61 protein-coding genes and 2 tRNA genes (2 of these 63 running past the window's edge) are annotated in these 54,739 nt (G+C 57.3%); 29 read left to right on the top strand and 34 right to left on the bottom strand.

Translation table 11 applies throughout. From position 1 onward, the window contains the following. Together KORLAC_RS17945 and KORLAC_RS17940 are read left to right on the top strand one after the other, a co-directional pair. Positions 1–115: the 3' end of an SUF system Fe-S cluster assembly protein gene (locus tag KORLAC_RS17945; protein WP_068309416.1), read on the top strand. The gene continues 401 nt to the left of window position 1, outside the view; 115 of the gene's 516 nt are visible here — the last part of the coding sequence; its start codon lies off the left edge, out of view; it ends in the stop codon at positions 113–115. Between the two features lie 29 nt (positions 116–144). Continuing rightward, positions 145–471 (top strand): HesB/IscA family protein, encoded by a 327-nt coding sequence (locus tag KORLAC_RS17940; RefSeq protein ID WP_068309090.1) that lies wholly within the window; start codon positions 145–147, stop codon positions 469–471. Positions 472–623: 152 nt separating this feature from the next. On the opposite strand, the gene KORLAC_RS17935 is transcribed toward KORLAC_RS17940, so the two are convergent. From KORLAC_RS17935 to hemC, 7 genes are all read right to left on the bottom strand, one after another. Then, positions 624–962 (bottom strand): hypothetical protein, encoded by a 339-nt coding sequence (locus KORLAC_RS17935; protein ID WP_068309088.1) that lies wholly within the window; start codon positions 960–962, stop codon positions 624–626. A 117-nt stretch (positions 963–1,079) separates the two neighbouring features. Beyond that, entirely contained in the window at positions 1,080–1,502 is a 423-nt protein-coding gene (gene arfB / locus KORLAC_RS17930; RefSeq protein ID WP_068309086.1) for an alternative ribosome rescue aminoacyl-tRNA hydrolase ArfB, read from the bottom strand. A 44-nt stretch (positions 1,503–1,546) separates the two neighbouring features. Then, positions 1,547–1,622: transfer RNA gene (locus KORLAC_RS17925), tRNA-Thr, on the bottom strand. Positions 1,623–1,715: 93 nt separating this feature from the next. Then, entirely contained in the window at positions 1,716–3,110 is a 1,395-nt protein-coding gene (locus KORLAC_RS17920) for a heme biosynthesis protein HemY (protein ID WP_068309084.1), read from the bottom strand. Beyond that, positions 3,107–4,336, bottom strand: a complete 1,230-nt coding sequence (locus KORLAC_RS17915; protein WP_139167375.1) for a hypothetical protein — start codon at positions 4,334–4,336, stop codon at positions 3,107–3,109. The genes KORLAC_RS17920 and KORLAC_RS17915 overlap by 4 nt, the downstream gene beginning before the upstream one ends. A gap of 33 nt (positions 4,337–4,369) precedes the next feature. Continuing rightward, a complete protein-coding gene (locus KORLAC_RS17910; protein ID WP_068309080.1) occupies positions 4,370–5,068 on the bottom strand; it encodes a uroporphyrinogen-III synthase in 699 nt (232 codons plus the stop codon). Then, positions 5,065–6,042, bottom strand: coding sequence for a hydroxymethylbilane synthase (gene hemC, locus KORLAC_RS17905; RefSeq protein WP_068309079.1), 978 nt, complete (start codon positions 6,040–6,042; stop codon positions 5,065–5,067). The genes KORLAC_RS17910 and hemC overlap by 4 nt, the downstream gene beginning before the upstream one ends. 248 nt (positions 6,043–6,290) lie before the next feature. Between hemC and tsaD the strand changes: the two genes are divergently transcribed. The 5 genes from tsaD to KORLAC_RS17880 all read left to right on the top strand — a co-directional run bounded on the left by tsaD (position 6,291) and on the right by KORLAC_RS17880 (position 9,596). After that, positions 6,291–7,412 (top strand): tRNA (adenosine(37)-N6)-threonylcarbamoyltransferase complex transferase subunit TsaD, encoded by a 1,122-nt coding sequence (gene tsaD, locus KORLAC_RS17900; RefSeq protein WP_068309077.1) that lies wholly within the window; start codon positions 6,291–6,293, stop codon positions 7,410–7,412. Between the two features lie 85 nt (positions 7,413–7,497). Next, positions 7,498–8,487, top strand: coding sequence for an NAD(P)H-dependent glycerol-3-phosphate dehydrogenase (locus KORLAC_RS17895; RefSeq protein WP_068309075.1), 990 nt, complete (start codon positions 7,498–7,500; stop codon positions 8,485–8,487). 12 nt (positions 8,488–8,499) lie between these two features. Further along, entirely contained in the window at positions 8,500–8,796 is a 297-nt protein-coding gene (locus tag KORLAC_RS17890; protein ID WP_068309073.1) for a YciI family protein, read from the top strand. 9 nt (positions 8,797–8,805) lie between these two features. After that, on the top strand, positions 8,806–9,219 hold the full coding sequence (locus tag KORLAC_RS17885) for an EVE domain-containing protein (protein ID WP_068309071.1): 414 nt from the start codon (positions 8,806–8,808) through the stop codon (positions 9,217–9,219). Next, positions 9,216–9,596, top strand: coding sequence for a Rieske (2Fe-2S) protein (locus KORLAC_RS17880; protein ID WP_206595005.1), 381 nt, complete (start codon positions 9,216–9,218; stop codon positions 9,594–9,596). Before KORLAC_RS17885 ends, KORLAC_RS17880 begins: the two co-directional genes overlap by 4 nt. A gap of 13 nt (positions 9,597–9,609) precedes the next feature. Here the strand turns inward: KORLAC_RS17880 and KORLAC_RS17875 are convergent, their stop codons facing one another. The 3 genes from KORLAC_RS17875 to KORLAC_RS17865 all read right to left on the bottom strand — a co-directional run bounded on the left by KORLAC_RS17875 (position 9,610) and on the right by KORLAC_RS17865 (position 11,604). After that, positions 9,610–10,275, bottom strand: coding sequence for a hypothetical protein (locus KORLAC_RS17875; protein WP_139167376.1), 666 nt, complete (start codon positions 10,273–10,275; stop codon positions 9,610–9,612). A 140-nt stretch (positions 10,276–10,415) separates the two neighbouring features. Beyond that, entirely contained in the window at positions 10,416–10,910 is a 495-nt protein-coding gene (locus KORLAC_RS17870) for a tetratricopeptide repeat protein (RefSeq protein WP_068309067.1), read from the bottom strand. Positions 10,911–11,091: 181 nt separating this feature from the next. Further along, a complete protein-coding gene (locus KORLAC_RS17865; protein ID WP_068309065.1) occupies positions 11,092–11,604 on the bottom strand; it encodes a SixA phosphatase family protein in 513 nt (170 codons plus the stop codon). A gap of 196 nt (positions 11,605–11,800) precedes the next feature. Here KORLAC_RS17865 and KORLAC_RS17860 point away from each other — a divergent pair, with 196 nt between their 5' ends. After that, positions 11,801–13,993: an ATP-binding protein gene (locus KORLAC_RS17860; RefSeq protein ID WP_068309063.1), complete on the top strand. Its 2,193-nt coding sequence runs from the start codon at positions 11,801–11,803 to the stop codon at positions 13,991–13,993. A 28-nt stretch (positions 13,994–14,021) separates the two neighbouring features. Next, entirely contained in the window at positions 14,022–14,651 is a 630-nt protein-coding gene (locus KORLAC_RS17855) for an alpha/beta fold hydrolase (protein WP_068309061.1), read from the top strand. Positions 14,652–14,671: 20 nt separating this feature from the next. Here KORLAC_RS17855 and KORLAC_RS17850 read toward each other — a convergent pair whose 3' ends face one another. Together KORLAC_RS17850 and acs are read right to left on the bottom strand one after the other, a co-directional pair. Beyond that, the gene (locus KORLAC_RS17850; protein WP_068309059.1) at positions 14,672–15,352 is read right to left on the bottom strand and encodes a glutathione S-transferase family protein; all 681 of its coding nucleotides are present in this window, start codon (positions 15,350–15,352) and stop codon (positions 14,672–14,674) included. A gap of 142 nt (positions 15,353–15,494) precedes the next feature. Next, positions 15,495–17,432 carry an acetate--CoA ligase gene (acs, locus tag KORLAC_RS17845; RefSeq protein WP_068309057.1) on the bottom strand — a complete coding sequence of 646 codons (1,938 nt, stop codon included), beginning with the start codon at positions 17,430–17,432 and terminating at the stop codon, positions 15,495–15,497. Positions 17,433–17,576: 144 nt separating this feature from the next. Between acs and KORLAC_RS17840 the strand changes: the two genes are divergently transcribed. Beyond that, positions 17,577–18,488, top strand: a complete 912-nt coding sequence (locus KORLAC_RS17840; protein ID WP_068309055.1) for a DMT family transporter — start codon at positions 17,577–17,579, stop codon at positions 18,486–18,488. Here the strand turns inward: KORLAC_RS17840 and KORLAC_RS17835 are convergent, their stop codons facing one another. The 5 genes from KORLAC_RS17835 to rpmI all read right to left on the bottom strand — a co-directional run bounded on the left by KORLAC_RS17835 (position 18,489) and on the right by rpmI (position 23,829). After that, a complete protein-coding gene (locus tag KORLAC_RS17835) occupies positions 18,489–19,481 on the bottom strand; it encodes a class I SAM-dependent methyltransferase (RefSeq protein ID WP_068309053.1) in 993 nt (330 codons plus the stop codon). Between the two features lie 131 nt (positions 19,482–19,612). Beyond that, entirely contained in the window at positions 19,613–22,009 is a 2,397-nt protein-coding gene (gene pheT / locus KORLAC_RS17830; protein ID WP_068309051.1) for a phenylalanine--tRNA ligase subunit beta, read from the bottom strand. Next, positions 22,006–23,085, bottom strand: a complete 1,080-nt coding sequence (gene pheS / locus KORLAC_RS17825; protein ID WP_068309049.1) for a phenylalanine--tRNA ligase subunit alpha — start codon at positions 23,083–23,085, stop codon at positions 22,006–22,008. The genes pheT and pheS overlap by 4 nt, the downstream gene beginning before the upstream one ends. Before the next feature lie 149 nt (positions 23,086–23,234). Then, positions 23,235–23,594 carry a 50S ribosomal protein L20 gene (gene rplT / locus KORLAC_RS17820; RefSeq protein ID WP_068309046.1) on the bottom strand — a complete coding sequence of 120 codons (360 nt, stop codon included), beginning with the start codon at positions 23,592–23,594 and terminating at the stop codon, positions 23,235–23,237. Between the two features lie 37 nt (positions 23,595–23,631). Next, entirely contained in the window at positions 23,632–23,829 is a 198-nt protein-coding gene (rpmI, locus tag KORLAC_RS17815) for a 50S ribosomal protein L35 (protein WP_068147087.1), read from the bottom strand. Between the two features lie 215 nt (positions 23,830–24,044). On the opposite strand from rpmI, the gene KORLAC_RS17810 reads away from it, so the two are divergent. Beyond that, a complete protein-coding gene (locus KORLAC_RS17810) occupies positions 24,045–24,902 on the top strand; it encodes a TraB/GumN family protein (RefSeq protein WP_068309045.1) in 858 nt (285 codons plus the stop codon). Here the strand turns inward: KORLAC_RS17810 and KORLAC_RS17805 are convergent. Both KORLAC_RS17805 and KORLAC_RS17800 read right to left on the bottom strand, forming a co-directional pair. Then, positions 24,865–25,791 (bottom strand): sterol desaturase family protein, encoded by a 927-nt coding sequence (locus KORLAC_RS17805; RefSeq protein WP_082714771.1) that lies wholly within the window; start codon positions 25,789–25,791, stop codon positions 24,865–24,867. The genes KORLAC_RS17810 and KORLAC_RS17805 overlap by 38 nt on opposite strands. A gap of 81 nt (positions 25,792–25,872) precedes the next feature. Further along, a complete protein-coding gene (locus KORLAC_RS17800) occupies positions 25,873–26,763 on the bottom strand; it encodes a helix-turn-helix domain-containing protein (RefSeq protein WP_068309041.1) in 891 nt (296 codons plus the stop codon). Between KORLAC_RS17800 and KORLAC_RS17795 the strand changes: the two genes are divergently transcribed. Continuing rightward, the gene (locus KORLAC_RS17795) at positions 26,762–27,157 is read left to right on the top strand and encodes a DUF3052 family protein (RefSeq protein ID WP_068309039.1); all 396 of its coding nucleotides are present in this window, start codon (positions 26,762–26,764) and stop codon (positions 27,155–27,157) included. The two genes, KORLAC_RS17800 and KORLAC_RS17795, sit on opposite strands and share 2 nt — an antisense overlap. On the opposite strand, the gene KORLAC_RS17790 is transcribed toward KORLAC_RS17795, so the two are convergent. Both KORLAC_RS17790 and pyrF read right to left on the bottom strand, forming a co-directional pair. Further along, the gene (locus tag KORLAC_RS17790; protein ID WP_068309037.1) at positions 27,154–28,236 is read right to left on the bottom strand and encodes a hypothetical protein; all 1,083 of its coding nucleotides are present in this window, start codon (positions 28,234–28,236) and stop codon (positions 27,154–27,156) included. The two genes, KORLAC_RS17795 and KORLAC_RS17790, sit on opposite strands and share 4 nt — an antisense overlap. Positions 28,237–28,249: 13 nt before the next feature. Continuing rightward, entirely contained in the window at positions 28,250–28,963 is a 714-nt protein-coding gene (pyrF, locus tag KORLAC_RS17785) for an orotidine-5'-phosphate decarboxylase (protein ID WP_068309035.1), read from the bottom strand. A gap of 139 nt (positions 28,964–29,102) precedes the next feature. Between pyrF and KORLAC_RS17780 the strand changes: the two genes are divergently transcribed. Next, positions 29,103–29,705, top strand: a complete 603-nt coding sequence (locus tag KORLAC_RS17780) for a hypothetical protein (protein ID WP_068309033.1) — start codon at positions 29,103–29,105, stop codon at positions 29,703–29,705. On the opposite strand, the gene KORLAC_RS17775 is transcribed toward KORLAC_RS17780, so the two are convergent. The 4 genes from KORLAC_RS17775 to cmk form a co-directional block, all read right to left on the bottom strand. After that, positions 29,706–30,068 (bottom strand): lipopolysaccharide assembly protein LapA domain-containing protein, encoded by a 363-nt coding sequence (locus KORLAC_RS17775; RefSeq protein ID WP_068309031.1) that lies wholly within the window; start codon positions 30,066–30,068, stop codon positions 29,706–29,708. It lies immediately after the preceding gene. A gap of 43 nt (positions 30,069–30,111) precedes the next feature. Next, positions 30,112–30,390: an integration host factor subunit beta gene (locus KORLAC_RS17770; RefSeq protein ID WP_068309029.1), complete on the bottom strand. Its 279-nt coding sequence runs from the start codon at positions 30,388–30,390 to the stop codon at positions 30,112–30,114. 283 nt (positions 30,391–30,673) lie between these two features. Then, entirely contained in the window at positions 30,674–32,377 is a 1,704-nt protein-coding gene (rpsA, locus tag KORLAC_RS17765) for a 30S ribosomal protein S1 (protein ID WP_068309026.1), read from the bottom strand. A gap of 197 nt (positions 32,378–32,574) precedes the next feature. Continuing rightward, the gene (gene cmk / locus KORLAC_RS17760; RefSeq protein WP_068309024.1) at positions 32,575–33,216 is read right to left on the bottom strand and encodes a (d)CMP kinase; all 642 of its coding nucleotides are present in this window, start codon (positions 33,214–33,216) and stop codon (positions 32,575–32,577) included. Between the two features lie 161 nt (positions 33,217–33,377). On the opposite strand from cmk, the gene KORLAC_RS17755 reads away from it, so the two are divergent. Continuing rightward, positions 33,378–33,767, top strand: a complete 390-nt coding sequence (locus KORLAC_RS17755; RefSeq protein ID WP_068309022.1) for a VOC family protein — start codon at positions 33,378–33,380, stop codon at positions 33,765–33,767. Here the strand turns inward: KORLAC_RS17755 and aroA are convergent, their stop codons facing one another. After that, a complete protein-coding gene (gene aroA, locus KORLAC_RS17750) occupies positions 33,768–35,093 on the bottom strand; it encodes a 3-phosphoshikimate 1-carboxyvinyltransferase (protein WP_068309019.1) in 1,326 nt (441 codons plus the stop codon). It lies immediately after the preceding gene. 160 nt (positions 35,094–35,253) lie between these two features. On the opposite strand from aroA, the gene KORLAC_RS17745 reads away from it, so the two are divergent. Together KORLAC_RS17745 and KORLAC_RS17740 are read left to right on the top strand one after the other, a co-directional pair. Further along, complete coding sequence (locus tag KORLAC_RS17745) at positions 35,254–35,559, top strand: FYDLN acid domain-containing protein (RefSeq protein ID WP_068309016.1); 306 nt, start codon at positions 35,254–35,256, stop codon at positions 35,557–35,559. 140 nt (positions 35,560–35,699) lie between these two features. Beyond that, positions 35,700–35,775 (top strand) — tRNA-Ala (locus KORLAC_RS17740). Between the two features lie 150 nt (positions 35,776–35,925). On the opposite strand, the gene KORLAC_RS17735 is transcribed toward KORLAC_RS17740, so the two are convergent. Together KORLAC_RS17735 and KORLAC_RS17730 are read right to left on the bottom strand one after the other, a co-directional pair. Beyond that, positions 35,926–36,432, bottom strand: coding sequence for a nuclear transport factor 2 family protein (locus tag KORLAC_RS17735; protein ID WP_068309014.1), 507 nt, complete (start codon positions 36,430–36,432; stop codon positions 35,926–35,928). A 95-nt stretch (positions 36,433–36,527) separates the two neighbouring features. Beyond that, positions 36,528–37,706 (bottom strand): glycosyltransferase, encoded by a 1,179-nt coding sequence (locus KORLAC_RS17730; protein WP_068309013.1) that lies wholly within the window; start codon positions 37,704–37,706, stop codon positions 36,528–36,530. Between the two features lie 255 nt (positions 37,707–37,961). Here KORLAC_RS17730 and KORLAC_RS17725 point away from each other — a divergent pair, with 255 nt between their 5' ends. Beyond that, positions 37,962–38,672: a ParA family protein gene (locus KORLAC_RS17725; RefSeq protein ID WP_068309011.1), complete on the top strand. Its 711-nt coding sequence runs from the start codon at positions 37,962–37,964 to the stop codon at positions 38,670–38,672. 27 nt (positions 38,673–38,699) lie between these two features. Next, positions 38,700–39,233 (top strand): ribbon-helix-helix domain-containing protein, encoded by a 534-nt coding sequence (locus KORLAC_RS17720; RefSeq protein WP_068309008.1) that lies wholly within the window; start codon positions 38,700–38,702, stop codon positions 39,231–39,233. Positions 39,234–39,356: 123 nt separating this feature from the next. Here the strand turns inward: KORLAC_RS17720 and KORLAC_RS17715 are convergent, their stop codons facing one another. Next, entirely contained in the window at positions 39,357–40,346 is a 990-nt protein-coding gene (locus KORLAC_RS17715) for a tetratricopeptide repeat protein (RefSeq protein ID WP_139167377.1), read from the bottom strand. A gap of 144 nt (positions 40,347–40,490) precedes the next feature. Between KORLAC_RS17715 and KORLAC_RS17710 the strand changes: the two genes are divergently transcribed. The 3 genes from KORLAC_RS17710 to KORLAC_RS17700 all read left to right on the top strand — a co-directional run bounded on the left by KORLAC_RS17710 (position 40,491) and on the right by KORLAC_RS17700 (position 42,886). Beyond that, positions 40,491–41,855 (top strand): SPOR domain-containing protein, encoded by a 1,365-nt coding sequence (locus KORLAC_RS17710; protein ID WP_082714769.1) that lies wholly within the window; start codon positions 40,491–40,493, stop codon positions 41,853–41,855. A 198-nt stretch (positions 41,856–42,053) separates the two neighbouring features. After that, positions 42,054–42,461: an Hsp20 family protein gene (locus KORLAC_RS17705; RefSeq protein WP_068309002.1), complete on the top strand. Its 408-nt coding sequence runs from the start codon at positions 42,054–42,056 to the stop codon at positions 42,459–42,461. 5 nt (positions 42,462–42,466) lie between these two features. Next, positions 42,467–42,886 carry a secondary thiamine-phosphate synthase enzyme YjbQ gene (locus KORLAC_RS17700; protein WP_068309000.1) on the top strand — a complete coding sequence of 140 codons (420 nt, stop codon included), beginning with the start codon at positions 42,467–42,469 and terminating at the stop codon, positions 42,884–42,886. Positions 42,887–42,895: 9 nt separating this feature from the next. On the opposite strand, the gene KORLAC_RS17695 is transcribed toward KORLAC_RS17700, so the two are convergent. Then, positions 42,896–43,831 carry a DUF481 domain-containing protein gene (locus KORLAC_RS17695; RefSeq protein WP_068308998.1) on the bottom strand — a complete coding sequence of 312 codons (936 nt, stop codon included), beginning with the start codon at positions 43,829–43,831 and terminating at the stop codon, positions 42,896–42,898. 177 nt (positions 43,832–44,008) lie between these two features. Here KORLAC_RS17695 and KORLAC_RS17690 point away from each other — a divergent pair, with 177 nt between their 5' ends. Beyond that, the gene (locus KORLAC_RS17690; protein WP_068308996.1) at positions 44,009–44,986 is read left to right on the top strand and encodes an NAD-dependent epimerase/dehydratase family protein; all 978 of its coding nucleotides are present in this window, start codon (positions 44,009–44,011) and stop codon (positions 44,984–44,986) included. An 11-nt stretch (positions 44,987–44,997) separates the two neighbouring features. On the opposite strand, the gene KORLAC_RS17685 is transcribed toward KORLAC_RS17690, so the two are convergent. After that, positions 44,998–46,209 carry an MFS transporter gene (locus KORLAC_RS17685; RefSeq protein WP_068308994.1) on the bottom strand — a complete coding sequence of 404 codons (1,212 nt, stop codon included), beginning with the start codon at positions 46,207–46,209 and terminating at the stop codon, positions 44,998–45,000. A 129-nt stretch (positions 46,210–46,338) separates the two neighbouring features. Here KORLAC_RS17685 and KORLAC_RS17680 point away from each other — a divergent pair, with 129 nt between their 5' ends. Then, on the top strand, positions 46,339–47,961 hold the full coding sequence (locus KORLAC_RS17680) for an ATP-binding protein (RefSeq protein ID WP_074519237.1): 1,623 nt from the start codon (positions 46,339–46,341) through the stop codon (positions 47,959–47,961). 8 nt (positions 47,962–47,969) lie between these two features. After that, positions 47,970–49,748, top strand: a complete 1,779-nt coding sequence (locus KORLAC_RS17675) for a hypothetical protein (protein ID WP_068308990.1) — start codon at positions 47,970–47,972, stop codon at positions 49,746–49,748. A gap of 27 nt (positions 49,749–49,775) precedes the next feature. Here KORLAC_RS17675 and KORLAC_RS18745 read toward each other — a convergent pair whose 3' ends face one another. Both KORLAC_RS18745 and KORLAC_RS17670 read right to left on the bottom strand, forming a co-directional pair. Continuing rightward, positions 49,776–49,943, bottom strand: a complete 168-nt coding sequence (locus KORLAC_RS18745) for a DUF1674 domain-containing protein (protein ID WP_074519238.1) — start codon at positions 49,941–49,943, stop codon at positions 49,776–49,778. Next, positions 49,943–50,848, bottom strand: coding sequence for a CPBP family intramembrane glutamic endopeptidase (locus KORLAC_RS17670; protein ID WP_068308988.1), 906 nt, complete (start codon positions 50,846–50,848; stop codon positions 49,943–49,945). Before KORLAC_RS17670 ends, KORLAC_RS18745 begins: the two co-directional genes overlap by 1 nt. Before the next feature lie 156 nt (positions 50,849–51,004). Here KORLAC_RS17670 and htpX point away from each other — a divergent pair, with 156 nt between their 5' ends. After that, complete coding sequence (htpX, locus tag KORLAC_RS17665) at positions 51,005–51,913, top strand: zinc metalloprotease HtpX (RefSeq protein ID WP_068308986.1); 909 nt, start codon at positions 51,005–51,007, stop codon at positions 51,911–51,913. A 1-nt stretch (position 51,914) separates the two neighbouring features. Here htpX and KORLAC_RS17660 read toward each other — a convergent pair whose 3' ends face one another. Further along, positions 51,915–52,901 (bottom strand): adenosine kinase, encoded by a 987-nt coding sequence (locus KORLAC_RS17660; RefSeq protein ID WP_068308984.1) that lies wholly within the window; start codon positions 52,899–52,901, stop codon positions 51,915–51,917. Positions 52,902–53,059: 158 nt separating this feature from the next. Here KORLAC_RS17660 and KORLAC_RS17655 point away from each other — a divergent pair, with 158 nt between their 5' ends. The 4 genes in view from KORLAC_RS17655 to KORLAC_RS17640 are tightly spaced (at most 35 nt apart) and all read left to right on the top strand, a layout consistent with a single transcriptional unit that may run on beyond the window. Next, positions 53,060–53,746 (top strand): EI24 domain-containing protein, encoded by a 687-nt coding sequence (locus KORLAC_RS17655; RefSeq protein WP_068308982.1) that lies wholly within the window; start codon positions 53,060–53,062, stop codon positions 53,744–53,746. Then, a complete protein-coding gene (locus KORLAC_RS17650; protein ID WP_074519239.1) occupies positions 53,730–54,173 on the top strand; it encodes a hypothetical protein in 444 nt (147 codons plus the stop codon). The genes KORLAC_RS17655 and KORLAC_RS17650 overlap by 17 nt, the downstream gene beginning before the upstream one ends. A gap of 35 nt (positions 54,174–54,208) precedes the next feature. Further along, a complete protein-coding gene (locus KORLAC_RS17645) occupies positions 54,209–54,445 on the top strand; it encodes a DUF6460 domain-containing protein (protein ID WP_068308978.1) in 237 nt (78 codons plus the stop codon). Beyond that, on the top strand, positions 54,442–54,739 hold the beginning of the coding sequence (locus tag KORLAC_RS17640) for a DUF938 domain-containing protein (protein ID WP_068308976.1). The gene runs 353 nt beyond the window's last position; only the first 298 of its 651 coding nucleotides appear in the window; it begins with the start codon at positions 54,442–54,444; its stop codon lies beyond the right edge, outside the window. Before KORLAC_RS17645 ends, KORLAC_RS17640 begins: the two co-directional genes overlap by 4 nt.

Below are 54,739 nucleotides of genomic sequence, written 5' to 3'. Positions count from 1 at the left end.
GAAGGTGAACGGCGTCGCGGGCGTGAACGGCACGGAAGTGTCGCTGGTGTGGGAACCGGCTTGGGATATGTCCAACATGTCAGACGAAGCACGGCTTGAACTGGGGCTTCTTTAGCACCACGTTAAGGTCAAGGAGACGTATAAATGGCAGTAATCAACATTACAGACCGCGCCGCAGAGCACATTCGGGGCATCCTCGCCAGGAATGACAAGGCTGTGGGCATCAAGCTTGGCACCAGCACCCATGGTTGCTCGGGGCTTGGTTATACGGTCGACTATGTCGAGGAACAGTCGGACGACTTTGAACTTGTCGAGGACAAGGGCGTGAAGGTGTTCGTTGACCGGAAATCGCTGCTGTTCCTTCTGGGTACTGAAATGGACTGGGAGGACAGCATGTTCTCAACCGGCTTCAAATTCACCAACCCGAATGAGAAGGGCCGCTGCGGCTGCGGCGAAAGCTTCCACGTTTAACCCTCGATCGTCATTCCGTGCCCTGCCGTCAGGCAGGTTACGACACGGAATCCATCGAAATCAGTCTTCGCCATAGGCGAAGGCTTTTTTGTTTCTGGACCCCGGATCGTATCCTCGGCTCTCGCCTCGGGGCCGGGGTGACAACAAGTGGGTCAGTAGCGTTCCTGCCCACAGTTCACACAGTGCTTCCGGAAAGCAGCGAGGCGAAAGCCTTTTCGCCTCAGTTTATCGAACTTGTTTTTCCGCTCTTCATAACCGTGTGCGTCGGCCTCATTTGCCGCATTCATCACTGAAAAGCCACAGTTCTCGCACGTCAGATATATGGTCAATACGAGCGGTACTACCACAAGCAAGATGCCAAACTTCCACACCTCGTAGATCGTCCAAGGCAGGGTCGATAGCAAGTAGCCCGCGCCAATGATGGACACCCCCAGAAGAACAAACGCCTTCACCCTGACCGAAGACTTACGCGGCATGGGGTCCTTTTTCATCGTTTAATTTCCTTTGCCAAACAGCCGCCCAATCCCATAAACCACAAACGCCGCCGCCATGCCGGTCAGGCCTGCATAGGTGATGCAGATCAGCCCCAGTTTGCGCCGCATTCAGTCCTAATCCACCAGCTTCAGCTTGCCGCGCATCTTCTTGCGGTCGCCTGTGGTTTTCTTGGCCGTGATGCGGCGTTCCTTGGCCGCCTTCGACGGCTTCGTCGGCACCCGGAACTTGGGCCGCTTCACGGCCGCCTTCAGCATGTCGGTGAGGCGTCGGGTGGCATCGCGCTTGTTGTCGATCTGGCTGCGGTGGCTTTCGGCCACCAGCACAATCTCACCCGCCGCGGTCATGCGCTTGCCCGCGATTTTCCGAAGGCGAATGAACATCTCATTGCTGATGGCATCGCAGGCGCGGGCGTTGAACCTGAGTTCCACCGCGGTCGACACCTTGTTGACATGCTGCCCCCCCGGCCCCGACGCGCGCTTGGCCGTCAGCTGAATGTCATCGTCCTGGATGATGATATGCGGCGTGATCTCAATCATGCGCGCAGGATAGCGCAGGCGCCCGGAAAAGCAATCTCGGGAAATGGTGCCGCTTACGTGACTCGAACACGTGACCCCATCATTACGAATGATGTGCTCTACCAACTGAGCTAAAGCGGCCCTTGCGATCAGCAAGATAAAGGGCGGGGCGCCCCGTCTGGCGGCGTATATAGCGGATGCGGGCCATGGTGATCAAGCGTTTTTGCGCCCGCCCTAGGCGCCCAGGCGTTCGGCGTCTTCATCGTCCACCACCGCATCCAGCGGCGTGCCCGAGGTGCCCACCAGCATGGCGATGGGGGCTTCGCCCGGGTCCTTGCGCGCGTGCGCGACCGCTTCGCCGGCGTGCCAGCGGAAGCTGTCGAACGCCCCGCAGCCACCACAGAGCGGCGCCCAGCCCTTTGGCGTGTGGCCGCAGTCCGTGCACACCCAGCGCGCGCCGTCCTCCGCGTGCGCCAGCGCGGCCTCGATCGGGTCCGGGTTTTCCCCGAGTGCGTGCGCGAGCGCGAGGCGGTATTGCCACGCCGCGCGGGTGGGCGCCTCGCGGGTGAGTTTCTCGAGCACCGGCTTGGCGGCGTCATACTCGCGTGCGTCCATCAGCGCGTCCGCCACCAGCAGCATCGACTGGGCGTCTTCAGGGTTGGCGTCCGTCAGCGTGCGCACACGCTTCAGCCAGTCGGCGCCACTTTCGGCGGCGTCCAGTTCCTTATAGACCTTTGCGAGCGTCGGGTGCGGCGCGCGGGACCAGACATCCTTCACGATTTTCTCAGCCCGCTTCTTGTTGCCGCTTGCGAATTCAAGCTTCGCGAGGGCCGCAGCCGCCGGCGCGAAATCAGGCCGCAGTTGCAGCGTTTTCTTGAAGGTCTTGCGGGCAACGTCCCGGTCGCCCTTGAGGTTCTGTTCGGTCGCCTGGGCAAAGGTGAGTGCCGCCTTGTGGCGGGTAACTGTCTCTGACTCCAGCAGTTTTTCACGTGAAACCTTGGCCAGCGCCTCTTCGGCCTCGGGCCAGTTGCCCGCCGCGACTTCCAGCGCGAACAGGGTTTTGAGCACCCAGGGGCTTTTGCGGTTCTCATGAAAGGCCGTGCGCGCCAGCCGGAGCGCTTCATTCTCGCGTCCCAAACGCCGGGCTTCCTGCACCAGGCCCCTGAGGCCCAGGAAACGCCCGTCTTCGGTTTTCTCCAGCGCGTGATAACGCGCCTGCGCGGCTTTATGGTCCCCGCTGCGCGTGGCGGCTTCGGCGGCAATCAAATGCACCATCGGCTGGGGCGGCAACAGCACTTCGGCCTGCTCCACCAGCTTTTTGGCCAGCTTATGATCGCCGGCCGAAAGCGCCACCAGCGACTGGTTCAGCATCTTGAGCCCGCGGCCCTGGCGTTTGATTTCGGCATTCTTGCCCAGGACCGGCATATCGCGGCGTATCCAGCCAACGAGCCACACGGTTCCCGCAGCCACTGCCGCCACAACGGCCGCCGCCAGCACCATGGAGGCAAAGCTGGTGTAAACCCGCAGCCCGGCGAAATCGATGGTCACGGCACCCGGGTTATCGGCCAGGCGGGCGGCCGCAAAGGCCACCAGAAGGATCGCACTCACCCACAGGAACAGGCGGATCATTGGCCGCTCCCGCCCATGGCGACGGTGGAGGATGACACCCGTTCAATCAGCCGGTCGAAGGCGCGGCGCACCCCGGCGTAGGCTTCAGCCCGGTCGCGCCACACGGCCGTGGCCTCAAGCGCCGGGCCTTCAAGCGCGGCCAGTACCTTAACGGCACCCGCCACATCCCGCGCCAGCAATAGCCGCTCGGCCTTCACCAGCTCGGCATCGAGGCCCGTGGCCCCGGCGTCCGTGCGGCGGCTGGAAAACAGCCCCGCCAGGAAGTTGCCGTCGGCCTTGTCGGCGGCATTCACCGCCGCGGCTGCGACATCGTCAAATTCTGCCACCAGCGCGTCATAGCTGGCGACGCCTGTGCCGTGGCTTTCCAGATAGCCGAGGTCGGCCCCGATCATCTGTTGGTCAAGCGCGGGCAGGGCGGCGAAATCAGGCCTCAGCGCCCCGAGGCCAGAACCAAAAGGCTGACCCACCAGCGCCCGGTCCTTCAAGCGCCCCAACGCCAGCACAATGCGGCCGCGCGGGGAGGCTTCAAGCGCCCCGGCCTGCACGCTCAAAAGCGTGTCTTCCACCGCCTTCAGCCGCGCCTTCAGGCTGGCGGCCTCACTGCGGGCCAGCGCCAGCGCGCCCTTCAGTTCCGTCACATTGGGGTCGGCCGCGCCAGACAGGGTCGAAAGCCGTGCCACGTCATCGGTGAGGCGCGTGATCTCTGATTGGAGGGCAGCGAGCTTTTGCGCGTCGACAGCAGGTGCTGTTGTCCCGCCCGTGCCGGTGGCCGCCAACTGGTTCAGGTCTGCCTGCAGGGACGCGCGCGCGGCCTCCGCGGCCTTCAGGTCTTCGGCTTGCTGCGCCAGGATTTCCTGCTGGCGCGCAAAGGCTGCCTTCAGGTCGTCCATGGCCGTCTCAAGCGGTTGGCTGTCAAAAGTCGTGCCAGCAGAATTCTGTGCAGGGGGCGGCGCCAGGCTGATGCCCAGGCGTTCCAGCCCCGGTGCGAATTGGGGGGCAAGATAGACACCCGCGCCAAACGCGCCCATCACCACCACAAGACCCCAGGCAAGCTTAGTGCCCGCGCCCATGCCCGCCTTCTTCGGTGAAGTCGTGTCAGACGATTTTGATGAAGAAGCCGGGTCCGGCTCTGGCGTTTCATGGATGATGGTTGCCTCGATGATATCGGGATCATCAGGCCTTTCAGAAGCGGCGTCAGGCGCCTTGTCTGTGTCTTTTTCGCTCACAAGCATGCCCCTTTCGGGGCCCCCTTCGTCATCTTATTCTTCGAGCAGGCTGAAAAGTGCCTTCTCGGTCGGTATGATGGCATAGCGGACAGACCGCCACGGCCCGATCAGATTTTGCGCCACGCGGGTGGAAAGCGCCACGGCATCCATCTTCGAGAGCCAGTCGGACCGGCCATATTCTGCCGCTGCTTCCTCAAATGTGGTGGCAGTACGCGGCGAATAAAAGAGGGCCATGTCGATTTCGCCTTCCTCCAGAGCTTCCTGCACCCCAGCAGAAAAGGCCCGCAAGGGGCGCGACTGGTAGGTAACGCAGGTATCGGCGTCAATGCCTTCGCCCCGAAGCACGTCAGCGATATTATAGCTGATCACATTGCCTGCCAGATGGGTGTATTTGCGCTTATCCGCCAGGCCGCATTCAAGAAGGATCGGCACCAGCTGGCGCGCTGTGCCCGGCCCGGCTGTCACATTGGTGAAGCCAAGCCTGCGCGCCTCATTCGCCGTTTCCTCACCCACCGCAAAAATCGGCCGGTCCTTGTTGCCGATGTTGGCAAGGCCAAGGCGGGCGCCGTTTTTGCTGGTAACAATCAGGCTGCGGTCTTCGCTGGGGATTTCAAAGGAAACAGGATCGATCTGGATCATCGGGGCGATGATCACCCGGTGCCCCAGCGCCTCCAGCTTCTCGGCTGTGGGGGTGGCTTCTTCCATGGGGCGCGTGACGAGGACTGTGGTCATTCTATCTCCGCTTCGATGGCGCGGGCGAGTTCAGTAAAAAAGGCCTCGCCGGCGTCTTCCCTTATCCGTGCCCCGATATCTTTACCGAGGTCGGCGGCGCGGTCAATCTCCGCGGCGCATTCGCCTGTTTTTTCAAATACCTGCGTGCCGTCAAGCGACAGCAGCTGGGCCCTGAGCATGAGCCGGTCGCCCTCAAGCGCCGCGTGCGCCGCGATGGGCGTGCGGCAGCTGCCGTCCAGCGCCCTCAGGAAGGCGCGCTCCGCCGTCACCGCCACCGCCGTCTCCCTGCAATGCAGGGGCTTGAGAAGCTCCATCATGGCGCCGTCTGAGGTACGCACCTCCACCGTTACCGCGCCCTGCGCTGGCGCCGGCAGGAAATCCTCCACCGGCAGGGTCTCGGTGGCCTTGTCGCTCATGCCCAGGCGGTTGAGGCCCGCGCGCGCCAGGAAGGTGCCTTCGGCCTCGCCCGCCGCCAGCTTCTTGAGCCGGGTCTGCACATTGCCGCGGAAGGTGACAACCTTCAGGTCCGGCCGGAGCCTCAGCGCCTGCGCCCGACGCCGGAGCGACGCGGTGCCGAGGATCGCACCCTCCGGCAGGTCTTTAAACCGGTCCACGCTCGCACTCATGAACACGTCGCGCGGGTCCTCGCGGCGGAGGAACACCGTCAGCGCCAGCCCGTCCGGCAGGTGGGTCGGCATGTCTTTTGAACTGTGCACCGCGCAGTCGATCTCGCGCGCCAGCAGCGCGTCCTCGATCTCCTTGGTGAACAGGCCCTTGCCGCCCGCGTTCATCAGATGCCGGTCCAGAATGCGGTCGCCGGTGGTCTTGATCACCACGATCTCCACATTGTCAGCGGTCAGGTGGTCGTGCGCCGCCACAAGGCGGGCTTTCACGTCCTCGGCCTGGGCCAGCGCCAGCGGGCTGCCACGGGTGCCGATCTTCAAAATCTTTTTGCTACTGGTCGCTTCTTGCACGGATGCCTCTTCTGGTGCTATTGCGGGCGCGGCCAGGTCAGGATCAGCCGCGTGCTCATCTTCTGGCTTATAGAACTTTATGCTACCGGGCTAAAGCCCAAATGGGGCAAGATGCCCTGACGAAATGACCGGCGAGACAATTTGTCCCGGTATGAGGGCACTTTTGGGCCCTATGGGTGTGCCCTTTTGTGCCCCAAGGGCACACGGGGCGGCGAATGTGTGCCCAAAAGGGGTAAGACAGGACGATCATGGCGAACGACCAGGCAACCAGCGCGGAAAACCCGCAGCGCCCCTATGTTCTGGGGATCGAGACCAGCTGTGACGAAACCGCCGCCGCGATCGTCAGCGCCGACAAGCGCGTGCTTGCCCACCGGGTGCTAAGCCAGATTGACGATCACGCCGAATTCGGCGGTGTGGTGCCGGAAATTGCCGCGCGCCAGCATATATCGCACCTGGATAAGCTGTTGGAATCGCTGATGAAAGATGCGGGCCTCGGCTTTGATGACATGGACGCTGTCGCGGCCACCACCGGCCCCGGCCTGGTCGGCGGCCTGATGGTCGGCGTGATGACCGCCAAGGCCATTTCCGCCGCCACCGGCAAGCCGTTCATCGCCGTCAACCATCTGGCAGGCCACGCGCTGACGGTGCGGCTGGTGGATGACATCAGCTTCCCGTACCTGCTCCTCCTGGTCTCAGGCGGGCACTGCCAGATCCTGTCTGTCACCGGTGTGGGAGCCTTCACCCGCCTCGGGACAACAATCGACGATGCAGCCGGTGAAGCCTTTGATAAGACTGCGAAATTACTCGGTCTCGGGTACCCCGGCGGGCCGGCGGTTGAGGCTGCCGCGCGCGAAGGAGACCCCAAGCGCTTCCGCCTGCCAAAGCCCATGGTGGGCAAGCCGGGCTGCAATTTTTCCTTCTCCGGCCTCAAGACAGCCGTGCGGCGACTGGCCGAGGAATGCGCCGAAGGCGAGGGCATCCTGACCATCCGCGACCGCAATGACATTTGCGCCGCCTTCCAGCAAGCCCTGGGCGACTGTTTGATCGACCGGTTGAAGAATGCCATCCAGTTGTTCCGCGAAACCGCAGGAAACGGCAACTTTCCGCTGGTTGTCGCGGGCGGTGTGGCCGCTAACGCCCACCTGCGCGGCCGGATCGAAGCGCTGGCGGACAAGGAAGGCCTGCGCTTTTCAGCCCCGCCGCTGGCGCTCTGTACCGACAATGGCGCCATGATCGCCTGGGCAGGGCTCGAGCGTTTCCGGGAAGACCCCGCCATCAATGACGCGGATGAAGCGCCGCGCCCGCGTTGGCCGCTCGATGACGCTGCCAAGCCTATGGTCGGAAAAGGAAAAAAGGGCGCAAAAGCATAAGCTTCTTGCCTCTCGCTCGATTGCCGGGCAATCTGGGCGCAAGCCTTTTTCAACAGTATACGCTTCGAGTTTTGGGGAGAGACAGGTGCAGACAATCGGTGTACTTGGCGGCGGCGCCTGGGGAACAGCACTGGCAGCGGCAGCAACCCGCGCCGGGCGCGATACCCTCTTGTGGGCCCGGGAAGCGGAAGTTGTGGCTTCTGTCAACGACAGCCACGAGAACACTCTTTACCTGCCGGACGCCGTGCTGGACCCGGCCCTCAAGGCCACAGGAAACCTGGCGGATCTGGGCGACAGAGATGCGATCCTGCTGGTCGCACCCGCCCAGCATCTGCGCGCCATGGTGCGCGACCTCAGCCAGTATATCGGGGGCCATGTACCACTGGTGATCTGCTCCAAGGGGATAGAGGTCGCAACCGGCAAGCTCCTCTCCGACGCGGTCGCGGAAGAATGCCCCGGCAATCCGGTGGCAGTACTCTCCGGCCCCACCTTTGCCATCGAGGTTGCCCGCGACATGCCCTGTGCCCTCACGCTGGCCGCAGCCGACAAAACTGTTGGAAACCAACTGGTTAAGGCTTTGGGCCAACCAACGTTCCGGACCTATTATAACCACGATGTGGTGGGCGCGCAGATTGGCGGCGCCATCAAGAATGTACTCGCCATCGCCACCGGTATCGTCGCCGGGCTTGGCATCGGCGAAAATGCCCGTGCCGCTGTGATCACCCGGGGCCTGGCCGAAATCATGCGCTTTGGTGCGCTTTACGGCGCTGAGCGCGAAACGCTGATGGGCCTGTCGGGCCTTGGGGACCTGATCCTCACCTGCTCGTCAACCCAGTCGCGCAACATGTCGCTCGGGAAGGCCATCGGCGAGGGCCGCACCTTTGCCGACATCATGGCCGAACGGCGATCTGTGGCCGAAGGCGCCCATACCGTTGAAATCGTTCACAAAATCGCTGTGGACAAGGGGCTCGAGATGCCCATTACCGCCGCTGTTTACCAGATTCTGAAGGAAGGCCAGGACGTGCGTACCGTCACCGAAGCCCTCCTTGCCCGCCCTTTCACATCCGAAAGCTGATAGGAGACAGCCATGCTGTTCATGATCCTTGCCCACGACAAACCCGACAGTGTTGACCTGCGCATGGCCACCCGGTCGGCCCACCTGGACTATATCAAGGGCGCAGGCAACCGCATCAAGGTGGCCGGGCCCATCCTGTCCCCCGGCGACGACCCCAAGCCTGTGGGCAGCATGATCGTAATCGATGCCGCCAGCGAAGGTGCCGTGCGGCTTTTCGCAGAAAATGACCCTTATGCCACCGCTGGACTTTTTGAGGCGGTCGAGATCAAGCCCTGGAAGGGCGTAACCGGCGAGTGGATTCCGTCATAGGAGCAACCCGTGGCTTACTGGCTGGTGAAATCGGAACCCGAAGACTGGTCCTGGCAGGACCAGTGCGGTGTGGAAAGCGAACCCTGGACCGGCGTTCGCAACCATCAGGCCCAAAACAACATGCGCAAAATGACGGTGGGCGATGAAGTATTGTTCTACCATTCCGGCAAGGCGCGCGAGATCGTTGGGCTTTGTGAAGTGGTCAAAGGACCCTACCCAGACCCGGATGACGAAAAAGGCAAATTCTGTCTGGTCGATTTGAAAGCCAAGGAAGCCGTCAAAACGCCGGTAACGCTGGCCGAAATCAAAGCCCTGCCGGAGCTCAGCCATCTGGCGCTGGTGCGGCAGGCGCGCCTTTCGGTCATGCCGATAGACAAGGGCGCCTGGCAAATCCTGAAGGGCCTTACCGGCCTGACCACATGACCCCCCCTGCGCCCCTACACCTTGAAGACACGGCTGCCGGACCACCCGCCGGTTCACTTCTGGTCAGGCTTGCGGATCTGCCTGACCACGGCGGCAAAGATATCATATTCACCGATGGGCCCCACCTGCTGCAGCTTCTGGTGCAACGTCATGGCGGCGAGATTTATGTCTACGAGAACCGCTGCCCGCACGCGGGGACACCGCTCAATCTGTTCAATGACCGTTTTCTGGATATCAGCGGCAAACGGCTGATCTGTCGCACGCACGGGGCCCTGTTCGATCCGCAGTCCGGGCTGTGCGTACGGGGCCCTTGCAAGGGTGACCACCTGCGCCCTGTTGCCTTTGAAGTAAGAGATGGCGGTATCTATTCGCTTTAGCGCGATATATTGATCAGATGATAACCGTGCCCGAGCGCGGCTGTGGCGGGGCCGTACGGTTGGTGCCTTCGCCCGGTCGCTCCACCGAGATCACGAACCAATAGTCCTTATAGCCGTCTTCATGCTGTACCGACTTCAGCACCATCGAGAGCTCTGGATCAAAGTAGACTGTCTGGGTCTTGCGTTTGGTGCGGCTGCTGCTGCTGGTCTCGGTCACGATATCAACGACAAAAACCTGCCTGTCCCCCGAAGACAGGCTGAGGGTTTTCTCGCCAATCACCGACACATGGGACCAGAAATTATAGGAAGTGCCACGGTCAAGCCGTTTGATGTTGCCTGAAAAGCTGACTTCCTTGCCGACGGCTAGTGGGAACAGCTGTTCGAGAATCGCTTCGTCGAAGTCAGCCTCATATTGATATTGGGGTTCACGTCCACTGACCGGATACAGGCCACGGTATGCGCTGAATTCCGCAACGGGTTCACCGTGGATGTACATTTCGGTGGTCACCAGCTTGCCGGTGACAGCCGTTATTTCCGCATAAATTTCCTGTCGGTGACGCTGAATGACGGCACGGGTGCCAACCACAGCGGGAGGGGAAGACGGTGCCTGTGCAATGGGGTCGCATGCTGCCAGCATCGGTAAAAGCAGCAGTAGCAAATAGCGCAATTTCATCGGCACACGCAATCACTCCCCAAAAATCGTCAGTGCCCCTCTTAGCACCCCGATCGTCTGGTGGGAAGTGGCCTGATGCCCCACCAGATCAAACTTTAGCTTATCAATTTTCCATCCTGACCGCGACAGGCATGTATAGTCGTCGCTTAGGTTGGGCGCATGGTTTGTGGATGCTCGGCGCTAGAGTCTTTGGACCGCAGGTCCGCCAGCTCAATGTTTCGTTTGATCACGTATGACTCTGGCGCCATCGCCAGGCCTCGCCTGTATTCCTCAAGGGCCATGTCAATTTCGCCGGTTTCAAGATAGATGTTCCCGCGATTATTATAAAAGCGCCAATTGTTGGGGACGATGCGGATAGCTGTATTGCAGTGATCCAGCGCGTCGGTCCAGGCTTCTTCCATAATGAGCGCCACGCACATGCCGTTGTGAGCACGCGCCCGCTGCCAATCCGTAAGGTCCCGGTCCAAGGCAGCTGTGAAAATCTCGCGTGCCTGCTCCGTATTACCTACCTGAATCATCTCACGGCCCTTCTTCAGAAGGTCTGATGCCTTGAGGACGATGTTGTAGGTGTAGGCGTTGGCCATACCTGAAATTGCAAGCGCCGCCACGGTTGCCATCAGATAGCGAAAAGTAGTTCGCATAACGATCTCCTTTCGTTGGTACCCCCTAACGATCAACGGATCAGCTTCTGCAATCATACCATATTTCCGGCCAAGCCGAGAGCACATATGGCTGAGAGTGCCCAAAGACAGCATTCCATTAACCGATTAGTTATAAAGTAACACAACTTGCAGAAGTTGCACAACTAAGCCTTCGTTTGGGCTAGGTTAGGTCTTTCGGCCGAACAAAATTCAGCAGCCGCCCACTTTCAAGGTCGGCCTGTTCGAGACACGGTGCATCGAACTCAAGAATACTGAGCGTACAGGTGGGGTATTTAGCCCCAAGACGGCGAATCAATTCCGAATCGCCCCCCTTCGCGGACCTGAAGGCCATATCATGAAAGCCAGGATTGTGACCAATCAGAAGCACCGATTCATACTGTCCAGCATCCGTCACAATAATCTGACGAATGGTTTCAGTGCCCGCACCATAAAGAGCTGGCTCGTAGAGCACATCAAACGAAAGGCCTCCGGCTTCGGTGAGGATTGCCAGAGTTTCCCGTGTTCGCTGCGCCGTCGAGCAGATGACCAATTTGGGACATGTATCGTCCTTGGCAAGCCACTGCCCCATCTGTGCCGCAGCAGCTTGTCCGCGTGCATTCAAGGGGCGGTCATGGTCAGGCAACCCCATACCCCAATCCGATTTGGCATGCCGCAGAAGAAATAATTTGGCCATCAAGCGCCCTCCCAAACGGCAGTCGTCCCCATCCTGCCAAGTCCCCAGAATCCCGCGAAAGTTACAAAATCTTAATTAAAGTTCGCGAGAGTTCGAATACTATAGCCGGTATGGGGACCGAATAAAAAGCTTAGAAACGATGACATCAGCCCAGTTTAACAGACGCCTGTATCCTGAGTGCCATATATCAGATTCAATGCGTCATTGGCCTGTTGTCATTGCTTCCTTGCACCTTCTTTTTTGTTTTACTTGCCTGATCTGGTCCAATGCCGTTGCGGCCCAAACGGCTCCTGATCAAAATTTGGTCCTGACCGACGCAGAGCGTCATTGGATTTCCGAGCATCCTGTTATCCGCCTGGGCGCAGACCCAGACTATCCACCCTTCGAGTTTTTTGACAACCGCGGACTATATGGTGGCATCGCATCTGACTATCTGAAGATAATTGAGGCGCAAACGGGGCTGAAGATCTTGACGCCCGTGAATCAACCGTGGCCCGAAACAATGTTGCAGGCGCGCGCCAAACAGGTGGACCTACTGGCTGCCGTTGGCAAATCCGAAGAGCGAGAGAGCTTTCTGGTTTTCTCGGAGCCCTTCCAAAACTATCGGCGTGTCATCCTGATGCATGAAGATGCGCCACCGATTAATGGCATTCAGGACCTGACAGGCCAGAGGGTTGGGGCATTACGGGAAAGTACCGACCCTGATTTCCTTGCAATCAACGCGCCGGGCGTTGAAGTGGTCCTGTTTGACAGCTATGACGAAGCCCTGCTGGCGCTGAGCCAGGAATCCGTTGATGCCATTGTGGGCAATGGCATGTCTGCTGTGTTTACGTCGCGCCAACTGGGCCTAATTGATGTCAACATCGCGGCCCCGGCATCCTTCACCCAATATTCGCTTCATTTTGCCGCCCGTAACGATTGGCCGGAACTGATCTCCATCATCAATAAGGTGCTTGCCACAATTCCTTTGGCAGAAAGGAACGAAATTCAGCGCAAATGGTCATTGGTTAGCGCCACTGGCATGCCAGACTATTCCCTGATCTGGAAAACTGCCCTGGCACTTTTGCCATTCCTGCTTTTCGCGTTCGCCTGGGCCTATCACGCCAAAGTCCAGCAACGCCGCCTCGAGCGTGTCCAGGCCCAATTGAAAACCGCTACCCAAAAATCAGACTCTGCCAACAAAGCCAAATCCACTTTTCTCGCAAATATGAGCCATGAAATGAGGACGCCGCTGACAGGTATCATTGGTTTCCTCGGGCTGATTCTGGAAGAAAAGCCAGGCAACGTCATCCGCGAACATGCCGAGCTGTCCATGGATTCAGCCAAGAACCTCCTGCAATTGATCAATGATATTCTCGATCTCGCCCGACTCGAGTCCGGCGTTACCGTCGCCAATCCGGGCCCTATCTGCCTGGACGCCCTGTTGAGGTCGGTGGTCTCTGCCATGCGGCCGCTCGCAACGGAAAAAGGACTGGCGCTGGAGTTTTCACAAGAGGGCATGGGACCCAGCCTTGTGAAACAGGATGATAAATTATTGCGGCAAATCCTGGTCAACCTTGTGGGAAATGCCATTAAGTTCACCCGCGAAGGGAAAGTCTCTGTCACCCTCACTTACCTGAAGTCCGACCGCCCAGGTTTGTGTTGCTATAGAATCGATGTAATCGATACCGGCGTGGGGATCGAGGGAGAGGACCTTGCCAGGCTAACCAAACGGTTCGAGCAAGTTCATTCACTGGCTGTGAACAACAGTTCGGGAACAGGCTTGGGCCTAGCCATCTGTGACGAGCTTGTGCGTCTGCTTGGCGGCTCCTTTTCCTTCGAAAGCGAATTCGGCACTGGATCCACCTTTAGCGTAAAACTATACAGCCCCTATGTAGCCGACAAACCAGATGACGATGTGGTGTCTGGGAACAAAGTCAGCCAGGATGCTGGTTCGGCGGGCGACTCCATTGAGGGTGCGCGCATTTATCTGGCCGATGACAATGCCATCATCAGAACGCTGGTGGAAAAAATGCTGGCACCACATGGCGTCGAGGTTTCGTCCTTCAGCGATGGGCAGGCGCTCTTTGAAGCGATGCAAAAAGAGGCATACGACAATCAGCAACCCGGCTGTGACCTTATTCTCATGGACATCCACATGCCGGAAATGGATGGTCTGGAAGCACAACGACAGATACGAAAGCTCGGCCCTGCCTTTGACCATCTTCCCATCATCGCCCTGACGGCAAATGCCATTAAAGGCGAGCGAGAGATCTACCTGAGCGAAGGGATGGACGGCTATGTCTCCAAGCCGATCGACCCGGAACACTTTCTCCGGACTCTCCGACATTTTCTGCAAATTCACGCCTTTACCCCAGGCAACCATTGCACCACGCCACAGTCCTGCTAGACAAGGTCTGCAAGCTAGAGGGTGATGCATGACACTGTTAATTGATGGCAAAGTGGAAAAGGGGATCATTGTGCTCGCGCACGGCGCGGGAGCTGGAGCAGACCATCCCTTCATGGAAACTTTCGCGAAAGGTTTGGCGGCAGCGGGCTTTCAGGTCATCCGGTTCAACTTCCCCTACATGGAGAAGCGTAAGGAAGATGGCAGGAAGCGCCCCCCTGACCGTGCGCCCAAGCTACTTGAAGCCTATGAGAACGTGGTCCGCAGCATTCCAGAAACGGACAAGCCGCTGATCATTGGCGGGAAGTCCATGGGCGGCCGGATCGCCAGCATGCTGGCAGCAGAGAACAAAAGCCTCAAAATCGATGGACTTGTGTGCCTGGGCTACCCATTCCATGCGCCTGGGAAACCGGATCGCATCCGAACAGAGCATTTCCCCGACATATCTGTCCCCACCCTAATCGTACAAGGCGAACGCGACCCTTTTGGTGGCACCAACCTCCTGGAAGGACAAACGCTACCCGGGAACTTCACAGTTCATTGGGCACCTGACGGTAACCATGACCTGACGCCACGGAAAGCATCCGGCCATACGCAGCAAGGCAATTGGGAAGCCGCAATGAAAGCCATTGCTGCCTTCGCAGACAAGCTTCAGGACTGATCCGACTGCTACCTGACGCCTCAGCGCTGCAGCATCTTCTGGGCAGCCGCGACAAACTTCTTGCTGTTGTCGTCCTGCTTCAGGTCTGGCCGCGGTGGCATGGTCAGGCCTTTCTGCACTGCAGGACGTTCCTTCAGTAGTTCAGTCCAGGCCTTCAAGTGATCGAGCCCGTCCAGGGACAGGCCGGCCCAGCTGTGCGCGAGAACCCAGGGGAAACAGGCGATGTCGGCGATGGAATAGTCGTCACCCGCCAAATAGGCACTTTCGCCCAACCGACGATCAAGGATGCCATAAAGACGAAGCGTCTCATTCTGGTACCGTTCAATAACGGCGGGAAGTTTTTCGGGAAAATAGCGGAAGAACACATTCGCCTGCCCCTGCATCGGCCCAAGGCCACCCATCTGGAACATCAGCCACTGAGTGACGAGCGAGCGCCCTTTGGCGTCCTCCGGCATCAACTTGCCGGTCTTTTCAGCCAGATACATCAGGATCGCACCGGATTCGAACACAGCAAAATCGCCTGCGTCATGATCGACAATCGCCGGGATCCGGCCGTTGGGGTTGATGTTGGTAAACCAGTCTTCCTTCTGCGCCCCTGACGATAGATCAAGTGCCTTCATTTCATAAGGCAAGCCCAACTCCTCAAGTGCTATTGAGACCTTGTACCCATTGGGTGTTGCTGCTGTGTAGAATGTGATCATGGCGTGCGCCTCCTCCCTGTTGTCAAAGAAGATAGGGGCAACTGCAGAAGTTTAAAGCAACCCATCAGTCACAATTTCGACATCCGACAAAAAAGGGGGGCCAAAGCCCCCTAATCCAAGACCGGATTGAATTCAGGTCCAGCTATTTGTTCTGGCGGTTTTCAATCAGGTCATCCACCACGCCCGGGTCGGCAAGCGTTGAGGTGTCACCCAGGTTGCCAAATTCGTTTTCGGCGATCTTCCTCAGAATACGGCGCATGATTTTGCCGGACCGTGTCTTGGGCAGGCCTGGCGCGAACTGGATGAAGTCCGGCGTAGCGATTGGGCCGATTTCCTGACGTACAAGCTTCACCAGATCCTTGCGCAGTTCCTCAGACGGTTGGATACCTTCAAACAGCGTGACATAAGCATAGATGCCCTGGCCCTTGATATCATGCGGGAAGCCCACAACAGCGGCCTCAGCAACCAGATCGTGCTCAACCAGCGCCGATTCGACCTCTGCCGTACCCATGCGGTGACCAGACACGTTGATCACATCGTCCACACGGCCCGTGATCCAATAGTAACCATCTTCGTCCCGACGGCATCCGTCACCGGTAAAATAAAGGCCCTTGTAGGTGGAGAAATAGGTCAGCTTGAAGCGCTCATGATCGCCGTACACCGTGCGCATCTGGCCTGGCCAGCTGTCGGTGATCACCAGATTGCCCGATGTGGCGCCTTCCAGGAATTTACCGTCCTGATCCACCAGCGCCGGTTTGACACCGAACATCGGCTTCGTGGCTGACCCCGGCTTCAGGTCTATCGCGCCCGGAAGCGGCGCAATCATCACGCCGCCGGTCTCCGTCTGCCACCAGGTATCGACGATAGGGCAGCGCTCTTCGCCCACCACCTTATGGTACCAGAGCCAGGCTTCCGGGTTGATCGGCTCACCCACCGTGCCCAGCAGGCGGATCGAAGACCTGTCATGCTGGGTCACGAAATCATCACCCAGGCGCTCAAGGGCGCGGATCGCGGTCGGGGCAGTGTAGAATATGTTTACCTTGTGCTTCTCGCACACCTGCCAAAAACGGCCTGCGTCCGGGTAGGTGGGGATGCCTTCGAACACAAGGGTGGTCGCACCGTTCGCAAGCGGACCGTAAACAATGTAGCTGTGGCCGGTGACCCAGCCAACATCGGCCGTGCACCAGTAGATCTCGCCTCTCTTATAGTCGAACACATATTCGTGCGTCATGGAGGTCCAGACCATATAGCCGCCGGTGGTATGCAGCACGCCTTTTGGCGTACCGGTGGAGCCGGAGGTATATAGGATGAACAGCGGGTCTTCGGCGCTCATTTCCTCAGGTGGGCAATCGGCTGATACGTCAGCCGCTGCATCATGATACCAGACGTCGCGGCCCTCAGCCCACTTGACGTCTCCGCCCGTGCGTTTGACCACGACCACAGATGAGACATCAGGGCACCGCTCGAGCGCCGCATCCACATTGGCCTTGAGCGGTACTTTTTTGGACCCGCGCAGGCCTTCGTCCGCTGTGATCACCAGTGTTGACTTGCAATCCAGGATGCGGCCCGCCAGCGCGTCAGGTGAAAAGCCACCAAACACCACGGAATGCACAGCGCCGATGCGCGCGCACGCCAGCATGGCATACACGGCCTCGGGGATCATCGGCATATAAATGGTGACGCGGTCGCCCTTCTTGGCGCCACGGCCCTTGAGCACGTTGGCGAAGCGGCAGACTTGCTCATACAGCTCACCATAGGTGATATGCTTGCTGTCTGCCGGGTCATCGCCTTCCCAGATGATGGCCGTATCGTTTGCACGCTCAGGCAGGTGCCGGTCGATACAGTTGGCGGAAGCGTTGAGCGTGCCGTCTTCGAACCATTTGATCGAGATATCGCCGGTAAAGCTGGTGTTCTTCACCTTGGTGAAAGGTTTCATCCAGTCGATTCGGCTGGCCTGATCTTTCCAGAAGCCCTCAGGGTCTGTGACAGACTGCTCATACAGCGCGTCATACTGCTCCTTGGTGCAGTGCGTGTTCTCAAGCGCTGACGCCGGTACCGGAAAAACATAATGCTCGCTCATTGCATACTCCCTCCAAAAATGCACCGGCGATCATGCAACCTCCTTGTGGTGGTTGCAACCCTTGGAATGGCAACGATGTCATAAAACGTACACTTTTTTCTTTTCCAGCTATCAATAAACGGAAAGCGCGCTATCTTTTGCGCCATGACCCAATCTCAGGACCAGACATCGCGGGGTATTATCGCTTGTGCATGCGGCGCTATCGGCATCAGCTCTGCCGCCATCTTCATGCGGCTTGCTGATGTCACGCCAGCAGCGTCAGCTTTCTGGCGCCTATCCATGGCGGCACCCGTCCTGATCTTCATCTATTGGTTAAGCGCGCGAAAAAAAGGCAGACCATCACTGATGCCTTCTGGCGAAGAGGCCCGCTGGATTCTACTGGTCGGGCTTTTGTTTGCGGCGGAGCTGTTCACTTGGCACTGGTCTGTCAGCAAAACCACCGTGGCGAATTCCACATTGCTTGCCAATATGGCGACAATTTTCGCGGCCCTATATAGCTTTGCATTGTTCGGGGAGCGGTTCAACAGGCGCTTCCTGGGTGGCATGCTTCTGGCGCTGGCGGGCGCAGCCCTCCTTATGGGGCGGAACGCGGAATTGAACCCGGCCTTCATCCCAGGTGACCTATTGGGGTTGCTGACAGCTGTACTCTATGGCGGCTATATCGTCGGCGCAGCCCGGGCCCGTCGCGTGCTTGATGCACCACTTTTGATGGCCGGCACGGCCGTGGTCTCCGGCCTAATACTGGCCTTGCCACTGTTTTGGGTAGACGGGCCTGTCCTGCCGCTATCACCCGCAGGATGGACGCCCCTGATCGGCCTGGCGCTTATCGCGCATGTGCTTGGGCAAAGCCTGATTGTCTACGGGCTGGCACATGTGCCAGCGGCGCTTGGCGCCCTGTGTCTGCTGATACAGCCTGTGATTTCTGCCCTTTGGGCCTGGTGGCTCTTTGGCGAGGCACTGGGTCCGATCCATATGATAGGTGCAGCCGCCGTCCTCGGTGGTATCTGGACCGCAAGGCAAAGTCATCGTCAGAAAATCTTGAAACCGACGGCCTGACTACCAATCAGACATCATCGAAGGACCACCCGACTTTTTGTTGGCCACGATCCGCCACAGCTTGAGGTCACCCGTCTCCAGCAACTTCTTGCGGCGCGTCCAGAACTCGGCTTCACGCATCAGCGTCTGGATCATCATGGTGCCGTCTTCGCGTTTCGCCAGCTTGGCGGCCACTTCATCAGCACCTGCCCAGGCCTGGTTGATCATATCGACATACTGCATGCTGATGTCTTCAGAAACGCGTACCTGCAGATGGTGCTTCTTCAATAGATCAACAAGCTCGTCCGCGAGCACGGGGTATGGGTGGCGGCGTTCGCCAACAACCCATTCCTTGTATTTGTCCTTGCCCAGCACCGCATCAGAACCAATGACATATTCTGTCATCAGGAAAAGCCCACCCGGCTTCAGCTTTTCCTCAATCTTGGCAATCATGTTGGACTTGTCTTCGATGGTAAACAGGGCTTCTTTGGCAAGCGCACGGTCGTACTTCCGGTCAAAGCCCTCAAATCCCTCTGGAACATATTGTTCCAACTGGGCCTTTTTCTCCAGCCCGGCCATCTTGGCCAGCTTGCGGCCCTTGTCGACCAACATCTCCGATTCTTCGAAACCGGTGATCCACACCCCAAACCGATCCACGAGGACACGGCTGGGGCCGCCAAGCCCCGCACCAATCTGCAACATGGACATTTCAGGACTGAGCGCCAGAAGCTTGGAAAGAGAGACGATATAATCCGGGCCTCCAGGGCCACAGAAGCCCTTGCCCCAGATATACTGGGCGATATCGACGGTAGCGGCATCCCACGGATCGAGATTTTCTGCGCTCAGTTCTTTTGGGCGCTCAGCCTTGGGCTCATCGGAAAAATCCATTTCCGGCTTGCCTGTACGCTCACTGAGGCGCTTCTTGATATCGTCCGTGTCATAACCTTCCCACCAAGCCTTAAGGCGTAGCTTCAGTGGTACTTTCGCATCAGGTTTTTTCTGCTTCGTCGCCAAATTTTACACCCACGCAATGCCAAAGGATCGGCGAAAGCCGACAGCCTTTTGCTCCCAGATACCAATATGAAAACCGAACGGGGCATTTTTGCAAGCCCCGATCGACTGTTTTCATAAAGATTTTTGCGTGATTAGCCGCGCAGAACCGCGCCAACAGCCTTTTCTGCCGCCGCACAAACCTTGCTGGAGATCGCTTCGATATCCTTTTCGGTGAAGGTTTCTTCCTTGGGTTCGAGCAGAACGCTGACCGCAATAGACTTCTGTCCTTCCGGCACACCCTTGCCTTCATATACGTCAAAAATCCCAACATCAGCGATGAAAGCCTTGTCCGCACCCTGAACGGCCCGCACCAGGTCAGACACCTTGGCATCCCGGTCCATCAGGAAGGCAAAGTCACGCTCAACAGACTGCAGCTTGGAAACCGTCAGGGCTCCCTTGGCAGCACCCGAGTTTTTCGGTGTCGGAACACGGTCGAGATAGACCTCAAAGCCAACAACCGGCCCATCCACATCCAGCGCCTTGAGCACCTTGGGGTGCAGTTCACCGAAGCTTGCGAGGATGTTCTTTGGCCCAAGACGCAATGTGCCGGACCGACCCGGGTGATAGTAACCCGGCGCCTCATCAAACACCTGTAGGTTCGCAGGCGCGCCGACAGCCTCAAGGGCAGCAAGGGCATCGCGTTTGGCATCGAACACATCAACTGCCCGATTGGCTGCAGCCCAATGACGCCCGGCATTCCGGCCCGCACGCAGGCCGGCTGCTACAAGAAGCTGGCCTTTTTCCGTGTCGTTTTCATACACGGGACCCACTTCAAACAGCGCAACAACGTCTGCACCGCGGTCGCGGTTGCGCTGGGCCGCCTGCATCAGGTTCGGCAGAATGCTTGGACGCATGCAGTCAAGTTCGCTGGAGATCGGATTGTCGACCACCAGCGTCTCGTCACCGCCACCAAACAGCGCCGCATGGGCGCGCGTCATGAAGGACCAGGTCACAGCTTCATGCATGCCAACGCCTGCCAGGCGGCGCTTGACCGCCCGTGCCCGTTTCTGACGTGGGCTCAGCGTCGTACCTGCCTTATGGTCAGTCGCTGGAAGCGCGACACTTGGAATATTATCCAGGCCATGAATACGCAGCACCTCTTCAACGATATCCGGCTCGCCTTCCACATCCACGCGCCAGGAAGGCACATGCACCGTATAGGGATCATTGCCTTCAACCTTGAAGCCAAGCTTTTCCAGAATCGCAACGCTTTCGCTCGCGGGCAGGTCCAGCCCGCCCAAGGTTTGCACGCGCTCGCTGCGGAACGGAACGGTCTTGTTCCAGACAGTATCTTGTCCCGCTTCGAAGACATGGCTGACTTCACCGCCACACAGGTCCAGAATCATCCTGGTGGCGATTTCCATGCCGTCGCGAATGAACAGCTCGTCCACGCCGCGCTCAAACCGGTAGCGTGCATCTGTGATCAGGCCATGGTCGCGACCCGTGAAGGCCGTACGCTTGGGATCAAAGAGAGCGGCCTCCAATACCACATCAGTGGTGTCGTCCGCGCACCCGGTATCCAGGCCACCGATGATGCCACCAAAGCCTTGTGGGCCCGACGCGTCGGCAATCACCGTCTCGCCGCCCTTGGCGGTATATTCCTTATCGTCGAGTGCGGTAAATGTCTCACCCGCATTGGCAAGGCGCGCCTGCAGGTCGCCGTTAAGCTTGTTCGCGTCATAGACATGCAGCGGACGACCCAGGTCATGCGTGATGTAGTTGGTGACATCCACGAGCTTCGAGATCGGACGCAGGCCGATGGCTTTCAGACGGTCCTGCAGCCACTGTGGGCTTGGGCCGTTCTTGACACCCTTGAAGCGGCGGCCCAGGAACTGGGTACAGGCGCTTTTGGCCTCTTCCGGCAGATCAATCGACACTTTCACGTCGCTTTCGAACGAGCCGGCAACTTTCTCAACTGCAAGCGGCTTCAATGTCCCGAGGCCCGCAGCCGCGAGGTCGCGCGCGATGCCGTAAACGCCCAGACAGTCCTGCCGGTTGGGCGTGATCTCAATATCGATCACCGGATCGTCCAGCTGGGCATACTCGACATAGGACGTGCCGACCGGGGCATCCTCTGGCAGTTCAATGATTCCGTCATGATCGTCGCCCAGCTCAAGTTCTTTGGCAGAACACATCATGCCGATGCTTTCCACACCGCGGATCTTGGCTTTCTTCAGCGTGACATCAAGGCCCGGGACATAATCGCCAGGGCGGCCCAGTACTACCTTAATGCCGGTGCGCGCATTGGGCGCGCCGCAAACGATCTGCATTTCTTCGGTGCCGTTCGACACCTTGCAGACCTTCAGCTTGTCAGCGTCCGGGTGTTTTTCAGCGGACAGCACTTCGGCAACTGTGAAGGCGCCAAGCTTTTCAGCCGGGTTTTCAACCGTATCGACCTCAAGGCCGATGGCATTCAGTTTTGCAACGATTTCATCGAGGCTCGCATCCGTGTCCAGATGGTCCTTGAGCCAGCTAAGGGAAAATTTCATCGGCTGAGCCCTCCTGCGAGCGTGGGAAGATCAAGGGCGCGGAACCCATAGTGACGGAGCCACCTGAGGTCGGCGTCAAAGAAGGCACGCAGGTCATTCATGCCATACTTCAGCATCGCCAGGCGGTCGATGCCGCAGCCGAAGGCAAAGCCCTGATATTCGTTGGGATCAAGATTACAGGCCTTGAGCACATTCACATTGACCATGCCGGACCCGAGAATCTCAAGCCAGTCGTTGCCGTCACCAATTTTCACGGTGCCACCATCGAAGCTGCACTGCACGTCCACTTCCATGGACGGCTCGGTGAACGGGAAATAGCTCGGGCGAAGGCGCAGGGTTACAGCGTCCACCTCAAAGAAAGCCTTCAGGAAAGCTTCCAGCGTACCCTTGAGGTGACCGAGGTGCGTATCCTTATCGATCACCAGACCTTCCACTTGGTGGAACATAGGCGTGTGCGTCGCATCAGAGTCTGAGCGGTAGGTACGGCCAGGTGCGATAATACGGATCGGAGGCTCTTTCGACAGCATGGTGCGAATCTGCACCGGACTGGTGTGCGTCCTGAGAACCTTGCGGTCGCCGTTTGCGTCAGGCCGCAGATAGAATGTATCATGGTCCTGGCGGGCAGGATGCTCTTCCGGAATATTCAGCGCGGTAAAGTTATGGAAGTCAGATTCCACGTCCGGGCCTTCAGCCACATCAAAGCCAAGGCTCGCGAAAATTTCAGCGATTTCGTCCATCACCTGACTGATCGGGTGTACGCTGCCAGAAGCGTGTTCCTGTACCGGCAAGGTCACATCCACGCGTTCGTCGCGCAGGCGGGCGTCAAGCGCTGCTTCCTCAAGCGTTTCCTTGCGTGCAGCAATCTCTTCCGCCACCTTGTTCTTGAGGCCGTTGAGCGCCGGGCCCATTTCCTTGCGTTCCTCGGGGCTCATGCCACCGAGGCCCTTCATAAGCTGGGACACGCTGCCTTTCTTGCCGAGTGTGGAGACCCGGACTTCCTCAAGCGCGTTCAGGTCACTGGCCGCTGAAATCTGGGCCGCGATCTGTTCCTTGAGCGCTGAAATCTGTTCCTGCATTTTTCTTCCGCTTATTCGAGCAATTAAGTCACTAAAACAATGGACTGTTTCAATTGGCCCATAATCCGGGCGCAAGCAAATAAAAAGAGGACCCCGCCAACGGCCAGGCCCTCTTTAAAGTCTTGGTGTTTGCTGTTCGCAAACCAGCCTTAGTTGGCGAGGGCGGCCTTAGCCTGATCCACAAGCGCCTCAAAAGCGGATGGTTCGTGAATGGCAAGATCGCTCAGCACTTTGCGGTCCAGCTCCACACCAGCCAGCTTGAGGCCGTGCATAAACTGACCGTATGGCAGACCGAGAGACCGTGCGCCTGCGTTGATCCGCTGGATCCAGAGAGCGCGGAAGTTGCGCTTCTTGGCTTTGCGGTCGCGGTAAGCGTACTGGCCGGCTTTCTCAACTGCCTGACGAGCAACTTTGATGGTATTCTTGCGACGGCCCCGGTAGCCTTTGGCTTCCTCGAGGACCTTCTTGTGACGAGCGTGCGATGTTACACCGCGCTTAACACGTGCCATGGTATATTTCTCCTAAACCTGAAGGACCCGATACGGCTTAGCCGTAGGGCATGAACTTCTTAACAATCGTAGCGTCAGCGTCACAAAGGACAGTGGTGCCACGGAGGTTACGGATTTGCTTGTTGGTGCGCTTGATCATACCGTGCTGTTTACCAGCCTGGTTTGCACGAACTTTACCAGAAGCGGTTAAGCTGAAGCGTTTTTTGACGCTCGATTTTGTCTTCATCTTGGGCATTTTTTGTCCTTACTTAAACTTAAAGTTCCGACATAACTGAACAGCCACGGCAGCCCTTTACTGGCCGGACGGTTCGATGAAGCGCGCTGTATAGCGCTAGACCCGAGCATTTGCAAGCAGATTCCTTGGCTTTTCGGACTCACACTCCGCGGTAGCCTTGCGATCCGATAAGGGCCATGAAATGATGGCTGTCGTCAACGATAGCGAGGCACACGATGCGATACTTGGTAATTCTGGTCACCCTGCTTTTCTGCGCCGTCCTCCCGGCAAGTGCAGCCCCGGCCCTGTGGCGCATGGCGGACGACGATACCGAGATTCACATCTTCGGCACACTGCATATGCTCGAAAAGGGAACCACATGGGCAAATGCCAGCATTACCAATGCTTTCGGCGGCGCCGACGCCCTGGTTGTCGAGCTTGATGACCGCGAGCTTGAACGTGCAGGCCCCCTGTTCATGGAAGCTGGTAAGCTGCCGCTGGGCATGAGCATGCGCCAGATAGTCGGCAACGGCATTTATAATGATGTCCAGCGACTCGCGCGCCAGCTGGACCTTCAGGAGGACGCATTCCTCAATGTCCGGCCATGGTTTGCAGGCATGTCGCTGACCGTCGTAAGCCTGACCAAAATGGGATATGACCCTGCAAGCGGTGTTGATCAGGCGCTGATCGGCGAAGCGCTGCGCCTCAGGAAACCGATTCTCGGCATTGAGACCGCGGCCCAGCAGGTCGAGCTTTTCGCGTCGCTGTCACCAGCACAGGACAAAGCCATGCTGGTGGATGCACTCCGGCAGTCATCCAACATAAAGGCCTATATGACCGAACTGCAGAGCGCCTGGCTCGATGGCGATGAATCCACCCTCGACAAGCTTCTGAATGGTGAACTGATGGACATGAATGGCCTCGGCGACCACCTACTATATGACCGCAATCAGAACTGGGCGATCCAGCTGTCGCATCTGATGAACAAACCGGGTCGGTTTTTCGTAGCGGTCGGTACAGCCCATGTGGTGGGTGAGAAGTCCCTGATTGTTTACCTCAGCCAGCAGCACCGCCTGGTGGAGCGGGTTCAATAGCTACTTCCTGAACAGGTGTGCTCGAAGACTGGAACGGAAGGCTGAGCACCTTCAGCACCTGATAGGATTCAGGGTAGGCACCCGGATCATCAACCCCTAACCGGTCGGGTGCCTTGCCGGGCTTGTAGACAAAGGTGCCAAATAACTGGTCCCACAGGATCAGGAAGGAACCATAGTTCTTTGCTTCACCCACATCTGCACTGTGGTGATAGCGGTGCAGCTCGGTGCCGACGAACAGATAATTCAACCAACCCGCCCGAATGTCGACATTATAGTGTGACAAAAGCCCATGCAGCCCGCGGAAGGAGAACCACACCATCACGGCTTCCTGACTGGCGCCGGTGATCCAAGTGGTGAGCGGCACCATCCACAGTACAACCAGAAAATTGATCGGGTGGCCCACCCCGTGCATGATCAGATAAACTCTGTCCGGCAGATGGTGGGCCACATGTACCTGCCACAGTTTCCGGCCGAGCCAGCCCCCGCCTTCATGGCTGAACCGGTGAAACCAATATTGCAGGAATTCGAACAAGAGCGCGGTGCCGATAATATCGAGCCAGAGCGGCGCTCCCTCTAAAAGGCCCGGATTGCCCGCAGCCATATCAATGGTGATAAATCCAATCAGGAAGGAGACAAGCCGCATCGACACTAAATTCGCGGCTCCGAACTTGACGTCACGCCAGAATTCCTTCCAGCGGATACCCCAGCGCTTCTGCATCGGGAAGATGAACTCGACGCCTTGCAGCAGCGCAAATCGCGTTGCCGCAATGACAGTAAAGGCATAGGGGAGATCCAGCCTGTTCTCAATGGAAAGCCAGCAGACCACACCGGTCGCCAACAACAAAAATGGGTAAAATCCGTAGGTAATGAAAGACTTCATCATTCGCATGTCGGTGCCATCCCTTTAGTTTGCTTCGAAAAACCATAGCAACGAAGGGACGTGCAAACTTACCAATTCTTGCGATTTCGATCAACGGCGGGTGATGCAAGCGTGAATGATGCGCTCGCTGGAAAAGTAGTCAAAATCTTCGGCATTTTTAGGCAGGCGAACACGTTCGAAGAAAATGGTGGATGCTACCTTATAGGCTGTGGGCTCGATATCCCGCTGATAGACTTTAAAAAGCGTGTCCGCAAGGGCATCAAAATCGCCCCTGACCGGCAACTGGGTATAATAACCCGCCTGAAGGGTCAGCGCTTCGCGGCCGCCCGCCTTGGCCGCCTGCGTATCAAGCCCTACAAAGAGCCGTTCCTTCTCTCTTCCTGGGCCGAAAGGCGATTCGGTATAGATGGTCAGTGCATGGGTAACCTTGCCCTGGTTTTCACCAATCAGGCTCCGGTAGGTGTCATTGATCGCCTCCCTCGTCATTGCTGTCCTTACCGCCTTGACGGTCTTTTGTGGCATGTGTGTGAGATCAAGCTTGTGCGGCGCCCAGGTTTCATCCTCCCTGAGGCTGGCCCAATAGACCTCAAGCCGTGCCTTGTGCATTTCCTGCTGCCGGGCGCGAAATTCCCGCGGAGTTTCGCCATAGAACGCCTTGAAGGACCGGGTAAAGGCAGCAGGTGACGAAAAGCCAAAATCGAATGCAAAGTCCGTGACCTTCGCATTCTTCATGATGATCAGCATGTGGGCGATATGCTTGAGCCGCACCTCTACCACATAACCCTTGGGCGTTTGCCCTACTTCAGATGTGAACAGCCGGTGAAAATGATGCGGCGACAGGCAAGCCACATCCGCCAGAGCTTCAAGCGAAAGGGGTTCCGCAATATTTTGTTCTATATAGAATAGAACACGTTTTATCCGCTCGTCCGTCATGGGTGCATTGTTGCGGCAGCCGCAAGGCGATACAAGGGAAGAAATCATGGCAGGCTATTCCGGAACACCGCTGGTGAAGAAGCTCGGAATCAAGGATGGCTTTACCGTTCGGTTCGAACACGCACCCAGCCACCTCAGCGACCTGATCGGCCCCCTGCCGGCGGGGGTGACGGAAGCATCCGTAAACTGTGATTTTATCCATGCGTTTTATAAAGATCGCACTCTTTTCGAATCTGAGTTGGGCGCTTTCATGGACGCCATCAAACGTGACGGCATGATCTGGATCAGCTGGCCGAAGAAGGCTTCAAAGGTGCCGACGGACATGACCGAGGATGTCGTACGGGAAGTAGCCCTGCCACTTGGCCTTGTTGATGTGAAGGTATGCGCCGTTGATGAGGTCTGGTCCGGCCTCAAATTGGTGATCCGGAAAGAATTGCGCTAGCTCTCGTCATCTGCCTTGAGCGCTGCGACCTCGGCCTTGAGGCGGTCAATTTCCTTTTGCTGTTCAACAAACAGGCGGGCGCCCGCATCGAAAGCCATGAACACGCCTGGCATCCAGGTGTCGTCCTTTTCCGGGTACATGGAAAAATCATCACCGAAAAGCGGGAATGGCATATCCGGGAAATAGGTTGCCCTGACTTTTTCATTCCCAGCCTTGAAATGGCTGAGAAATGCTTTCGCCGCTGCCTGCGAAGGCTTGATTCCTTTCCCAGAAAAATGTTTGTCCAACATCCGAACCAGAGCCATGCGGTAGTGTTCGGACTGCTCACCAAAACGGTCCTGCCTTTTCTGGTTGAAGGCCGCGAGAAAGCGCTGCCCCAGCCGACCAAGGGATTGGTTTTTGCTGTCCGGCACAATCCAGTCTTGGCCAGCAGGCATTTCCAGCGCATCACAGAAATCGGCGATCAAATCTCCACCCACCAGTTGGTCGCGGTCAAACAGGCGAACCCGCATGGCCTGCATGCCAAAGACACTCGCGTACAGCTCGCAGGTGCGCCAATAGTCAAACGAGATAGGCAGCTCGCCCTTGATCGCCAGGTTTGGCTTCTTGCGCCACTGACCGACCTTCAGGGCCGTTGAATAGAGGCTGGTCGCAGCCTTATCCTGGCGCCTGATATAAAAGATCACCCGGACTTCATCTGCTACCGAATGCAGAAGGGTCGCCAGGCGCTCCAGTTCTTCCACCGTTTCAATGCGGCTGTGGCAATGCTCGTTCGTCAGGACAATCCGCTCGGGTGCCGTTTTTGCGACTTCGGCCAGCAGGTCGGCGCTGAACTCTTTCTGGAAGCGTCCGAGCGCTGCGTCCGACCGGACACCCACCTGGGCCATCAGATTTCTGCGGCTGCTGTCCTTCATCGCATAGGCCGCCAGCGCAGGCTGGTTGTCTTCACCCGGGGTGCGAGGGAACAGATAGCCGTGGCCCGTCAGCCGATGGCGATTTGCCCGCAAGAAAGCCTGAATGCTGGTGGAGCCCGTTTTTTCGGCCCCGATATGCAGATAACAGATTTTCGCGCGTGCCATGGATTCTGTCCTGCTAGCTGTTGATGCTTCCGGCAATCGCGCGTGCCGCAGCTGCCGGGTCATCCGCCTGTGTGATCGGCCTGCCGATTACCAGCACGTCAGCGCCCGCAGTGACCGCTTCCGCCGGTGTCATCACGCGCTTCTGGTCGCCGGCCGCGCTGCCAACCGGGCGAATGCCGGGTACCACCAGCTTGAAGTCCGGAGCCGTCGCCTGACGCGCCAGCGTAATTTCCCGCGGGCTGCACACCATGCCGTCGAGGCCGCTTTTGTGCGCAAGCCCCGCAAGCCGCGCGACCTGGTCAGCAACGGCATCATTCACACCGATAGCCTGAAGGTCATCGCCATCCATGCTTGTCAGGATCGTCACTCCGGCTACCCAGGGTTTGTCGTTCCCATGCTTTGAAGCCTCTTCCGCGGCGGTCTCTGCCGCCCGACGCATCATCTCGGGCCCGCCCTGGGTGTGGATCGTGAGGATCTTGGGCCCCAACGGCGCAACAGCGCGAATGGCACCCGCCACCGTATTGGGGATGTCGTGAAATTTGAGATCGAGGAAAATCGGCATGCCTGTTTCCGCGACAGCCTTGAACCCGTCTGCGCCATTCGCACAGTAAAATTCAAGCCCCAGTTTAACACCCCCCACAGTGCCCTGAAGTTTTTTTGCCAGCGCGACAGCGGATGCGGTTTCAACAGTATCCAGCGCACAGAAAATGCGATCACTTGGCTTCATGGGGCATCCTTTCCTTACTGCGGGCGTGCAGCAGAGTTACCCGCCTTTACCGCCCTTTGGCAAGGCCTTGAGAAAGACTCAATCGCAAAATAAACAGCATGCCTGAATAATTTGCAGCAAAATGGGGGAACTATCTGCAATGAGTAGAATCTACAAGACTGCGCCAACGCTAATTCTATTGGCCCTTCTCACCGCCGCCTGTTCACACATGGACTTGGGAACCCTATGGAAATATCGAAATGTCGATTTTCTTGAAGTAAACCCAGACACAACACGCATGGCTATCGAACTCCCTGTCGGCGTAACCGTTGACAAAGTTAGCGTGTCATTGTCCGGCAGCACCGACGACATGCTTTCCTTCGAAGGCAATATTCCAATGGAGATTCTCCGATCGGGCCCCGAGTTGGCAGCGCTACCACCCGCCATGTCCCTTGACCGAACAATCGTTCTTCGCGTTCCCCGTGACCGAGTTGCCCAAGCACGTGAATTGCAACTAAAAGCCTATGCACTCTCCAAAGCCCCTGGGAACAACAGCCTTGGCATTGGTTTTGACATCAAGTCCGATTCATCGACAGACGCGGAAGTACCTGCTTGCAGCGGCGCAATCAGTTTTCCCACCATGTCGGTTTGGGTCAAACTTGCAAAGGCAGAGCCCTATTCAAGACTTGTAAGTGAAAAAGCTTTTCGGAAAATCCTTGCGGACAGCATGGCCCAAGCCCAATGCCCGGCGGAGACTGATTGATCAGGGCTCTTCGCTGTTGCCGTCTGAAAGTGTCGCGGCGTCGTGTGCCCGGCGGGCCTTCGCTTCGTGCGCATCTTCGGCGAGGGCAGAGACCTGGTCTTCAAGATAGGCCGCGCGGCGCTCCGCCTGCCTGCGGCGCGCGAATCCCTTAAGCCTCAACCAGCCGGTCACACCCGCCGCCAACAGAAGACCAATAAAGATTCCAACAAAAACCAGAAGGAATGCTGGCACCGCAAAGGTAACATCAAAAGGCGCAAAGCGGAGATCGACAGGAGTCCGGTTGTTGACCGAGAAATAGATCAGGAAAAGCGCCAGCAGAATCCAGAAAATGCGGCGAATCAAGCTGGCGAGCGACTGTGCCATGTCAGTCTTTCATACTGGTTCAGGTGGGTACAGAGCGCCTGGTTCAGCTGTTCAGGCGCTCGCGAAGATCTTTCCCGGTCTTGAAATAGGGGACCCGCTTTTCAGCGACTTCCACTTTTTCGCCGGTACGTGGATTGCGGCCAACGCGTGCAGGCCGTTCCTTCACGGAAAAGGCACCAAAACCCCTGAGTTCCACACGGTCACCGCGCGAAAGGGCTGATGTTATTTCGTCGAAAATCTTGGAAACAATGCGCTCAACATCCCGGTAATAGAGATGCGGGTTGGCTTCGGCTATTTTTGCAATCAACTCAGATTTGATCATCTGCGTCCTCCCCTGGGGGCCAAAATCTTGTGCACTCAAAACCCGGGTACGTAATGTGCTTTTTTTAAAAGTGCCATCTGATGGCGCTGCCGTCAAGATAAGCCTTTCAATTAAAAGAGCTTTTAACAAAAAGAATCGATTCGATACTTATCTTTCACCTGGTTTTGACGATTCCCACACCCCCATTTCGCGCATGGCCAGCCAGTAGAAATCAGGCAGCCAAAAAGAAAAGGCCGCCCCAGATGGAGCGGCCTTCAAATCAGGTCCCCGAGGGGAATTCCGATTATTTGTCTTCTTTGGCTTTCTCAAGCGCGGCACCAAGGATGTCACCAAGGCTTGCGCCGGAGTCTGCAGAACCATACTGCTCAACAGCAGCTTTTTCTTCTGCAACTTCGAGGGCCTTGATGGACAGGTTCATCTTGCGGGAACCTTTGTCCACACCAGTTACCATTGCGTCAACCTTGTCGCCTTCAGCGAAACGCTCTGGGCGCTGGTCACCGCGGTCGCGAGCGAGGTCGGAACGACGGATGAAGGCAGTTACGCCAGTGTCGCCAACTTCAACTTCGATACCGTTGTCGTTAACGGCTTTAACAACACAGGTAACCTGCTCACCTTTCTTCTTGGAAGAAACGTTTGCGAATGGGTCACCGCCAAGTTGCTTGATGCCAAGGCTGATGCGCTCTTTGCGGGTGTCAACGTCCAGAACAACGGCTTTAACAGTGTCGCCTTTCTTGTAGTCCTGGATGGCTTCCTCACCGGAACGCTCCCAATCGAGGTCGGAGAGGTGAACCATGCCGTCAACATCGCCGTCGAGGCCAATGAACAGACCGAATTCGGTGATGTTCTTAACTTCGCCTTCGATTTCAGTACCTTGTGGGTACTTGCCTTCGAACGCTTCCCATGGGTTCTCGCCACACTGCTTGAGGCCGAGGGAGATACGACGCTTGGCTGGATCAACTTCCAGAACCATAACTTCGACTTCCTGGCTGGTGGAAACGATCTTGCCTGGGTGTACGTTTTTCTTAACCCAGCTCATCTCGGACACGTGCACGAGGCCTTCAACGCCGGACTCGAGCTCAACGAACGCACCATAGTCGGTGATGTTGGTCACGGTACCAGTGAATTTGGCTTGTACTGGGTATTTGGCTTCGATGCCTTCCCATGGATCAGCAGCAAGCTGCTTCATGCCAAGGCTGATGCGCTGCGTTTCCGGGTTGATGCGAACAACCTGTACCTTCACGGTCTCACCGATGGAGAGAACTTCAGAAGGATGGTTCACACGACGCCAGGAGATGTCGGTAACGTGCAGGAGGCCGTCGATGCCGCCCAAGTCAACGAATGCACCATAATCGGTGATGTTCTTAACAACACCGTCAACGGCATCACCTTCTTCGAGTTTGCCCATGAGCTCAGCACGCTGTTCTGCACGATCCTCTTCGAGAACGGCACGGCGGGAGACAACGATGTTGCCACGACGACGGTCCATTTTCAGGATCTGGAACGGCTGCTCGATGTTCATCAGAGGCGTAACGTCACGGATCGGACGGATATCAACCTGGGAACCTGGCAGGAATGCAACAGCACCGTTGAGGTCAACAGTGAAGCCGCCTTTAACGCGGCCGAAGATAACGCCGTCAACACGGGCATCGCCTTCAAACGCTTTTTCAAGCTCAGTCCAAGCTTCTTCACGGCGGGCTTTGTCGCGAGACAGGATCGCTTCACCAAGAGCGTTCTCAACGCGGTCAACGTAGACTTCTACGGTGTCACCAACGCTGATCTCAGCAGCTTTACCAGCCGGAGCAAATTCTTTGAGTGGTACACGGCCCTCAGCTTTGAGCCCGATGTCCACAATTGCGAAGTCGTTTTCAACGGAAACGACGGTGCCTTTTACGACGCGGCCTTCAAAGCCTTCGTCTTCAGTTGGCAGAGTTTCATTCAGAAGCGCTTCAAAATCAGAAACGCTCGGCATTTTTGCCGCTTCAGACATGTATGTCTTCCTTTCAACATATATATTTCTTTGCCTGCCGGTTGGTTCCGGCGGTCTTCTTCCTGAGGGGTCTTGGAAAGGTGGGACCATCCCGCCTTTTTCATCAGCCTCGGAAGCCTCTAACACCAACAACAAAATGATCCCTCTCGGGCAAACCCTGGGGCCTGACCATCGGGACCGCGTGGAAGCGTCTTCGGCTATTGGGGCTTTAGTCGCTCTTGAACCAAGGCGACCGCCCGTAAAAACACGGCGTCTATATCCAAATTAGACGTATCAAGCAAGAGGGCATCTTCAGCGGGCTTCAATGGGGCATCTTTTCGGCCCATGTCCCGCTCGTCCCTTGCGCGGACGTCGGCGAGTATAGCATCAAAGTCGGCCCTTTGGCCACGGCCTTCCATCTCGAGCCTGCGACGCTCCGCGCGCACCTCGGGGCTGGCAGTTACAAAAAGCTTCAGGTCCGCATCGGGGCACACCACTGTGCCGATATCCCGGCCATCCAGTACAGCGCCAGCTTTTCCTTCCGGAGGCCTCTTCGCAAAATTCTTTTGAAAATCCAATAGGTTGGCGCGAACCGCCGGCATTGCAGCCACTTTCGAGGCCGCCCCGCCTGTCGCCTCGGCGCGCAGGTCAGAATCATCTAACAAGCCAAGATCAAGGTCGGTGGAAGCCGCCTCTGCCGCTTTTGTATCTGTGGGGTCAATGCCCTGCTTCAGCAGTGTCAGCCCAACCGCCCGGTAAAGCGCACCGGTGTCCAGATAGGCAAAGTTGAACTTTTCGGCAAGGCGCCGGGCCAACGTACCTTTTCCGGCTGCTGCCGGGCCATCAATTGCAATAATCACCGCGAATCACCCTTCATATGTTCGCCGGTTTATAGGAATTTCGGCCACGTTGCGCCAGCTTGAAATAATACAACCAAAAGGATTCGACTCTTTCAGCACTTGATGGTAAATGAGAACAAATAGAGAACAATTGCCCGAGTGGCGCACACGAGGATAGAGGAATGATCACTCAACTTACCCCCAATTTGGCCGTCGACAGAATTGAGCCCTCGGCCGAATTTTTCAGCAAGGTCGGCTTTGAAGTAACCGTGCAGGTACCTGAGGACGATCATATGGGGTTTGCCATTCTGGTGAATGGTACCCAACAGATCATGTTCCAGACCCGCACCAGCATTAAAGACGATTGCCCTGAAATTGAAGACGCTTCAACCGGCAGCCCTGTATTGATTTTCATCACCGTCCCGGATGTCAAAGCGGTTGCCCAGGCCCTCAACGGCTACGACGTGGCGATGGACTGGCGTGAAACATTCTATGGCAGTACCGAAATCGGCTTCCGCGAACCCGGCGGCCATATCGTTACCTTCGCCCAGTTCCCTGCAGAAGAGGCGTAACTAGGCTTTCAGGGTCAGTCCCGCACCCAGGCCAGTCATCAGGTCGATGAAGCTTGGGAAACTGGTCTGGATTGGGCTGGCATCGTCGATGGTGACCGCAGTGTCCGCCCGCTGCCCGAGCACAGAGAAGGCCATGGCGATACGGTGGTCGAGATGCGTCTCGACCATACCGCCGCCCGGCACGTTTCCACCAGCGCCCCTGATCTCGAGACCGTCTTCAAATTCTGTCAGCTCAACACCGTTGGCCTTGAGCCCTGCAGCCATCACGGCCAAGCGGTCCGATTCCTTGACCCTGAGTTCCTCAAGCCCCGTGAAACGGCTGGTGCCTTCCGCCACAGCTGCCGCACAGAACAGAACCGGAAATTCGTCAATCATGGTGGACGGGTCCACCGGCAGGTTGGTCACGCCCTTGAGCGCCGCTGCCCGCACCCGCAAATCTGCCACTGGTTCACCGCCCAGCGTGCGGGCGTTCAATATTTCAATGTCACCGCCCATGGCCTTCAGCGCGTGGACAATGCCGGTCCTGAGCGGGTTCATGCCCACATTCTCAATCGTCACGTCAGACCCTGGGATAATCGAGGCTGCTACCAGCAGGAATGCGCTGGAGGAAATATCCCCCGGTACTTCAAGCGTGATCGGCTTCAATTCTGGCTGGCCCTTGAGGCGCACGACACGAAGGCCGTCTTCCTCCGTCACGTCAATCTCGGCACCCATGGCGCTCAGCATGCGTTCCGTATGGTCCCGCGTCGCCACCTTTTCGCGAACGGTGGTGGTGCCGGGCGTGTTGAGTCCTGCCAGCATCACAGCCGATTTGACCTGGGCGCTGGCCATGGGCGGCGTATAGTCGATCGGCATCGGGTCCCGTGTGCCTGTGATGGTCAGCGGCAGGTATTTGCCCTCGCGGGCTGCGAACTGGGCGCCGACTTCCGACAGCGGCACAGTCACGCGGCCCATAGGGCGGCCCCGCAAAGACGCGTCGCCTGTCATGGTCACGGTGATGTCGTGACTCGCGATCAAGCCCATGATCAGCCGTGTTGAGGTGCCCGAATTGCCCATGTCGATCACATTGTCGGGGGTCATCAACCCGCCAACGCCAACGCCGGATACCCGCCATTCGCCGTCACCGAGTCGTTCAACCGTTGCGCCCATTGCCCGCATGGCCTCGGCCGTTGCCAGCACATCTTCGCCTTCGAGGAGGCCAGTAATGTGGCTTTCACCGACCGCCAGCGCAGACAGCATCAGGGACCGATGGGAAATCGACTTGTCGCCCGGCACCTTAACGGTACCGGTGAGTGGTTGACGGGGCGCGGAATTAAGACTTGGCACGGAGCATTTCCAACTATAGACAGGGTTCGACGAGTAAAAGCTTTGACAGGCGCCACTGATCGTGGCAAGGGATGCGCCGAATTCTTGGCCGAATTGCGTCCAAAACGCAAGGCCCTATACAGAAATGCTGACGCGGTTAATGAACGCGAAGGAGAGAAACGTGGTAAAACCCGAATGGGGCACGAAGCGGACTTGCCCAAAATGCGGCACACGCTTTTACGACCTGAAAAAAGATGATCCAGTGGTGTGTATCGACTGTGGCAACGAGTGGGCTCCTGAGCCAATTCTGAAGACCAAGCAGCCACTGCCTGTTGCAGAAGTGAAAGAAAAAGAGCCAGAAGCCAACGACGACGAAGATGATCTCGACGTCGATGACGAAGACCTGGCAGATGTGAGCCTCGACGACGATGACGACGACGAAGTGAGCTCCATTGTCGATACGTCGCTGACGGACGACGACACCTAAAACAGCTAGGCAGGAGGCCGCCAAACCGGGGGCCTCAAAAGCCTAATTTTAATGAGCTGTTTTTTTGCTTGCGCGGACCTTGGGCCGATTCTATAGTCCGCGCCGTTCCTGGGGGTAACGACCTCGGGGCACCCAGATACGGGGCCGTAGCTCAGCTGGGAGAGCGCTACACTGGCAGTGTAGAGGTCGACGGTTCGATCCCGTTCGGCTCCACCATGAAAACCCTCGCCTCACCGGGCGGGGGTTTTGTCTTTTCCGGGATCGAGTTTGGCGGCGCCTTCGGCGATGCGCCTCTTGGCCCGTTCGGCCAACCCTCGAAAACCCTCGCCTCACCGGGCGGGGGTTTTGTCTTTTAAGCTTGTCGGATCAATGATCACCCTGATCCGGGGAATAGTGATCGTAGCTCAGCACTCTTTTCAGCATCCAGCTATCCCCTTCTTTGATCCACACATGGGTGAAGCGGGCACTTGAGGTATGCCTCAGCGGCTTGTCGGCTTCCCTGATATAAAACTCATGCTCACCGCGCTGGATGGCACCATAAAGAACCCCGTTTCCATACAAAGGGAAAACCTCAAGGCTGCCTTCCACCAATTTGCGGATCGGTTTCTGGGCCGGATTGCTGCAGATGTTTTTCTCAACTGTTTCAATGAAAGAGGCCTTCGAATTCTCGAACCCGCCACTGTCGTGATAAAATTCGAAATCGTCGGAGACGATGTTTTCCAGGACCGCGCTTTCACACTGGTTGAAAGACCGCTCAAACAGGGCGTCGTCAAGCGCCTTCAGCGTGGTGAACAGCTCGCTGTCACGAGACACCTGCGCATGCGCACCAAAAGACACTCCTGCCATCAGGACCGCAAACAATAGAATTTTCATGATTTTCCTCGTTATCTGTCGTTGTTTTGCTGCTTTATTTTTATAACAGCGTTCTTAGCACAGATTTGCCAAAGGAAGAAAAGGTCTGACGTTGCCTATTGTCCGTGCATCAGCTCAAGCTGGCGCTTCAGGCATTTCTTCAGGTCGTATTTCTCAAGGATTGTGGCCCGCCCGGTCTTGCCGAGTGCCGCGGAGCCTGCCCTGTCCCCGAGCATGCGGTCCATGGCGTCTGCGAGCGCGTCAGCATTGTCCATATCCACCAAACGGCCATTTTCTCCGTCTCGGATCACTTCGCGCACGGGTGCCGTATCAGAGCCCAGAACCGGCGCCCCCACACTCATGGCATTCAGCATCGACCACGAAAGGACAAACGGGCGGGTCAAATAGACATGCAGGCTGGAAATCTGAAGGAAGCTAACGAACTTGGCCTCCGGCAGCAGGCCAACAAAATGGGTACGGTCCTTGTCGAACGGAATTTCCTCCTCCGCACGGGCTTTCAGCCCAGGACCTTTCTTGCCGTCATAGCAGATTCGGTCGGCGCCTGCGATCAGCACATGCAGGTTAGGCCGAATGCCCTGCACCTTCGCGGCGGCGGCCATGAACTGCATGAACCCCCGCGTATGCTCCATACCGCGCCCGGCGTAGGTCATGATCTCATCACCCTTGCGGAAGCGTTTTCCTGAAACCTCAAGCGTCAGGCTGCTCGCGGGCCGGTACAGGTCCGTATCCACCCCGTCATGCAGAACCTCCAGACGGCTTTGCCAGCCCCTTGGGAACTGCGCCCGCTGGAACTCTGTTGGCACATAGCCTGCGTCCATCAGTTCAAAGTCTCGCAAAATGGGCATGTTGGTGGCTGCCGCACTGCGGCATTTCTGGCGCAAGGCCGCCCCCGTTTTCACCTCCGCGGGGGAGGGCACGCCATAGTACCACTCGAACAGGCTAACCATGCGCGCGTCCGGGAACAAGTCTTTCAGAAAATATGACGCGCCGCGCGAGGCATGGGACAGGATCACATCCGGCACCCAACCGCTGATCGCCATCGGCTTGAGCTCCCGGTAGAGGTTCAGGCCCAGCCCGACCGCCTTATCGGCAAACCCGACATCCGGGCCGGCAAGGTTTTCCGGCAGGTCATACACCACTTGCTTGACTGGCAGGCGAAGTGTCGACCCTTTGCGGCTGGCGACAAGGATGTCGTGATCGCCAGTCTTCAGAAGATGTTTGTAAATATGAACAAACTGGCCCGGAGCGGCGTCATGTACGATCAGATATTTCACCGAATTTCCCTTTTCCGCCCCTTCGGCGACATCAGTTTGTCTTAGAAACAATCGCAACCACGATCAAGACAGCAACGAAAAATTCATTTTTCCAAGGCACTTAGCGTCCAGCACATCGCTATAGGTAAAATTTTATCAGTATTATCAATCATTTATAATCGAACTTGTCGCAATCCTTAAGGCCATTTTTACGCGGCTCGCGCTAGGCTGAGTCTCAAATGGGGAAAACCCCGTCAGGCACAATGGAGACATATAATGCGTATTATCGCCGTTACCTCGCAAAAAGGCGGTTCAGGCAAAACAACGCTTTCAGGCCACCTCGCAGTAGAAGCAGAACGCGCTGGCGCCGGCCCTGTCGCCCTTATCGATACAGACCCCCAAGGCAGTCTTTCTGAATGGTGGAACGAACGGGAAGCAACAGCTCCCGCATTCGCCCACACGGCCATCGGCTCCCTGGAGCAGGATTTGAACCAACTTCGCGAACAAGGCTTCCGCCTTGCGATTATCGACACGCCGCCCGCCATTACACGGTCCATTCAGGCTGTGGTGAGCCGTGCTGATCTGGTGATCATTCCAACCCGGCCTAGCCCCCACGACCTGCGGGCTGCTGGCGCCACCGTTGACCTGGTGGAACGCGCCGGCAAGCCACTGATGTTTGTGGTCAACGGCGCCACGGCCCGGGCCCGCCTTACCGGCGAGGCCGCAATCGCCCTTTCCCAGCACGGCACAGTGGCGCCAACGGTCGTCCATAACCGGCAGGATTTTGCCGCAAGCATGATCGACGGCCGCACAGTGATGGAAGCCGCGACGGGTGGCAAATCACACCAGGAAATCACCGAATTGTGGACGTACGTGGCAGACCGCATTGCGCGCCTGCCGCTTAAGGCAACCTTCAAAACCGTTGCCGCCGGCCGGTCGCCTTTCGGCAATCGTCCAAGCTTTGGCAACGTACAACACATCAGTTAAGTCGCCGGGACACGAAAGGATCTCACCATGACGATGGCATCTCTGACCGCATCCTTGCTTGCCAGAAAAGGCCACGCACAGCCTTCCGCATCGGCGCGGGATATTTTCGCCCCTGATCTTCCGGCGGAAAAACGCTGGCAAGCCCCGGTCAAGAAAAAGACCGATGTTCTTGGACATTCTGGGCAACCAGTACCACAGTCTGATAAGGCTGATGCACACCCCAAAGCGGCACAAGAAGCCGCCAACGAACAAATTTGCTCAGCGTCTCAAAAGGCATCTGAGCAGACACCGCCTCGTCCTTTGTTTGCCCCTGCTGAGGCACGGCATACACTGGTGCAAACGGACGAGGTGGTACGACCTTCCAAACCAGCAGCGAAAGCGGCTGCGGTTGATACCCGCAAACACAAAACCCTGCGGCTGGACGAGGACATGGACATGCAGCTTCGTCTGCTGGCGGCCCGCAAAGGCACGTCGCAGCAATCCCTGATGGAAGAAGCCGTCCGGGAGCTGCTGAAATCAGAGACGCGCGGCAGCAACTGCATCTGCGGTTCAAAGAAATAAGTTCTGCCTGACAATCAGGATTAGGGGATGCACCTCCCAAGTCCTGGCTCTTTGGGAGGAGCAAGCGGGGGAGCAGCTGAAACAGCTGTTCCCCCGTGCACTATTTGGATGCGACGGCCTCTCTCAACTCGGCGGTTTGGCGAAACAATCATAGCCGGATCTCTTGAGCGATACGCAGCGCTTGACCGCATCCTGCATGCCGCCGATTGGGCCAAACAGCAGGCGGAAAAGGCCAGGCCGGTTCGGCGCCTCAATGATTTCATGATACAGGTCGCCAACAGTGTCCGCTTTTTTTGCCAGAATCTCTTTTTCAAGCTCCCGGGTTTCTTCTTCACCCATGGCAAACCCGACCTCAAGCCGCCAAACGGCGTCCCAGTTTTCAGGTTTGCGCGACGCAGGGCTGTCTTCCGGCAGATCAATTTCCGCATCGGTCACCAGGTGAAGGTCAAGCGGCGTACGATCAAATCCTTTTGTCTCTAGATTTTCGGCATAGTCCTGGGCAGCCTTGACGGCCTCATCCTGGAGCTGCTGGCGCATGGCGGGTTCGGTTTCCGTCGCGGGGTCATAGTCTGTGCTGGCCGCGCGCCACACAAGGCCATACCCCCGGATCGGGTCCGGCACCAAGCCGCCCTCCCCATTCCAGTAAACCATGCCCAAAAGATACATCGCTTCCACGTCGCCCAGCAGCGCATATTGCTGCCAGATGGCCATCGCTTCCTGAACCGACGCCTGGTCCCGATCACCTTCGAAAAACAGGATGTTCGCCAGGTTCAGCGCGGCCTGCTTGCTGCCCATCTGTGCCCCCAGGCGGTAATACATCAGCGCAATTCTGGGTGCCGGCTCCCGCCCTACGCCAATCCGGTGAATTTCCGCCAGGTGAAAAAAGGCCTCGGCATTTCCAAGTTCGCCCAAACGGCGCAGCATATCGATTGCGGCGCCTACCTGATCCTGACGGATCAGTTCCAGCGCGTTCCTGATGCCATCGCCCAACTGGTCATCATCCGTCTGGCCAGCAGCCGACGCGGCGTCCTGCAAAGCATGGACCTTGAGGCCATACCCGGAAAGAAATCCGAGCACCAGGCAGGCAACCAACCATGTCCGCAACATTGTCATGACCTGAATCTAACGGGATTTTCGATAAAATTAAGAGAAAAAACGCTTAAAAGCATTTCGGATGATTAAACCTTCTTTCATGTCTTTACCATACGGTATGTCCTGAAATTATCAGGCAAATCCACGCTTACAAGTGAGCGTCATATGAATAGTTACAAAATGATCAGGCCACTTCTTATGTGCGCCAGCACCATCGCATTGTTGGGCTGCAGCTATCAAAGCGCATCCGACATGCCTCCCGTTGCATCCGATTTTTCGGCAGCCAGAGCGCAATCGGCAGGTGGCCTCAAGGCCATCGCTGATGATCTGGCAGCCAACGGCCAGCATGAAGCTGCCATTCCTCTTTACCGCCATCTCGGTGCCAAAACCGGCGACCCGGCAGTGCTTGCGGCGCTGGCAAACAGCCTCTCTGCCCGCGGCGCACATGAGGAAGCGGTCCGCATTCTCACGACCCTGGGCGCGCGCGGCCAGATGGACGGCAACAGCTGGTATACCCTGGGCAAAACCAACCTGGCGCTCGGCCAATTTGAGGATGCCCTGAGCGCATTTGAACAGGCTCGGGCCTATTCACCCAGCGACAGCAAAATCCTTTCCGGCCAGGCTATTTCAGAAGCGGCTATGGGCCGCACCGGCGATGCAATGAACACGCTGGCGGTCGTCATGGACCCGACCGGGCTGTCGAACCGCGCACTCCTTTATGCCACCACTGGTCACCCGGAAGTCGCTGTGACAATTCTGGAGCCGCTGGTGAAATCCGGCACACTTGGCCCGCAGGGACGGCAGAATCTGGCGATGGCGTATCTGCTTGATGGCCGCGAATCGGACGCATTCCAGATCGCGCGCCTGGATCTTGACCCGGAAACCATCGGTGACACCTTCACTTTCTACCGGTCGCTTTCGAGCCTGGCACCAAGCGAGCGTATGCAGGCTCTGGTAACCGGCACGATCGACCCGGCGTGGACTCGCGACGAGGCGGCAAACCTGCAGATTGCCGATTCGACCGACCGTCAGGATGCCGCCAAACGGTTGATGGAACAGCCGGTGATGATGGCCAAGGCACCCGAGCCGGAGCCGAAACCCGAGCCAGAGCCAGAACCTGAAGTTGAAGTTGCGCAGGCAGATTATGAGCTGACCGAAATTCCGCCCCTGGTGGAGCCTGAAGGCTGGGCGCTGCAAATCGGTGCCTACCGCACAATTGACAATCTGATGCGCGGCTGGACGATCCTGTACCGCCAGAGCGGCGATCTTTTGCAGGATATCCCGCCCCGCCGTTCTGAGGTGGATTTTGGTGACCGGGATACGGACCCGAAAGGCTTCTATTACCGCCTCAATGCCGGTCCGCTCAAGACCCTGAAGCAAGCGAAGGACCTGTGCGAGGAGCTGCGCGCACGCGGTACATCCTGCTGGATTCGCCCACCTGAGAAAACAGAAGGCAGCTTGCCCGATGAAACCAGCGCGACCAAAAAACCGGCGTCCACGACAACTCAGACAGCAAGCCTGGGCCAGTAGATCATCTGGAAAATGCGCTTTTTCCCTTGAACGGGATGGCCTCAATACCCAAAATCAGAAAGGATGCCGCACCCCGGCGTCCTTTTTTGCTTTTCGCCCGGACCACAGTCGAACCGGTGCTGCTTCACAGAAGGGCACAGCATGCGACATGGGAACAGGCGACTAACCGTTGCCATTCGCTTGATCAAGGAGAGGCCCATGTCCCGCATGTCTATTTTCAACAGTCCATTCCTTCTGGGCTTTGACCAACTGGAAGAGCTATTGGATAGCGTCTCCAAGAATTCGGGCGAAGGATACCCCCCCTACAACATCGAGCATATTGGCGACCATGCCATTCGCATCACGCTGGCGGTTGCGGGATTTTCAAAAGACGACCTATCGATCACCCTTGAGGCAAACCAGCTGATCATTCGCGGTAAACAGGCCGATGACAGCGGAGAAAAGGCCTATCTGCATCGCGGCATCGCCGCCCGGCAGTTTGTCCGGAAGTTCGTGCTGGCGGACGGCATGGAAGTGAGCGACGCAATGATGGAACATGGACTGTTGCATATTGACCTGACGCGTCCAGAGCAGCAGGAAACCATCCGCACCATCAAGATCTCTTAAGTCCGATGCGTCAGGAACAGACAACGCTAAGGGTTGCCACCACAGGCCAGGGCTGCTTCGAGATCACCCGGCAGGTCTCTGGCTTTGTGGCCGAAAGCGGTATTGATACCGGGCTGTTGACGCTTTTTATCCAGCATACAAGCGCCTCGCTGACGATTCAGGAAAACGCCGATCCAGACGTCCAGGCAGACCTGACTGATGCCCTTGGAAGGCTGGCGCCAGAAGACATGCGGCTTTACCGGCACACGTGTGAAGGACCGGACGACATGCCCGCGCACGTCAAGGCAGCGGTCACGGACGTATCGTTGAATATCCCGGTGATGGACGGCAGGCCTGTGCTGGGGACATGGCAGGGCATTTATGTGCTGGAACATCGGCGCATGGGGCACACGCGCCGGGTGGTTTGTCACCTGATGGGTGATTGAGGCAGATTCCTAGAAATCGTAAACAAGCGCTGCACGCGTGATGGTATCCCAGGCTGCGGTCCCAACCGGAGGCGCCGATTCATACTGAACCTCAAAGGAGAAGCGCGCCGCCAGGTGGGCATTGATGCGGGCCGTCAATTCCATCCAGTTTTCCACCGTCGTCATGTCGACGCCGATCAGGACAGAAGCCCGATCCTTGAAGCTTACGGAATCAGTCAACTTCAGTTCGTAGGTGGAAGAGATGCGCCCAAGGAATTCTTTCTCTGTCATTGTAGGCGACAGCATCGTGCCAAACTCATCGAACGTTGCCTCGACCCGGCTGATCCGAATACCTGGGCCACCCTGGAATCGGAGCTTCTGACGGTCGGTGTCGATAAGCTGGTAACCAATACCGATATTCTCGATAACCCGATAGTCATAGCCCGAGAACTTATCCATCTCGAGTTCGGTATAGTTGACTGCGTATGTTCCGTTCCAGGGGCGCCAGATGGCTTCATATTTGGTAACGAACCTCTGGCGGGTGGTTTCGCCACTGTTGCGGCCCAGATCAAAGTTCAGATCCAGGTCATGCGACCAACGCTCGCCAAAGTCGCGTCGGAAGCTGAGACCCATGGAGATCGACTGTTCGTCAGAGTCACCTGTGGAGGATGTCGCCCCCAACTCGGCCTGACCATTCCATAGAGACGGATCGAGATAGTAAATGATACCGCGGGCTTTAGAGGCCTCTTCAGCCGCAACCTTGCGCGCTTCTGCTTCTTCCACTTCCTGGATTTGCGCTGGCTCCATCCACTCGGGCTTCAGGCCCTTCGCCATCGCCAGGATGGCCTCCCTGTCATCCGGCCAGGTTGCCAGGGCGGCCTCAAGGATGGTATCAAACGTGGCCTGATCATCGCTGGCTACAGCCGTTTCCAACAGCTTGTCGTATCCTTTCGACCCGTCTGCCATAGCGGCTGGGGCCACTAGTGCGCTGAAGAGTAGGAATTGCGCTGCCAATCGGAGAGTGTATTTGCCAAACGTCTGCATCGAGGCCATAGTCCTTCAATATCTGGGGTATTTGGGCAGTGACTTAGCGCTACCGCGAAAAAAAAACAAGTCTTCAAGACCACGAAAAGGGGCATCAATATGCCGACAGCATTCATTACCGGGGCCACAGGATTCCTGGGGCGGCACATCATAGACGTCCTGCGCGAGGCCGGCTGGACAATATATGCCCTGGTTCGCAACGAAGATCGCGCCCGCAAACTGATCGGTGACGGCGTTACCTTCGTTCAGGGAGATCTGTTGCATGTGACCGGCTGCAAGAACCAGCTGCCTGACGGGATCAACTGTATTTTCCATGTCGCCGCAGATACCAGCACCTGGAAGAAGGAGGCCGACCAGCAAGCTGCCATCAACATTGGTGGCACAGAATCCATGCTGCAACTTTGCCAGGAATTGAAGGCAGACCGCTTCGTCCATGTGTCCTCGACCTCCGTATATGGCATCCATAAGGATACGGTGACCGAAACCAGCGAATACCGCGCCCTATATAGCTGGGTTTCCTATGCTCGCACCAAAGCCATCGCTGAGAGGCGTGTTTTGGACGCGGTCAGCCGCGGTATTAATGCCGTGATCCTGAACCCAACCCATATTGTTGGCCGCTATGATGACCATAACTGGTCGCGTATGATCCAGATGCTGAACGAAGGCACGTTACCTGGCGTACCACCCGGAGCGGGCAATTTTGCCAACGGTCGATCGGTCGCAGAAGCTGTCGTGGCAGCCTATGAAAAAGGCCAGACCGGTGAAAATTATATCCTTGGCGGCCCCTATGCCACGATGCGAGAATTCCTGTCGCTAGCCGCGGCCGAGTTGGCGAAACCGGCGCCCGGCAAACCGACCCCTGCTTTCGTACTCAAAGCTGTGTCCCGTGTGCTCTCTGTCGGGTCAGCGATAACGGGTAAACGGCCCATGATCACGCCCGAAGAGGCCTATTTCGCGTGCGAGACCGTGGCGGCTTCAGGTGAAAAAGCAGTCCGGGAACTGGGCTATCGGGAAGTGCCACTGGAGCAATCCGTGAAGGAGAGTATCACCTATCTGCGCGAGCAGAAGAGACTGTAAGCACCCGGACGTTACCTGCGGCGCGCCACAGGCATAACCAGAAGGCTGCCCACAAGGCTGTGCACCATGCCTGCAATCAGCAGCGTGTCAAATGCCACACCTGCGTCCAATAGAAGACCCAGCAGATAAGGCGCCAGGGCCGTGGAAAGCACCAGCAATGACGTTGCAAGCGCCTTGATCTCCCCGAGGTAACGCGTGCCATATATCTCCGCCCACATGGCGTTATTGACCGGCCCGGCCGCCCCCAGCACCAGGCCCATCAGCGCCAGGAAGATACCGATCCCGATTCCGCCTGTGCTGACAAGACCGACCAACAGCCCGATGGCCATGATGGGTGGATACCAGGGCAGCAAACGGCGGCCGCCGAAGTGATCCACAAGCGCGCCCCCCAGAAGCGGGGTGACCGCAGCCCCCAGGGCATACAGCCAGTAAAGTCCGGTGAAGGCCTGCATCGTCCAGCCCTTGGAACTGGCGATATCTTCGGCAAAAAAGAAGACGGCTGTGATCCAGAAAGGCGTAACGATTACGGCAGGCAATGCCAGATAGAAGCGGTAGTCCCGGACAACATCCCTGCGCCGCCAGACCTTGCCCCCCACCGCGCCATCTGACGGCCCGTTCGCCGCAGAAGACGCCACCCAGTCGGCATGGCGCCTTTCGTGATGCCGCAGCAGGTAGGTCACGAGAGGCAATGCCACAAGAAGGCAGACGCCAGCAAAGACGAGCCAGCTGGATTGCCAGCTCACCCGCGTCATCAGGAACACGGCTAACGCGGGAAAAATGGCCTGCCCGACCGGCATCCCGAGCCCAGCAATGGCCACTGCCCGTCCCCTGTTTCGGTCAAAATAGCGCGACATGGTGGTCATGGCCGCATGGGTCATCATGCCCTGGCCCATCAAGCGGACAAACATCATCGCGGCAAACAACAGAAACACTGGCCCGGCCAATCCCATGGATAGACAGGCAACTGCAAGCAACAGAACCAGACCAGCGGCATAACGCGCAAGCGGCACGCTGTCGATCAAATGGCCAAACCGGTTCAGCCCAATGGCGCTGCCGATGGTGACAATCATGTAATACAAGCCGAAATCACTGTTCGACAGCTCGTATGCGGTCGAGATTGGTTCCCGGTATACCCCAATGAAATAGGTTTGACCGAAGCTGGAGAAAATCGCGACCGTAAAGCCGAACCCCAGAAGCTTCAGATTGTCTCGCAGGAAAGCCATACATGCTCCAGCTCAGAAATTCCGCCGTATTTTAGGCAAAATCAACGTTTAAAATCTTGTTAAGCATCTAGGCGCAAGCTGGATAAAACTCAAATGAATTGAGTCGATCAGGCAACATAGGAGGTCTTCATGCCTCTCACATCTCACCTGCCCACCGGAACAGGCTCCGGCGCGCAGGATACAGGTCGTCAGGCCCGGCTATTGGGTCATGTGGCGGCAGTTGACGCTGCGGGTTTCACACTTGCGGTTGAGCCTACGCTGGCGCGTGACGGGGCTCTTTCCGATTTTCTTCGCATTGGTGCAACACTCAAACTTCCGGTGGGCGATGACCAGCTGTTTGGCGTGATCCGCAAGGTAACAGCCGGCCAGTCAGGTGCGCTTAATCTCACCGTCGACCTGTTGGGCCAATATTGCGAAAAGCATTTTTCCCGTGGTGTGCGGACGTTCCCCTTGCCGGGCAATCCGGCCTATGCGGCGTCCGACAGCGACCTCGAGAAAATCTACGCACCCAGAAATGACGGGGCGATCCGTGTCGGCACGGTACACCCAAGTGGCACCATCCCCGCCAGCCTTCTGGTGGAAAAACTGCTGTCGAAACACTTCGCGGTTCTGGGCAGCACCGGGACGGGCAAATCCAGTACCGTTTCACTGATGATCCACCGGCTGGTGGAACGATGCCCCAACGCCCATATCGTGATCCTGGACCCGCACAATGAATATGCCCGGGCCTTTTCCGGCAACGGCGTTCATTTCTCCACCGACAATCTGAAGCTGCCTTACTGGCTGATGAATTTCGAAGAACATGTGGAAGTCTTTATCGGCCGGGATGCCCACAACAGGCAGGCGGAAATTGATATCCTCAAACGCTGCCTGCTGGCCGCCCGCAAGGTTTCTGGCCCGAGTTATCAGCTGACAAAGCTGACCGTGGACACCCCTATCCCCTATAAGCTCACGGACCTGCTGAAGAGCATCGACGACGAGCTTGGCAGCTTCGAAAAGGCAGAAGAGGTTCGGCCGTTCCTGCGGCTCAGGAACAAGGTTGAAGAGCTGCGGGCCGACCAACGTTTCGCCTTCATGTTCTCGGGCATGTTGATGCAGGACAATCTGACCAGCCTTGTGTCTCAGCTGCTGCGCTTCCCTGTGGACGGCAGGCCGGTGACCACGCTGGACCTATCTGGCGTGCCCTCCGACATCGTCGACGTTGTGGTCTCGCTCCTTAGCCGTCTGGTGTTCGACTTCGCCATGTGGAGCCGGCGGCATGCGGACGCCACCCCCATCCTGCTGGTATGCGAGGAAGCTCACCGCTATGTGCCGCACGCGGCCAGCGATGCCCGCATCCATGCAGCACGTAGGTCGCTGGAGCGAATCGCCAAGGAAGGCCGGAAGTATGGCGTGGCGCTTGGGCTCGTGTCCCAACGCCCGTCTGACCTGTCGGAATCGGTGCTGAGCCAATGCGGCACCATTATTTCCATGCGCATGAACAACGAGAAAGACCGGTCTTATGTGGCAGACGCCATGCCGGAAGGCGGCGAAAGCTTCCTGGCATCGCTACCGAGTCTGCAGAACCGCGAATGCGTGATCGCAGGCGAAGGCGTTGGTTGCCCAATCCGGGTTCAGCTGGATTTCCTTGATGAACACCGCAGGCCAGCAAGCAATGACCCAGAGTTTCACGAAAGCTGGCGGCAAGATGTTGACTGCCTTGAGGAATTGGTGAACGATACGATCAACAATTGGAGGCGGGGAGTGAGATAGGAGGCACAATGTCCTTAGGCCAAAGCGTCCATTACGAAATTGTGGGGCGACGCGGCAGCAGTTGGACCATTCTGGAAGTCATCAAAGACAGGAAAGTGGCCGTCGAGAAAGCTGAAGAGCTTTGGGGCAGCCGCCGGTACACCGGAATAAAAGTCTCCAAGGAAAGCTACGACAAGGCCAACAATGAGTTCTCGTCTATCGAGATCTATTCCCGTGGCGCCCAGCGAAAACAGTCGAAGTATGACCAGAGCGGATCCATTTCGCCCTGCCTGACCCCTGACGACCTCTACAGCCCTGATGGACGGCGGTCAATCTGGGACCTTTTGGGGAACACGCTGGCAGACTGGATGATCACGCCAACAGAGCTTCTGCACAGCCTTGAGCATTACTATAAGCTCTACAATGCCGGTACCAAGCTTCAGAATGCCGTGCAACGGACTGCCGTTTCCTTTGAAGAAGAACAAGGCTCCATTCAGGAGCGGATGCGCAAAATCTACAAGATCATCGATCAGTCGATTGAGATCATGAAAGGGAATGCCGAAAAGATTCCGTCGCTGGAAATGGGGCGACTGAAGCCAATCATCGAGCAGCTGAAGGAAAAGTCAAACAAGCGCTTCCTGCTGATTTCCTCGATTACAGAATACCTTAGGCCTGCAGTGACACTGAGCGATAAGATCGGCCGCTCAATCGTCCTTCTGGCGGCGGATCGCCCCTCATGGGTTATCGAAATATTAGACCAGTTCATCGCCGAGCTGATGCAACACCAATCGGTACCGTTCCAGCTTCTTGGCGAACCGGACGACCGGGCGCAGTTCATTATCTGGCTGGCGCACCTTCAGGCTGGTCAACTGAGCATGATGGGCGAGAATGAACATTCACCGTGTTTCAGCGACGAAGTCTTAAGGCTGAACGGTTTCCTGTCCCAGGGGCAGATGCCGCAGACCGCACGCGTCCTGCTGGGTCGCCTTCAAACGGAGATCGAAGCCGCCAAACCGATCAGTGACCTGGGCCTTGTGGACCAACTGAAGCGCCTGAACCAGATTCGCGAGACTCTCGAATCCCTCGTTGAGGATGTCGGGCAATTTGAGGGCCTCGAAGAAGCCCTTTCAAAACGGTCAGCCCGTCTGTTGAACAGCCAGGCGGTAGGCGAGACGCTTTTCGAAATGAAAAGCCCCATTGACCAATTGAATGCGTTGCTCGACCTCGAGAAATTCACGATCGGGCATAGCAACAAGCGGATGGTTGCCAACTTCATGCTGCCGATCCTGACCCGGCCAGAATATGAATCGGTGTTTGTCGGGCTGGACAACCACCAACCCATCCAGCGCATGGGCGACCTGACCAAGCTGCAGAATCGGATCAACGAGGCGGACCTCACAGAAATGCATCGGCGCAAGATCGCGGAAAAGCTGGATGCCTTCTGCAAGGCCATCCTGGACAATACGCAGATTCTGAAAAAGCTGCATAACCTGGACATCAGCCTGCAGGAAAAATCAAAGAAAATCCTGAATATGCTGGCTGAAGATTTCTTCACCCAGGGCGATTGCCGCGACCGGGCAGAACATCAGGTACGCATTTACATGAAGCAGCCCGGCTTCACCGAAGGTCTGATTGCAGGATTGGACCGGAAGGCGGCAGAAGCCGAACTCATGAACTTCAGAGTGCTTCTGGAACAGGCGGGCATCACCAAGCCGCCCCAAGAAGAGGTCAGGGAAGAAGAAGACTTCGACCCTGATGAGGAAATCGCAGACGATTCGGACGAAACCGAAAACAAAACTGAAGAATAGGGCGGGAAGTCAGGCCCGAATATCGGCCTAGAAATCAGAGATAATGCCGTTTTTTTCCCAGTCCCCATAACGGGTAGGTTCGGGGCCCTTGCGGCCACCAAGCTCTTTCGGGAGCACCTTGGCTTTGCCTTGGCCAGCACCGCCTGAGGCGCCGGGCTTGTCTTTATCAGCCTTGGATTCCGTTTTGTCACTCATCACTCTTGTCCTTCAATTCTTTCCTGAACACCAGCGAGCCCTTCCTTGTGAGCCCGGTACCAGAAATAGAGGCCAAACACTGCCACTACAAGAGGTAGGATAAAACCGAATTCATTGGCATACCGCCAGGTTTCCTCATACTGCACCGTCATCGGCTGCAGGATCGACAGGATATAAGCATTGTGCGCAGCATGCAGAACTGTGGCTGTCCAAAGATTCCCCGACTTCAGCCAGTAATAGGTCATGATGAAGGAAATACCCACCGTCATCAGGGTGAAGTTGGCAAACTGGACGTGCAGGTCCACCGGGCCGGCGTTATATTTTGTGAAATAAATCAGCGGCATGTGCCATGCGGCCCACACCAGGCCCGTCAGCAGCGACGCAATCGGGAAACTTGTTTTCCGGAGCAAAAGCGGCGTCAACAGACCGCGCCAGCCAATCTCTTCACCCAGTGCGGTTGCCATGTGCCAGATCATGCCAACAGCACCGAAAATCAGGGCGCCCATCAAAACCGTCGCGGCAGGTGACCAGCCGACAAGACCCAGATGATAGCCTGCTTCTTCCACGAACTTGGGGTCCAGCACACCACCAAAGCCCAGGCCCCAGATAAGCCCATATGCCACAAGGCCGTAGGCTATCGGGGTCAGGAAAGACAGCAGCTGCCATTTCGGCCGCCCCCAGGACCAGCCCAACGACCCGATATCCAGTTTGAGGAATTTGTAGGTCAATAGTGCAGCAATGCCCGGGGTCCACATCATGATGGCCACATAGTGGCGCTTGAAACCCATTTCGATCACCATCATGGCGGCGCCGCCGCCAAGGATGGCCGTCAGCACCAGAAACAGCACAATCGTCCTGGTTGTCATTTCCGTTGGCGGAGTTTTTCCCTGCCTGATATCAGACATGAATTGTCCCTTCTCCCATTCGCCCTGACCCTGTCTTAGCGAATTTTGCCACCTTTTTTAAGTAAAAGGCGCACATCTTGAACCAAAGTCTAGGCTGCCCAAATATAGAAGGCCGCACAATATAGATGCGACAGAACGATGTGTGAGTGAGCTATGATGAGTTTTGCCAGAACCGCCCTTCTTATGGCCGCCATGACCGGCCTCTTCCTTGCCATCGGCTATATGCTTGGTGGCACAGGCGGCATGATGATCGCTTTCGCCATCGCAGCTGCCATGAACCTGTTCGCCTACTGGAATTCGGACCGTATGGTCCTGTCCATGCACGGCGCGCGTCAGGTGGACGCGCAATCGGCGCCCGAACTGGTCAGCATGGTGGCGGCGCTCGCCCGACGGGCCGACCTGCCCATGCCGAAGGTCTATATCATCGACAACCCCCAGCCGAACGCATTCGCGACAGGCCGGAACCCTGAAAATGCTGCGGTTGCTGCCACGACCGGCTTGCTGAGGACGCTGAACCGATCTGAAATCGAAGGCGTGATGGCCCACGAACTGGCGCACGTAAAGAACCGCGACACGCTGACGATGACCATCACCGCGACCATTGCTGGCGCCATATCCATGCTGGCGAACTTTGCCCTTTTCTTTGGCGGCAACCGGAATAATCCGCTGGGGCTAATCGGTACCATTCTGGTGATGATCTTTGCCCCCATGGCCGCCATGCTGGTGCAGATGGCCATATCGCGAACGCGCGAATTTGCCGCCGACAAAGCAGGGGCCGAAATCAGTGGGGAGCCCCTGGCACTCGCCAGTGCGCTCGAAAAACTTCATCTCGGTGCCGGTCGCACCGTCAATGAAGCTGCGGAGGATAACCCCGCCACGGCCCATATGTTTATCGTCAACCCGCTGCATGGCCGGGCCTTTGACAGCCTCTTTTCCACGCACCCGCGCATGGAAGAACGGATCGCACGCCTTGAAGCGATGGCTGACCGGATGCCGCCATCCGCCACACCAGGCGGCTCAGGCATCCCAAACAGTGGCGGCAGTCGTCGCGGCCCTTGGGGCTAGGCTATAGACCTTCTCTGGCAGCCAGTTCCTCCAGGTTGGCTTCGGGGCGGGCGCCCAGGTGGGAAATAACTTCAGCGGCAGCCATCCCGCCAAGCTTTGCGCATGTTTCCAGGTCTTTGCCGCTGGTATAGCCAAAAAGGAAACCCGCAGCATACAGGTCACCGGCACCTGTGGTGTCTTCCACGTGCGTCGGATGCGCCGGAACCGTCACCACGTCATCAGCGGTCAGGATCACTGACCCCTTTTCGGACCGGGTGAGCGCCGCCAGTTTCACATGGGGGCGCAAGCGCTCCATGGCTTCCTCAAAACTGTCCACCTGGTACAGCGAGGTAATCTCGGATTCATTGGCAAAGAGAATATCCACCTTGCTTTCCACCAGGTCGACAAATTCCGACCGAAAACGGTCGACACAAAAGCTGTCAGAAAGCGAGAGCGACACCAGGTTGCCGTGCTCGTGCGCCACATCCATGGCCCGCAGGACAGCCTCTTTCTGATGGTCCCGGTCCCACATGTAGCCTTCGATGTAGGTGACGGCCGAATTTGCGACAACATCTTCATCAATGTCGCTCAGGCTCAGCTCACCGCATGCGCCCAGGTAAGTGCTCATGGTGCGTTGGGCATCGGGCGTTACCAAAATCATGCTGGTGGCGGTTGGCGCACCTTCCTTCGCCGGGGCGGTTTCATAGGAAACGCCGATTGCTCGAATGTCGTGCCGGAATACCATGCCAAGCTGGTCGTCATGCACCCGGCCGATGTAGGCAGCCTTGCCGCCAAGGGACGCAATACCCGCCGCCGTGTTACCGGCCGACCCGCCGGACCGCTCGACCGCGGGCGGCATGTCATCATAGATGCGCGCGGATGTGTCGGCGTCCACCAGCATCATCGACCCCTTGATCCGTTCGTGCGTTTCAAGGAAAGCGTCATCCACCCGGGCAATGATGTCCACGATGGCGTTGCCGATGCACAGAACCTGAAATTTTTCCGACATGTCTGATCCCTTACGGTCGGGGATTCCCCCTTGGTTTTTCCTGAAACGCACCATAGAAAACATGTGCAGCATTGCAAGCCTTGATGCTTGTGCCTATCTTTTCAGGATAACAAGAGGCACGCCACGTGCCAGAATAATTGATGCGAGGGGAAAATATCATGATCGGCCGAGCCATTAATCGAAGTTGGCAGCAGCTTTTTCATCCCAAGTTCCGCAGTGTATTTTTCATTGCCCTAATTGCCGCCATTCTGACGCTTATCGGACTGAATTACGCACTCTATGCATATTGGCCGGAAGACTGGACCAGCGGTATCGACTGGCTGGACCAGTCCGGATTTTGGACCATGTCGATCATCGGCTCTTATGTTTTGTTCCCCGGTCTTGTGACCATGGTTATGGGCTTCCTGACCGACCAAATCGCCGATGCAGTCGAGGACGAATATTACCCAAATCGCAAGGCCATGCGTAAAGTAGCACTCACAGACGTCATTTTCGGTGCGCTCAAACTGACTTTGCTAGTGATTTTGGTCAACATCATCGCCTTCGTGCCCTATGTGATCCTGCTGTTCACCGGTATCGGAACGCTTATCTTGTTTGTCGCGGTCAATGGCTTCCTTCTGGGTCGGGAATATTTCGAGATGGTGGCCATCCGCCACATGCCCGCCCGTGAGGTCAACCGCATGCGCAGGCTTTATGGCGGCAAGATTTTTATGGGCGGTGCCACGATTGCAGCACTTTTTGCTGTTCCTTTTCTTAACCTGTTGGCGCCTATCATCGGCGCCGCGATGATGACCCATATCTTCCACTTTCTGGCGCATGAGGATGGCCGTGTCTTTGACCGTTAAGAGCTTCACCCGAAAATTTCTGCTTATGGGCGCTGCCGGCAGCTTACTTGCCGCTTGTGGACCTACTGCGGTTGAACCACCGCAGACCCAGGCGCCAGAGCCTGTCGTTGAAACCGAACAAATCGCACCGCAAGAAGAAACCCTTCCTGCGGCACCGCCACCGGAACCGGAACGCCTGCAGGGCCTGAACCCGCGCGAGGTCGTTACCCTTCTGGGCGATCCAACGCTGGTGCGCCGCGACGGCCCCGTGCAGGTGATGCTGTTCGAAAATCATGACTGTGTTCTTGAAGTTGTGTTCCGGGAACCCAACCAGAATGAATATTTCCAGGCACACTATATTGCTGCGCGCAGCCTGGACGGAAAGACGGCGGATACGCAAGCCTGCCTGATGAAAGTCTTGCCGAACGGCAATTGGCCTGACAAATAGAAGGGCCGGAAGGCACCACACAGGGAGACACACAAATGCAGCTGAACGCTGGCGTCATCATCAAACTGGCGGTCTGGAGCTTCCTTGTCGGGCTGTTGCTATACTGGCTGGAATGGAGCCCTGGCGACGTATACGGCTGGCTGGCAAACAAGATCGCCACCCTCTGGGACTGGCTGGTGGGTAGCGGCCTACAGTATGTACTGCTGGGTGCAACCATCGTCGTGCCGGTCTATCTGATCATGCAGTTCAAGAACCGGCGGCGGCGCGGATGACGCGCTTTTTCGATCCTGGGCAGCATGAAGATGAAACGGCGGACGCGCGCCTACGCGCGGCAGCGACTGCCCGCAACAGGGATGTGATCCTGGCGGTTCTGAAGACGCACCTGCCGGAACGTGGCAGCCTCCTGGAGGTCGCCAGCGGCACCGGCGAGCATGCGGCCCATATGGCAGGCCATTTCCCTAACCTCCATTGGCAACCAACGGACATCGACCCACGCCACATCGCCAGTATTGACGCCTGGCGCATACATGTTGGCCAGGACAATATTTTGCCTGCCAAACACCTTG

It is taken from the genome of Kordiimonas lacus (assembly GCF_001550055.1).
Taxonomy (GTDB): domain Bacteria; phylum Pseudomonadota; class Alphaproteobacteria; order Sphingomonadales; family Kordiimonadaceae; genus Kordiimonas; species Kordiimonas lacus.
Note: the sequence above shows the minus strand (reverse complement) of the source record. Positions and strands in the feature narration are given on the sequence as shown.

Excerpts from the sequence above, each read along its gene's own strand:
- KORLAC_RS17780 (WP_068309033.1), top strand. The coding sequence starts at position 29,103 with ATGAGTAGAATCTACAAGACTGCGCCAACGCTAATTCTATTGGCCCTT.
- KORLAC_RS17855 (WP_068309061.1), top strand. The coding sequence starts at position 14,022 with ATGACACTGTTAATTGATGGCAAAGTGGAAAAGGGGATCATTGTGCTC.
- KORLAC_RS17720 (WP_068309008.1), top strand. The coding sequence starts at position 38,700 with ATGACGATGGCATCTCTGACCGCATCCTTGCTTGCCAGAAAAGGCCAC.
- KORLAC_RS17775 (WP_068309031.1), bottom strand. The coding sequence starts at position 30,068 with ATGGCACAGTCGCTCGCCAGCTTGATTCGCCGCATTTTCTGGATTCTG.
- pyrF (WP_068309035.1), bottom strand. The coding sequence starts at position 28,963 with ATGAAGCCAAGTGATCGCATTTTCTGTGCGCTGGATACTGTTGAAACC.
- KORLAC_RS17800 (WP_068309041.1), bottom strand. The coding sequence starts at position 26,763 with ATGATTTCTTCCCTTGTATCGCCTTGCGGCTGCCGCAACAATGCACCC.
- KORLAC_RS17850 (WP_068309059.1), bottom strand. The coding sequence starts at position 15,352 with ATGATCACATTCTACACAGCAGCAACACCCAATGGGTACAAGGTCTCA.
- KORLAC_RS17680 (WP_074519237.1), top strand. The coding sequence starts at position 46,339 with ATGCCTCTCACATCTCACCTGCCCACCGGAACAGGCTCCGGCGCGCAG.
- KORLAC_RS17770 (WP_068309029.1), bottom strand. The coding sequence starts at position 30,390 with ATGATCAAATCTGAGTTGATTGCAAAAATAGCCGAAGCCAACCCGCAT.
- arfB (WP_068309086.1), bottom strand. The coding sequence starts at position 1,502 with ATGATTGAGATCACGCCGCATATCATCATCCAGGACGATGACATTCAG.
- KORLAC_RS17890 (WP_068309073.1), top strand. The coding sequence starts at position 8,500 with ATGCTGTTCATGATCCTTGCCCACGACAAACCCGACAGTGTTGACCTG.
- tsaD (WP_068309077.1), top strand. The coding sequence starts at position 6,291 with ATGGCGAACGACCAGGCAACCAGCGCGGAAAACCCGCAGCGCCCCTAT.
- KORLAC_RS17700 (WP_068309000.1), top strand. The coding sequence starts at position 42,467 with ATGCGTCAGGAACAGACAACGCTAAGGGTTGCCACCACAGGCCAGGGC.
- KORLAC_RS17870 (WP_068309067.1), bottom strand. The coding sequence starts at position 10,910 with ATGCGAACTACTTTTCGCTATCTGATGGCAACCGTGGCGGCGCTTGCA.
- rpsA (WP_068309026.1), bottom strand. The coding sequence starts at position 32,377 with ATGTCTGAAGCGGCAAAAATGCCGAGCGTTTCTGATTTTGAAGCGCTT.
- KORLAC_RS17865 (WP_068309065.1), bottom strand. The coding sequence starts at position 11,604 with ATGGCCAAATTATTTCTTCTGCGGCATGCCAAATCGGATTGGGGTATG.
- rpmI (WP_068147087.1), bottom strand. The coding sequence starts at position 23,829 with ATGCCCAAGATGAAGACAAAATCGAGCGTCAAAAAACGCTTCAGCTTA.
- KORLAC_RS17920 (WP_068309084.1), bottom strand. The coding sequence starts at position 3,110 with ATGATCCGCCTGTTCCTGTGGGTGAGTGCGATCCTTCTGGTGGCCTTT.
- KORLAC_RS17840 (WP_068309055.1), top strand. The coding sequence starts at position 17,577 with ATGACCCAATCTCAGGACCAGACATCGCGGGGTATTATCGCTTGTGCA.
- KORLAC_RS17725 (WP_068309011.1), top strand. The coding sequence starts at position 37,962 with ATGCGTATTATCGCCGTTACCTCGCAAAAAGGCGGTTCAGGCAAAACA.
- KORLAC_RS17710 (WP_082714769.1), top strand. The coding sequence starts at position 40,491 with ATGAATAGTTACAAAATGATCAGGCCACTTCTTATGTGCGCCAGCACC.
- acs (WP_068309057.1), bottom strand. The coding sequence starts at position 17,432 with ATGAGCGAGCATTATGTTTTTCCGGTACCGGCGTCAGCGCTTGAGAAC.
- KORLAC_RS17940 (WP_068309090.1), top strand. The coding sequence starts at position 145 with ATGGCAGTAATCAACATTACAGACCGCGCCGCAGAGCACATTCGGGGC.
- KORLAC_RS18745 (WP_074519238.1), bottom strand. The coding sequence starts at position 49,943 with ATGAGTGACAAAACGGAATCCAAGGCTGATAAAGACAAGCCCGGCGCC.
- KORLAC_RS17670 (WP_068308988.1), bottom strand. The coding sequence starts at position 50,848 with ATGTCTGATATCAGGCAGGGAAAAACTCCGCCAACGGAAATGACAACC.
- KORLAC_RS17735 (WP_068309014.1), bottom strand. The coding sequence starts at position 36,432 with ATGAAAATTCTATTGTTTGCGGTCCTGATGGCAGGAGTGTCTTTTGGT.
- KORLAC_RS17690 (WP_068308996.1), top strand. The coding sequence starts at position 44,009 with ATGCCGACAGCATTCATTACCGGGGCCACAGGATTCCTGGGGCGGCAC.
- KORLAC_RS17755 (WP_068309022.1), top strand. The coding sequence starts at position 33,378 with ATGATCACTCAACTTACCCCCAATTTGGCCGTCGACAGAATTGAGCCC.
- KORLAC_RS17795 (WP_068309039.1), top strand. The coding sequence starts at position 26,762 with ATGGCAGGCTATTCCGGAACACCGCTGGTGAAGAAGCTCGGAATCAAG.
- KORLAC_RS17880 (WP_206595005.1), top strand. The coding sequence starts at position 9,216 with ATGACCCCCCCTGCGCCCCTACACCTTGAAGACACGGCTGCCGGACCA.
- KORLAC_RS17810 (WP_068309045.1), top strand. The coding sequence starts at position 24,045 with ATGCGATACTTGGTAATTCTGGTCACCCTGCTTTTCTGCGCCGTCCTC.
- KORLAC_RS17655 (WP_068308982.1), top strand. The coding sequence starts at position 53,060 with ATGATCGGCCGAGCCATTAATCGAAGTTGGCAGCAGCTTTTTCATCCC.
- KORLAC_RS17860 (WP_068309063.1), top strand. The coding sequence starts at position 11,801 with ATGCGTCATTGGCCTGTTGTCATTGCTTCCTTGCACCTTCTTTTTTGT.
- KORLAC_RS17675 (WP_068308990.1), top strand. The coding sequence starts at position 47,970 with ATGTCCTTAGGCCAAAGCGTCCATTACGAAATTGTGGGGCGACGCGGC.
- KORLAC_RS17715 (WP_139167377.1), bottom strand. The coding sequence starts at position 40,346 with ATGACAATGTTGCGGACATGGTTGGTTGCCTGCCTGGTGCTCGGATTT.
- KORLAC_RS17685 (WP_068308994.1), bottom strand. The coding sequence starts at position 46,209 with ATGGCTTTCCTGCGAGACAATCTGAAGCTTCTGGGGTTCGGCTTTACG.
- KORLAC_RS17790 (WP_068309037.1), bottom strand. The coding sequence starts at position 28,236 with ATGGCACGCGCGAAAATCTGTTATCTGCATATCGGGGCCGAAAAAACG.
- KORLAC_RS17705 (WP_068309002.1), top strand. The coding sequence starts at position 42,054 with ATGTCCCGCATGTCTATTTTCAACAGTCCATTCCTTCTGGGCTTTGAC.
- KORLAC_RS17645 (WP_068308978.1), top strand. The coding sequence starts at position 54,209 with ATGCAGCTGAACGCTGGCGTCATCATCAAACTGGCGGTCTGGAGCTTC.
- htpX (WP_068308986.1), top strand. The coding sequence starts at position 51,005 with ATGAGTTTTGCCAGAACCGCCCTTCTTATGGCCGCCATGACCGGCCTC.
- KORLAC_RS17910 (WP_068309080.1), bottom strand. The coding sequence starts at position 5,068 with ATGACCACAGTCCTCGTCACGCGCCCCATGGAAGAAGCCACCCCCACA.
- KORLAC_RS17695 (WP_068308998.1), bottom strand. The coding sequence starts at position 43,831 with ATGGCAGACGGGTCGAAAGGATACGACAAGCTGTTGGAAACGGCTGTA.
- KORLAC_RS17935 (WP_068309088.1), bottom strand. The coding sequence starts at position 962 with ATGAAAAAGGACCCCATGCCGCGTAAGTCTTCGGTCAGGGTGAAGGCG.
- KORLAC_RS17660 (WP_068308984.1), bottom strand. The coding sequence starts at position 52,901 with ATGTCGGAAAAATTTCAGGTTCTGTGCATCGGCAACGCCATCGTGGAC.
- pheS (WP_068309049.1), bottom strand. The coding sequence starts at position 23,085 with ATGCAGGAACAGATTTCAGCGCTCAAGGAACAGATCGCGGCCCAGATT.
- rplT (WP_068309046.1), bottom strand. The coding sequence starts at position 23,594 with ATGGCACGTGTTAAGCGCGGTGTAACATCGCACGCTCGTCACAAGAAG.
- pheT (WP_068309051.1), bottom strand. The coding sequence starts at position 22,009 with ATGAAATTTTCCCTTAGCTGGCTCAAGGACCATCTGGACACGGATGCG.
- KORLAC_RS17805 (WP_082714771.1), bottom strand. The coding sequence starts at position 25,791 with ATGCGAATGATGAAGTCTTTCATTACCTACGGATTTTACCCATTTTTG.